The 55,000-nt window shown below is 55.2% G+C and carries 41 protein-coding genes (1 of these 41 only partly in view); 13 read left to right on the plus strand and 28 right to left on the minus strand.

Going from position 1 to position 55,000, the window contains the following annotated elements:
* Positions 1–518: 518 nt before the first annotated feature.
* The 5 genes from CSC3H3_RS00895 to phaR all read right to left on the minus strand — a co-directional run bounded on the left by CSC3H3_RS00895 (position 519) and on the right by phaR (position 4,920).
* Positions 519–1,940: a PepSY-associated TM helix domain-containing protein gene (locus CSC3H3_RS00895; protein ID WP_101283090.1), complete on the minus strand. Its 1,422-nt coding sequence runs from the start codon at positions 1,938–1,940 to the stop codon at positions 519–521.
* A 163-nt stretch (positions 1,941–2,103) separates the two neighbouring features.
* Complete coding sequence (locus CSC3H3_RS00900; protein WP_101283092.1) at positions 2,104–2,595, minus strand: hypothetical protein; 492 nt, start codon at positions 2,593–2,595, stop codon at positions 2,104–2,106.
* Positions 2,596–2,860: 265 nt separating this feature from the next.
* Complete coding sequence (locus CSC3H3_RS00905; protein ID WP_101271397.1) at positions 2,861–3,256, minus strand: helix-turn-helix domain-containing protein; 396 nt, start codon at positions 3,254–3,256, stop codon at positions 2,861–2,863.
* Positions 3,257–3,427: 171 nt separating this feature from the next.
* Positions 3,428–3,781, minus strand: coding sequence for a hypothetical protein (locus CSC3H3_RS00910; RefSeq protein WP_101283094.1), 354 nt, complete (start codon positions 3,779–3,781; stop codon positions 3,428–3,430).
* A gap of 506 nt (positions 3,782–4,287) precedes the next feature.
* Positions 4,288–4,920 (minus strand): polyhydroxyalkanoate synthesis repressor PhaR, encoded by a 633-nt coding sequence (gene phaR, locus CSC3H3_RS00915; protein ID WP_101271392.1) that lies wholly within the window; start codon positions 4,918–4,920, stop codon positions 4,288–4,290.
* Positions 4,921–5,235: 315 nt separating this feature from the next.
* Between phaR and CSC3H3_RS00920 the strand changes: the two genes are divergently transcribed.
* Both CSC3H3_RS00920 and CSC3H3_RS00925 read left to right on the plus strand, forming a co-directional pair.
* Complete coding sequence (locus tag CSC3H3_RS00920; protein ID WP_101283097.1) at positions 5,236–6,759, plus strand: hypothetical protein; 1,524 nt, start codon at positions 5,236–5,238, stop codon at positions 6,757–6,759.
* Positions 6,692–7,810, plus strand: a complete 1,119-nt coding sequence (locus CSC3H3_RS00925) for an alpha/beta fold hydrolase (RefSeq protein ID WP_245881221.1) — start codon at positions 6,692–6,694, stop codon at positions 7,808–7,810. The genes CSC3H3_RS00920 and CSC3H3_RS00925 overlap by 68 nt, the downstream gene beginning before the upstream one ends.
* An 83-nt stretch (positions 7,811–7,893) precedes the next feature.
* On the opposite strand, the gene CSC3H3_RS00930 is transcribed toward CSC3H3_RS00925, so the two are convergent.
* Positions 7,894–8,562: a glutathione S-transferase family protein gene (locus tag CSC3H3_RS00930; RefSeq protein WP_101283098.1), complete on the minus strand. Its 669-nt coding sequence runs from the start codon at positions 8,560–8,562 to the stop codon at positions 7,894–7,896.
* Positions 8,563–8,764: 202 nt separating this feature from the next.
* On the opposite strand from CSC3H3_RS00930, the gene CSC3H3_RS00935 reads away from it, so the two are divergent.
* Positions 8,765–9,658 carry a LysR family transcriptional regulator gene (locus tag CSC3H3_RS00935; protein ID WP_101283100.1) on the plus strand — a complete coding sequence of 298 codons (894 nt, stop codon included), beginning with the start codon at positions 8,765–8,767 and terminating at the stop codon, positions 9,656–9,658.
* A 91-nt stretch (positions 9,659–9,749) separates the two neighbouring features.
* Here CSC3H3_RS00935 and CSC3H3_RS00940 read toward each other — a convergent pair whose 3' ends face one another.
* Complete coding sequence (locus tag CSC3H3_RS00940) at positions 9,750–10,739, minus strand: hypothetical protein (protein WP_101283102.1); 990 nt, start codon at positions 10,737–10,739, stop codon at positions 9,750–9,752.
* 430 nt (positions 10,740–11,169) lie between these two features.
* Here CSC3H3_RS00940 and CSC3H3_RS00945 point away from each other — a divergent pair, with 430 nt between their 5' ends.
* The 5 genes from CSC3H3_RS00945 to CSC3H3_RS00965 all read left to right on the plus strand — a co-directional run bounded on the left by CSC3H3_RS00945 (position 11,170) and on the right by CSC3H3_RS00965 (position 16,128).
* On the plus strand, positions 11,170–11,646 hold the full coding sequence (locus CSC3H3_RS00945) for an Lrp/AsnC family transcriptional regulator (RefSeq protein WP_245881222.1): 477 nt from the start codon (positions 11,170–11,172) through the stop codon (positions 11,644–11,646).
* A gap of 193 nt (positions 11,647–11,839) precedes the next feature.
* On the plus strand, positions 11,840–13,012 hold the full coding sequence (locus CSC3H3_RS00950) for an acetyl-CoA C-acetyltransferase (RefSeq protein ID WP_101271381.1): 1,173 nt from the start codon (positions 11,840–11,842) through the stop codon (positions 13,010–13,012).
* Positions 13,013–13,277: 265 nt separating this feature from the next.
* Positions 13,278–14,000 carry an acetoacetyl-CoA reductase gene (phbB, locus tag CSC3H3_RS00955; RefSeq protein WP_101271379.1) on the plus strand — a complete coding sequence of 241 codons (723 nt, stop codon included), beginning with the start codon at positions 13,278–13,280 and terminating at the stop codon, positions 13,998–14,000.
* A gap of 275 nt (positions 14,001–14,275) precedes the next feature.
* Positions 14,276–15,445: an AI-2E family transporter gene (locus CSC3H3_RS00960; protein WP_215907541.1), complete on the plus strand. Its 1,170-nt coding sequence runs from the start codon at positions 14,276–14,278 to the stop codon at positions 15,443–15,445.
* A 164-nt stretch (positions 15,446–15,609) separates the two neighbouring features.
* Positions 15,610–16,128, plus strand: coding sequence for a DUF2478 domain-containing protein (locus CSC3H3_RS00965; protein ID WP_101283104.1), 519 nt, complete (start codon positions 15,610–15,612; stop codon positions 16,126–16,128).
* 12 nt (positions 16,129–16,140) lie between these two features.
* On the opposite strand, the gene mobA is transcribed toward CSC3H3_RS00965, so the two are convergent.
* On the minus strand, positions 16,141–16,839 hold the full coding sequence (mobA, locus tag CSC3H3_RS00970; protein ID WP_101283106.1) for a molybdenum cofactor guanylyltransferase: 699 nt from the start codon (positions 16,837–16,839) through the stop codon (positions 16,141–16,143).
* Between the two features lie 21 nt (positions 16,840–16,860).
* Complete coding sequence (locus CSC3H3_RS00975) at positions 16,861–17,808, minus strand: NAD-dependent epimerase/dehydratase family protein (RefSeq protein ID WP_101283108.1); 948 nt, start codon at positions 17,806–17,808, stop codon at positions 16,861–16,863.
* 198 nt (positions 17,809–18,006) lie between these two features.
* Here CSC3H3_RS00975 and CSC3H3_RS00980 point away from each other — a divergent pair, with 198 nt between their 5' ends.
* The 4 genes from CSC3H3_RS00980 to CSC3H3_RS00995 all read left to right on the plus strand — a co-directional run bounded on the left by CSC3H3_RS00980 (position 18,007) and on the right by CSC3H3_RS00995 (position 23,899).
* On the plus strand, positions 18,007–21,420 hold the full coding sequence (locus CSC3H3_RS00980) for a response regulator (RefSeq protein ID WP_101283110.1): 3,414 nt from the start codon (positions 18,007–18,009) through the stop codon (positions 21,418–21,420).
* Positions 21,421–21,429: 9 nt separating this feature from the next.
* A complete protein-coding gene (locus CSC3H3_RS00985; RefSeq protein WP_101283112.1) occupies positions 21,430–22,335 on the plus strand; it encodes a diguanylate cyclase in 906 nt (301 codons plus the stop codon).
* 144 nt (positions 22,336–22,479) lie between these two features.
* A complete protein-coding gene (locus tag CSC3H3_RS00990) occupies positions 22,480–22,854 on the plus strand; it encodes a response regulator (RefSeq protein ID WP_101271367.1) in 375 nt (124 codons plus the stop codon).
* A 184-nt stretch (positions 22,855–23,038) separates the two neighbouring features.
* A complete protein-coding gene (locus tag CSC3H3_RS00995) occupies positions 23,039–23,899 on the plus strand; it encodes an endo alpha-1,4 polygalactosaminidase (protein WP_157831784.1) in 861 nt (286 codons plus the stop codon).
* Between the two features lie 134 nt (positions 23,900–24,033).
* On the opposite strand, the gene pelG is transcribed toward CSC3H3_RS00995, so the two are convergent.
* The 15 genes from pelG to CSC3H3_RS01075 form a co-directional block, all read right to left on the minus strand.
* Positions 24,034–25,410 (minus strand): exopolysaccharide Pel transporter PelG, encoded by a 1,377-nt coding sequence (gene pelG, locus CSC3H3_RS01000; RefSeq protein WP_101271363.1) that lies wholly within the window; start codon positions 25,408–25,410, stop codon positions 24,034–24,036.
* Positions 25,410–26,933: a GT4 family glycosyltransferase PelF gene (gene pelF, locus CSC3H3_RS01005; protein ID WP_101283116.1), complete on the minus strand. Its 1,524-nt coding sequence runs from the start codon at positions 26,931–26,933 to the stop codon at positions 25,410–25,412. The genes pelG and pelF overlap by 1 nt, the downstream gene beginning before the upstream one ends.
* Positions 26,930–28,045, minus strand: coding sequence for a tetratricopeptide repeat protein (locus CSC3H3_RS01010; RefSeq protein WP_101271359.1), 1,116 nt, complete (start codon positions 28,043–28,045; stop codon positions 26,930–26,932). The genes pelF and CSC3H3_RS01010 overlap by 4 nt, the downstream gene beginning before the upstream one ends.
* Positions 28,042–29,448, minus strand: coding sequence for a hypothetical protein (locus tag CSC3H3_RS01015; protein ID WP_101283118.1), 1,407 nt, complete (start codon positions 29,446–29,448; stop codon positions 28,042–28,044). The genes CSC3H3_RS01010 and CSC3H3_RS01015 overlap by 4 nt, the downstream gene beginning before the upstream one ends.
* Before the next feature lie 24 nt (positions 29,449–29,472).
* The gene (locus CSC3H3_RS01020) at positions 29,473–30,075 is read right to left on the minus strand and encodes a GNA1162 family protein (protein ID WP_157831785.1); all 603 of its coding nucleotides are present in this window, start codon (positions 30,073–30,075) and stop codon (positions 29,473–29,475) included.
* A gap of 19 nt (positions 30,076–30,094) precedes the next feature.
* Positions 30,095–31,648 (minus strand): tetratricopeptide repeat protein, encoded by a 1,554-nt coding sequence (locus CSC3H3_RS01025; protein WP_101283122.1) that lies wholly within the window; start codon positions 31,646–31,648, stop codon positions 30,095–30,097.
* Positions 31,649–31,744: 96 nt separating this feature from the next.
* Positions 31,745–35,689, minus strand: coding sequence for a tetratricopeptide repeat protein (locus tag CSC3H3_RS01030; RefSeq protein WP_157831786.1), 3,945 nt, complete (start codon positions 35,687–35,689; stop codon positions 31,745–31,747).
* Between the two features lie 57 nt (positions 35,690–35,746).
* Positions 35,747–37,987 carry a polysaccharide deacetylase family protein gene (locus tag CSC3H3_RS01035; protein WP_157831787.1) on the minus strand — a complete coding sequence of 747 codons (2,241 nt, stop codon included), beginning with the start codon at positions 37,985–37,987 and terminating at the stop codon, positions 35,747–35,749.
* Positions 37,988–38,457: 470 nt separating this feature from the next.
* Complete coding sequence (gene fdhD / locus CSC3H3_RS01040) at positions 38,458–39,237, minus strand: formate dehydrogenase accessory sulfurtransferase FdhD (RefSeq protein WP_245881223.1); 780 nt, start codon at positions 39,235–39,237, stop codon at positions 38,458–38,460.
* A gap of 68 nt (positions 39,238–39,305) precedes the next feature.
* A complete protein-coding gene (locus CSC3H3_RS01045) occupies positions 39,306–39,530 on the minus strand; it encodes a formate dehydrogenase subunit delta (protein WP_101271345.1) in 225 nt (74 codons plus the stop codon).
* A 258-nt stretch (positions 39,531–39,788) separates the two neighbouring features.
* Positions 39,789–42,668, minus strand: a complete 2,880-nt coding sequence (gene fdhF, locus CSC3H3_RS01055) for a formate dehydrogenase subunit alpha (protein ID WP_101283132.1) — start codon at positions 42,666–42,668, stop codon at positions 39,789–39,791.
* Between the two features lie 4 nt (positions 42,669–42,672).
* Positions 42,673–44,229, minus strand: coding sequence for a formate dehydrogenase beta subunit (locus CSC3H3_RS01060; RefSeq protein WP_101283134.1), 1,557 nt, complete (start codon positions 44,227–44,229; stop codon positions 42,673–42,675).
* On the minus strand, positions 44,226–44,705 hold the full coding sequence (locus tag CSC3H3_RS01065) for a formate dehydrogenase subunit gamma (RefSeq protein WP_101271337.1): 480 nt from the start codon (positions 44,703–44,705) through the stop codon (positions 44,226–44,228). Before CSC3H3_RS01065 ends, CSC3H3_RS01060 begins: the two co-directional genes overlap by 4 nt.
* 102 nt (positions 44,706–44,807) lie before the next feature.
* Positions 44,808–45,704: a LysR family transcriptional regulator gene (locus tag CSC3H3_RS01070; protein WP_101283136.1), complete on the minus strand. Its 897-nt coding sequence runs from the start codon at positions 45,702–45,704 to the stop codon at positions 44,808–44,810.
* 191 nt (positions 45,705–45,895) lie between these two features.
* Entirely contained in the window at positions 45,896–47,644 is a 1,749-nt protein-coding gene (locus CSC3H3_RS01075) for an OFA family MFS transporter (RefSeq protein ID WP_101271333.1), read from the minus strand.
* Between the two features lie 411 nt (positions 47,645–48,055).
* Between CSC3H3_RS01075 and CSC3H3_RS01080 the strand changes: the two genes are divergently transcribed.
* Complete coding sequence (locus CSC3H3_RS01080) at positions 48,056–48,448, plus strand: hypothetical protein (RefSeq protein ID WP_101283138.1); 393 nt, start codon at positions 48,056–48,058, stop codon at positions 48,446–48,448.
* A 20-nt stretch (positions 48,449–48,468) separates the two neighbouring features.
* Here CSC3H3_RS01080 and CSC3H3_RS01085 read toward each other — a convergent pair whose 3' ends face one another.
* From CSC3H3_RS01085 to CSC3H3_RS01100, 4 genes are all read right to left on the minus strand, one after another.
* The gene (locus CSC3H3_RS01085; RefSeq protein ID WP_101283140.1) at positions 48,469–50,526 is read right to left on the minus strand and encodes a sensor histidine kinase; all 2,058 of its coding nucleotides are present in this window, start codon (positions 50,524–50,526) and stop codon (positions 48,469–48,471) included.
* Positions 50,519–52,102 (minus strand): sigma-54-dependent transcriptional regulator, encoded by a 1,584-nt coding sequence (locus CSC3H3_RS01090; RefSeq protein ID WP_245881224.1) that lies wholly within the window; start codon positions 52,100–52,102, stop codon positions 50,519–50,521. The genes CSC3H3_RS01085 and CSC3H3_RS01090 overlap by 8 nt, the downstream gene beginning before the upstream one ends.
* A gap of 188 nt (positions 52,103–52,290) precedes the next feature.
* Complete coding sequence (locus CSC3H3_RS01095; RefSeq protein WP_101283142.1) at positions 52,291–53,025, minus strand: DUF4396 domain-containing protein; 735 nt, start codon at positions 53,023–53,025, stop codon at positions 52,291–52,293.
* 171 nt (positions 53,026–53,196) lie between these two features.
* Positions 53,197–55,000, minus strand: partial view of an FdhF/YdeP family oxidoreductase gene (locus tag CSC3H3_RS01100; RefSeq protein WP_101283144.1) — the 3' portion only. 536 nt of this gene lie beyond the right edge of the window; only the last 1,804 of its 2,340 coding nucleotides appear in the window; its start codon lies off the right edge, out of view; it ends in the stop codon at positions 53,197–53,199.

The raw sequence follows: 55,000 nt of genomic DNA on the forward strand, positions 1-55,000 counted from the left end.
TTACTGTGATATTCTGGGTTTCACATGCCTTTATGAGCGCCCGGAAGATGGGTTTTGTTACCTTGCGCTTGGTGAGGCCGAGATCATGATTGATCAGATCGGGAAAGGGCGGACCTTTGATGACGGGCACCTGCCACAATCCTATCCGTTTGGCCGGGGGCAAAGAGCTTTAATGTTCAAATCCGTGTGGAGACCATTTCGGGGATGGTTGCAGCGTTGCGAGAGCAGGAGGTCGCGCTTTACCTTGAACCGGAGGACAAATGGTATCGGATTGGAGATGCGGAATCCGGTAATCGCCAGTTTGTAGTCGCCGATCCTGATGGTTATCTGTTGCGGTTCTTTGAGGAACTGGGGGAGCGATCTTGCCAGGGGTGAGGCTGGCTAGGAGGTTTCGGTGTCCTAAGCCCGGTCTGTTTTGCGGCCTTGCTGACGCAGATTAAGGCGTGACATGATGGGGGGGGGCGCTTTCAATTCAGATGGCCGGATAGCCTGAACTATCCGGCCATTTTTATTTGGTTTTAGCTGATTGCGCGTTTGAGTGCCGGAATTCGGCTTAACACCACAAAATCCAGCGCGATGATGCCCAAAAGGGTGAAGCCTGCCATCGGGAAGGCCAGTGACAGGCCAAGCACTGTGACAATTGCCCCTTTCCACAGGGTGATATCTTCGGGCATTGGCGGGGCGACAAGACGCCCGGCACCCCTTGGGCGGCGTTTCCACCACATGACGATGCCGCTAAGGCAAATGGTGATAACGGTGAGCAGAACAACAAAATTCAGCACAAAATTCCAGGTACCTGCCAGGCCTTTATGCAGGCCAATGCCCCATGCCATGAGCTTGGCAACCGGCGAATAATCCTGATAGCGGATATCGGCCAGAATATTACCGGTATAGCGGTCTATATGCAGGGTTCTGTCATTTGAGGGATCAACGCTGTCTTCGTTGCGAGCCTCGGCCATCAGGGTATAGACGCCGGTGTCGCCTTTGGGCAGAGAGACCTTGTATTGCCCGCTAAAGCCATTGCTGTTTGCCCATTGGGCGACAGTATCAAGCGTTACCGGTTGGGAAATGCCGGTTGCACCGGCCTGGGAGCCAGACATGGGCATGCGCGTGGTTTCAAGGCCCCAGGGAACTTCATCAAGCGGACCATGATTGAGGGAACGGTGATTGAGGTCCGAGAGCGGGACATTATCCCATTTTTCAGCCGGAAATGCTGACCAGGGCTGAATGTATTTATCGCCCCATATGCCGGACCAGGCGAGGCCGGAAAGAATGAACAGAACCAGGATCGCCGATACCCAGGTGCCAAAAACGGCATGGAGGGATTTCCAGAAAACCCGTCCTTTAGCCGAGAATTCGGGAATGAAGGCGCGTTTTAACCCGGCCTTTGGCAGCCACATCCACAAACCAGTAATGATGAGAAGCAGGGTGAGGGACGCCGCGGCTTCCATGATGCGATCACCGGTATCGCCAATCATCAGCGAACCGTGAATATCGTTGGCGATGGCATAAAGCGTGGTGGTGGAATCCTGTGAATTCAGGATTTCGCCGCTATAGGGGTTAACCGCGACAGCAATAACCGCGCCTGTATTGCGAATGGCAAAAAAGGCCGGCCGGTTGGGCGCTTCGGGGGAGATATATTGATCAAGATGGCCATCGGGCAACGTAGCCAAAGCGGCCTTGGCCTGTTGTGAAACCGGGAGCGGCTGGCCCGTAGGGATGATATCGGAGACATGGCCGAGCTGATTGGATTGGCCGGTAAAGACCATCATCACCATGCCGGTTGTGGCGAGGATCAGCAGAAATGGAATGACGAAAATGCCAGCATAGAAATGCCACCGCCAGGCGGCCATGTAGAATTTTCGGTTTTCGTTACGCGAAGCATTGGGGGTTGGATTGCGATTGGGCCGCGCATGTGTCGCGGCGTTTTGGGTGCTCATTGTAGAATTTCCATTGCAGAACCGCACGCTGCCGCCATTTCAGGCGCAGGGCGTTGCGATTTAAAACAGGCGATGGCGGCCTTGCCGAAATTTCAGCAGGCTGTGCATCGGGAATGGGGATTGGGCAGGCAGGGGGAAATATCGCGTCTGGTTAGACCCGAAATTATGCCGACTGGAATTTGCCCGTGAAAAATGCCTGCAATGGCGGGCCGCGCGTGGAGGGGCAAAGAACGGCAATACGGGCCGGATGTTCGCTAATGGATGCGGGGATGCAAACAGGAGATGCCGTTCTGTGCAGGACGGGTTCGTCAAAGGTGACGATATCGACCGAGGCCTGGCTGTGAAATGCCCAGTCGCAAAGATTGGTGGCCTTGTCTTCGCTGCCTGATGCCGCGTTTGGAACCTTCACGCTACCATCTGGTGCCAGAATGACCTCGACCGGGCCATAGCCGCTACAGATGACAATTCGGGGCAATCCCTGATCGCTTGGTACAGCCATCGTACCCGGTGCGATGAAGCACAGGATCAGAAAAGGGATCAGGGAGATATGCGTGATCAGGGTATAGAAAGCCGTGCCCAGGCCGGACCTGCGGCGTGGGGGAATAGACGGTTTTGTGCCTTTGGCACTGTCTGACCGGCTTCTATCGCGTGACAACGGATTTTCTCCTGCTAGGGAGCTTTTATCGCGCTTCAGGGCCAGCGGGAAGAAAATTCAGAAAGACTGCGTTATGGACGCTTTTGAGGCCAGGGCGACCCTTTCGGCCTTGTCAGGCGGGGAGAAGGCATAGGGCTGGATTTGATGATATGTGGCGAGGCTTGGGAGTATTCGCACGCAATGCGTGAACAGCAGTGCTGTGGTTTTATCAAAAAAGGCTGCCGTGGGGGCAGCCTTTTTTAAGGTAGCACGTTTTGCGACGTGATCAGGCTGCCTGGTCGGCAAGGGCGCGGGCCATCTGGCTAAGCGCTTCCTGATGTTTTTCGTGTTTGATGCTGGCGAAGTTACGCGCCAGTTCCAGGCACATGCGCTGACGTGCGCTGAGTTCGGTTTCCTGGCTACCTTCCAGCCCTTCATAGAAGTAGCTGACAGGAACACCCAGGACCTGGGAGATTTCATAAAGACGACCGGCAGAAATGCGGTTAATGCCGCGTTCGTATTTATGCGCCTGCTGATAGGTTACACCGATCAGATCGGCCATCTGCTGCTGGCTGAAGCCGAGCATGATGCGGCGTTCGCGAATGCGCTGACCGACATAACGATCGGTATCGGTCGCACGATTGGCACGTTTGGGTTCATCGTTGGGGGAAATTGCATTCATTGCATTGTTATCCGTTATCAACCGCCAGTTATAAAGGTTCCCACCCCGGTCGTCATGTGGCGTCGTAAATGCACCGTCCAGCCAAATCTGTTGGTCTTGATTTATCGAGGGATATGATGTGGCTGGCATCTGACTGGGAGTCAGATATCGTTCTTAACGAACCGAAGGAAGCTAGGTATATAGGTCAATTGGTCTGTCTTTGTCTAGTGCGATGGGCGAAAAAAAGACAGAGGCTTCTGACCCATAGGGTGTGAAAAAGGCCGCATAGCTGACATGCATCTTTTGAATGATCACAGGTTGCACAGGGTTTTCGGCGGGCAGCAATTGCCCCAAAAGTTGTGCCAGAAAAGCCGAGCTGCCACCGGGAAAATGATAGTCTAACCAAGGCCCTCCGCCTTGATTTATCGCCAAATTCTTATGTGGCGCTGCAGCATGTTCAACCCTGATTCCACGCGCACTGCTTGTGCCGGTACTGCTGGTTACCGGCAGTCTGGGAGTGGGGGCGAGTGAGGCAGAAAGGGCCATTTTGCCTTCTTATCCTGCGGGTTTAAATCACGATTTTTTGAAGCCTTTGAGTTGCACACCCACCGGTTTCGACGGGTATTGATGGAGTCATTTGTCAAAATCCGGTGTTGCGGATGCAAAATCTGCCCGCGTCGTTTTGTCCAAAAGGCCAAATTTCGACCGCGCAGGGCAAATCTTGCCGGTCGAATCGCCGGATTTTGAAAAATCGCCACTTAAGAAAATTTTGATGCAGGAACAGTGCCGAATCAGACAGGGGTTTTGATTTTGGCGGGCGCTTTGTGACGGAAGAGTGCCGACGCTATTGATGGGCGATGGTTCTGGTGTGAGGCGCTGCAGCAGGGAGGCGTTAAGGTATAAGTCTGGAAAGTCAGGCCCGAGCAAGCGTTTCGAACTCTGATGCGGCGGAGTAAGGTGGCCCAAAACAACAAACCCCGGGGATGAACCCGGGGCTGTTTTAAAAGGCAATTTTATGTGTGGCCGTTTTGTGCGCGGATGCGACGGCAGCTTTATTTGCGGGTTTTACCCTCGACAAGATTGTTAAGCTGGGCCTGCATCGCTTCAAGCTGGGATTTCAGTTCGTCAAGGGAAGCATCGCGAGCAGCAGGTTCGGGCGTTGCCGGGCGCGGGGTGGTGCTGGGCGCGGTGCCGTTATTCTGGGCGCGTTCCTGTTCCTTGGCGAGGAAGGGCGAGAACATTTTCATCGTCTGTTCAAACAGAGCCATGTTCTGTTTGTTCATTTCCTCGAACTGACCAAACGGGAACATGCCATGCATGGTGCCCTGCATATAGTCGCGCATCTGTTCCTGGTTATGGGCAAAAGAGCGCATCGACTGTTCAAGATAGCTTGGGATCAGGCCCTGCAGGCTGTCACCATAAAAGCCGATCAATTGACGCAGGAAGCTGATGGGCAGAAGGTTCTGGCCCTTGTTTTCTTCCTCGACAATGATCTGGGTGAGAACAGGACGGGTGATGTCATCGCCGGTTTTGGCATCGTAAACGACAAAATCGGTGTTTTCCTTTACCATCTGGGCAAGATGGTCAAGCGTGACATAGGAACTGGTCGCGGTGTTATACAGGCGCCGGTTGGCGTATTTCTTGATGACAACGCGATCCGGATCATTGGTGTTTTTTGTGGTCATGGCTTGTTCCCTGCTTCCCTGTTTCCCCGACGTGCGGTTTGAAAACCGGCTTCTTGTCGTGTGATCGTGCGAGCGCACAAATTGCCTTGTGGCGCAGCATATTGCCTGCTGCAATTGCTAATGCCATTTGCAAGAGTGCCGCGTAATTGCAAACCTGTCCAGTATTCAACGTCGGGTGCATTGCAAAACAGGACGTGTTTTTGCCTTGTTGCCGCGCAAAACGGGATTTGATTTTAACAAAACCCGTATCGGCCTATAGTGGAAGTACGCGCGGCGGGAAGACGCGCGGGAAAAAACGGGGATGGTAAAACGGCCATGGCGGATCAGCGCGGAAAGAAAAGTTCGGGCGCAAAAGGCGCTAAAAATGCTGCGCCCGGAAAAAAGCCGGCAGGTAAAAATGCGCGCCTGACAACGGCCGATGATGCGCAAAATCCTGGCAGCGATCGTGTTCCGGCACCAAAGCCACGCGCCCGGAAGGCATCTGCGACCCAGGCTGATCATGCCAGCGCCCATTCCAAAACCCGCAGGACAGATGCAGTCCCCAAGGAAAACACCAAGGAAAACACCAAGGAAGACACCAGGGAAAGCAGCAAGAGCCGCAGCAATGTTGTGCGTAAGGATGTGGTGAAAAACGCCAAACCGCAGAGTTCGGCCCCGGCCAGCTCGCTTGATGAGGAGGCGATAAAGTCGCAAGGGACGAAAGCACCGCGCCGGGCAGCAGGAGCGAGCAGGGCGGCGGCTGAAACGGCCTTAGACGCAACCATCACAGCAGGTGAAGCGGCGGAAAAGGTGGAACGGGCCGCCGCAACAGGAAGCGACGATGCACCCGGCAAGGCAGCAGGGCAAAACAGGGATGCCGGACAGGGTGCGACGGATGCGGCAAAGGATACTGACGCGCAGCACAACCCGGCAGACCCGGATGTGCTGGCCGATCGGTTCTTGGAATTATGGCGTGCCCAGGTGGCCGCAACGGCAGGCGGAAGTGATGCGGCGAGTGCCATTGGCCGGTTATATGCCGGATTGGGGGCCGACACGTCGCGCCTTGCCGAGGGGTTTGAAGCCTGGGGACGGCTGATTGGGCAAATGGCAACCGGACAGGCCCCGGTGCAAAACCCGTTTGCGCCGCCGCCGGGATTGGGGGCGATGGGGGCTGGTGGTGCCGGGCATGCCGGTGCCGCAAATTCCAGTGTGGGTGACAGCGGGGGTGCCAGTGCGACCAACCCGTTTGCCGCAGGACTGGCAGGTATGGGGATGCCGGGCGCATTTGACCCGATGGCAATGATGCAAAAATTTGCCGCACCCTTTGTAAAGCCAGCCGCAAAAACGGATACCGCACAGCCGACGACGGGCAGCGCAAACAATACTGGTGCGCAGGGTGATGATGCGAGCCCACCCGGTGACGGACATGGCCAAGCCCAAGCCCAAGCGCAAACCCAAACCGAGCGGAGCGGGAACAGCGCGGATGCACCGGCAGGGGAAGGCGACGGCATCAGACCCGAAACGCCGGACGGCCAGGATAACGGACAGATTGTGGGTTCACCCGATGACAAGCGGGCTGGGGCGTTAGCGGGATCGGGCGCAGAGAATAAAAGCAGCAGAAAAGCCAGCGGCGGGGAAGAGGACGGAGATGAAAATGGGCGAGAACAGAGAGAGCTGGGCGAAAACACCGACCCGTCGCGCGGGGCCAAGGCCGCTGGCGATGCATCTGGCCGTCGAGATGACGAGCTGGTTGAGCTCGCGCGCCGCATTGCCGCTCTTTCGGAAACAATTGATGCCCTGGAAACCGGAATTGACGATGGCAGCGGAAAGCCTGTGTCAGGAGATGAGCCAGCACAGTAATGATGTGATGGGCCAGGCCATAGACCGTGCGGCCTTTGCCCAGCATTCAGCACTGCATGATGGCATTCGCCGCTATCAGGCTCATCCCTATTGCCGGGGCGAGGATGATATGCCCGTCATCTGGCAGGAGGGGGCAAGCCGGATTTATGATTATGGTGCGGAAGCTGGCGGGGATTGCCCCAAGGGGGGCATTTTGCTGGTGCCGTCGCTGGTGAACCGGGGATATATCCTGGATTTAAACCGCAAGCGCAGCTTTGCCCGCTTTCTGGCGCAAAACGGTTATCGGCCCTTTTTGCTTGATTGGGGATATCCGGGCGCGGATGAGCGTGATTTTGGCCTTGATGATTTTATTGCCGGTCGGCTGGTTATGGCCCTGCAGGATATGGCAGAGCAAAATGGCGGCCCGTTGCCGGTTGTGGGCTATTGTATGGGTGGGGTGCTGGCAATGGCGGCCTGCCTTTTGGAACCGGCACAGGTATCAAAGCTGATATTGCTGGCAACCCCATGGGATTTTATGGCCGCCGGGCCAACACAGGCGCGCATTGCTGCGGCCTTTGCGCCGACTTTGCCCCATATGCTGTCAGTCCATGATGAATTGCCGGTCGATGTGTTACAAACCCTGTTTGCCAGCCTTGATCCTTTTATGATTGGCGAGAAATTTCGTCGTTTTGCCGCGATGGACCCGCAATCGGCACGGGCGGAAGATTTTGTCGCCCTGGAAGACTGGCTAAATGATGGTGTGCCATTAACCCGCAATGTCGCGGTTGATTGCCTGATTGGCTGGTATGTGGAAAACCGCCCGGCAAAGGGGCAATGGGCGATTGATGATATCCCCATGACCCCGGCTGATGTCAGTTGCCCGACATTGGTGGTAATCCCGGAAAATGACCGTATCGTGCCGCCGGAAAGTGCGCTGGCTTTGTATGAAAAACTGGATGCAGGTATTCGCACGGCACACCGGCCATCTGCAGGGCATATCGGCATGATGGTGGGATCGCGCGCACAGTCATCGACCTGGCAGCCGGTGATTGACTGGCTGGAGAACGCCTGAAATATAAAACCCCGCCCGAAAAACAGGCGGGGTTTTATGTTGGAGATCGCTATGAGCCATTTGCCGTAACCAGCAGAGTGACGTTATTGCCCCTTCCAGTGTGGCGGCAGGGCGGCATCCCAGCCTGGCATTTGTTCCATGCGGGCAAACCAGCGGCCAATTGCCGGGAAGTGCTTGGGTATGTCATGCAGGTTCAGGCCCAGTTCAATGGCATCGGGGCGTTGCCCGGCCCGTTCAAGAACCTTAAGCGTGGTGATGGCGCAAATATCAGCCGCACTAAGGGTTTCGCCTGCCAGATAGGGCGTTTGGGCAAGGGTATCTTCGATCCATTGCAGCGACTGGCGGGCGATTTTCGCATTTTCATGAATATCCACCCGGTCGGTTTGTGCATAACCCTGGAAAAGCGGGCGGACAATGCCGTCTTCGACCGGGTCGCGCGTGTAATTGATGGTTTCAAAAATGCGCTGCCAGACCAGCCCGGCCTGATCGGCGGTTTCGCCAAACAGTGGCTTTTCGGGATGGGCCTGTTCCAGCATGGCTATGATCGCGATGGATTCATGAATGGCCGTTGTGCCGGTGTGAAGGGCAGGCACCTTGCCACGCGGATTAATGGCAAGATAGGCATCGGATTTATGTTCACCCTTTGAGGGATCAAGCCGGTGCGAGTTATAGGCGATGCCCTTATATTCAAGTGTCAGCATGGTGCGCCAGGCATTGGGGCTGCCGCTGATCCAGTAAAAATCGTAGGCCATTTTTCATCCTTTGAATGCGGGTCGTTACCGGGCTCAGCCGGCAGCGCGGGGGATGAGAGACGTTAGGATGCGGGGCTTTGGCGGTTCAACCGGCAAAATTCGACAACACTTGTGCGTTTTTCAACCACATCCCGGCACTGGTGCGTGCGGGGGAATGTATTATGTCAGGCATGGCGGAACGTGGCAGAACAGGACCTGAAATATGATCGACTGGGATGATGTGCGGTATTTTCTGGCTGTGGCACAGTGCGGGTCGGTGCGTGCGGCAGCAGAGCGATTAAAGGTCAATCATTCCACGGTTCTGCGCCGGATCTCGCAGCTTGAAACCCGCCTGGGTGCGCAGATGTTTGAACGTTTGCCATCTGGCTATCAATTGACCGATGCCGGGGAAGACATTTTGCTGCTGGCCGCGCAAATGGAGGCAACATCAAACGCGCAGGAAAGCCGGGTATCGGGCCGCGACCAAAGTGTACGGGGGCTTTTGCGCATTACCCTGCCGCCGCCCGTTGCCACCTATTTGCTGATGCCCGCTTTTGTCGAATTTGCCCGCCTGTATCCCGATATCGAGATGGAGGTTATGTCGCGTGATGACCCGGTGAATTTAACCAACCGCGAAGCCGAAATTGCCATTCGCGTGGTCTATAACCGTGAAAACCTGCCTTTGAACCTGCATGGGTTAAAAGGCCCCGATGTAATGGGCGGGGTCTATATTGCGCGTGATCTGCTTGGGGACTGGCAGGCTGGCAGTGTCTCAAAGGTGCGCTGGATTGTTAAAAAACGAAATGGCGTGCCAGACTGGGCCAGGGAAGGTGATATTCCCTTTGCCGATGTACCCTTTGTGACGACTGATACGGAAGCCCAGATTATTGCCCTGCGTCAGGGCCTTGGGGTGGCGTCGCTTCCATGTTTTATCGGCGATGCGGACCCCGCGCTGATACGGGTGCCGGGATCATTGCTGCGTCAACATGGCACTTTATGGCTGCTAACCCAGGGTGAAACCCGCAAAACCAAACGGGTACGCCTGTTTACCGAATTTATTGCGCAAAAACTGGCGGGGTATGAAGCCCTGTTAAACGGGACATCGATTGTGCCCTAGGCGTGCATCCGGGTATGGGGGGCAATGAAACCAGCCCCGAATTTGAAATGCCAGAGCTGGTAAGCGGCCGTTTGTGTTGTTCGGGGTAGTTTTAAACCGGGCCAGTACCCTGGGTTTGTTCCTCAAGCGGGCGGGAAGGGGTGCTTTGCCAGCGCCGGGTAAAGCGGGCAAGCAGCATCATGATAATCAGGGTCAGAACCACGCGCCCCACCAGAACCACCCAGATATTTGCCCCCAGGGCCAGCATGATGATCGTATCCTCGATCAGGGAATGCGACAGCGACAGCCAGGCAAGCGAAAGAAACAGGGTGCGTGGGGCAAAGTTTTTTTGCCGGGCTTCATCAATGATCAGTGCGCCACCATAGGTCAACCCCAGTAAGATCCCAATGGTGGTTACCGGTGCGGCATCACGCGACAGACCCGATATGCGCAAAACCGGCAAAAGCGCAGTGGTGAACCGTTCGGTGATGCCGGTTTTTTCCAAAATATCAAGCAGCACCAGCAAACCGGCAATGATGGCAAAACTGGCAAGCAGCGAATAAACTGTGCCTTCGATCCAGCCCAGCCACCCGGCCCAGCCTGCCTGGTTTGCCGCATCATCGACATTGGCAGCCATCCAGGACAGGTCAATTTTTTCGGCCAGAAAGCCGGTGTGGCGGCTGATCCAGGTGATAAGGGCCGCATAAAAAAGGGCGGAGAAAACCCGCAAGGCGGCGGTTGCCCAAAAACTGGCACCGGCCTTTTTGACGACGGCCTGTTCAACGGGAATGCCATGGGCAAACAGCATCATGGCGCATAGCGCGCTAAGCTGTGCCGATGTCATGTCAAGATGCGGGGCCAAACCGGCAATGACGGCGACCGCCCCGTAAATATTGATCAAAAGGCAGCTTGCCCAGATCAGCCCGGCTTCGGGCGGCATGCCGATCAGCGACATGACCGGGGTTAAAACACCCGATGCCATTTCAACTACCCCCATCTGATCGGCGATGCGCACAACCAGCATGATCGGCACCATGACCTTTGCCAGGGTTATGAAAAGGCGGCGACTGCGCGATAGAAGCGAAAGCAGATAGGGCTGCATAATGACCTGATGCTAAACGGATAATCGGGTTTTCTGCATCGGTCATGTGTATGGTCACAAGCCGCTACAGGGCGGATAAATGCGTGTTTCGGCTGCCACATTAACGGGAAATGATGCCGTGTGGCGGCGTTGTTTGGTGTAGGCGTGCGAATATTCGGCGTATTTTTGTATTTTGGCGCTGATATTACGCGCATCGCTGATCGGCCAGCACATTGCTGTCTTCCGGGCAAATAACATGAAGCGGCAGCATCCTCGATCGGGCGATAGGGAAAGCTGTTTTATTTTAAAGGTTTGATCGCCACTTTGCGGATTTGTGAAGTTTGCCGCATCGGTAATTATTTGATTGCATGGGGGCATGTTTATACCGCAGGCTGATGTTTTAGCGCGTTGTGACGCTGGTTTTCGGCGTTATCGCGTGCTTGGGCGCCAAATGAGTGTGTGGGGCGGGATGGAGCTTGATCAGATCGATATTCGTATCCTGCGGCAATTGCAGGCGGATGCGGATATTGCGACCAACCGGCTGGCCGACATGGTTGGGCTTTCGCCATCAGCCTGTTTGCGCCGTGTGACCAAGCTTAGACGTGACGGGGTGATTGCGCGTACCGTGGCAATCATTGATCCTGCACTGGTGGGGCGACCTTTAACCGCCGTGATCACGCTGGAATTTGCCCTGCATGGGCCAAGCCACCGGCAGGAATTTATCGAAAAGGTACGCAAACTTTCGGCGGTGCGGCAATGCTTTATGGTAACGGGCGAAGTTTCCTGTGTGCTGACGCTGCATATGCGCGACATGGATGAATATCTCGCCCTGACAGACGAGCTTTTTAACTCTGATCCGAATGTCGAATGGTTTCGGACCTATATTTCTGTTCAAACAGTAAAGGATGATCCGGGCGTGGCGTTTTAGGGTGCCGCTGCCTATGTCGTTTTCAGGTTCCCGTAACGTAAATTTATTGGAGCTGGCCGCGCCACAACCTGTACGAAAGAGTCATGGATCAATGCTTGGCTTTTCATTGTGGCGCGATAAGATCAAAACTGGTTCGGTCGACTGAGCGAACGGGCCGGAGGTAAACGCAAAACAAAATGTTTCGGAGGGTTTCATGACCGAGGTCGTAATTGTTGGTGCCGCACGCACACCAATCGGTGCATTCAATGGCACGCTGTCTGGTACCCCGGCGCATGAGCTGGGAACCATCGCGATCAAGGCAGCCCTGGAGCGCGCTGGCGTTGAAGCCGATGCCGTGGACGAAGTCATTCTGGGGCAGGTTCTGACTGCCGGTGAAGGGCAGAACCCGGCCCGTCAGGCGGCACTGGGTGCCGGTATTTCCGAAGGGGCCACTGCCTTTTTGATCAACCAGGTTTGTGGTTCGGGCCTGCGTACCGTTGCCCTTGCTGCCCAGCAGATTATGGCTGGTGATGCGACCATCGTTGTCGCGGGCGGCCAGGAAAATATGAGCCTTTCGGGCCATGTCGCGCATCTGCGTGACGGTCATCGTATGGGCGATGTCAAATTCATCGATACGATGATCAAGGACGGCCTGTGGTGCGCCTTTAACGGCTATCACATGGGCAATACCGCTGAAAACGTTGCCTCGAAATGGGATATCAGCCGCGAAGAGCAGGACGCCTTTGCCGTTGCCTCGCAGAACAAGGCCGAAGCCGCCCAGAAAGCTGGCCGTTTTGCCGATGAAATTGCCCCGGTCACCATCAAGCACCGTAAGGGTGAAACCGTTTTTGATGCCGACGAATATCCGCGTCATGGCGCATCGGTTGAAGGCATGGCCAAGCTGCGCCCGGCCTTTGACAAGGAAGGCACGGTTACCGCTGGTAACGCATCGGGCATCAATGACGGGGCGGCTGCCCTGGTTCTGATGTCGGCCGAGGAAGCCAGCCGCCGTGGCCTGACGCCGCTTGCGAAAATCAAAAGCTGGGCGACTGCCGGTGTTGACCCGTCGATCATGGGGAGCGGGCCGATCCCGGCATCGCGCAAAGCCCTGCAGAAAGCTGGCTGGAACGCCGAAGACCTTGACCTGATCGAAGCAAACGAAGCCTTTGCCGCACAGGCAATTGCTGTTAACCGCGATATGGGCTGGGATACCGATAAGGTCAACGTCAATGGCGGCGCCATTGCACTGGGCCATCCGATTGGCGCATCGGGCGCGCGCGTGTTTGTAACCCTGCTGCACGAAATGCAGAAACGCGATGCGAAAAAGGGCCTTGCGACCCTTTGCATCGGTGGCGGTATGGGCATCGCGCTTTGTGTTGAACGATAAATGATATCGGGCGGGATCGGGCAATGTTCCGGTCCCGCCCCTTATTGGTGAAAGTGCCAAAATAAAAGGGCGCATGACCCTGGCACGGACACAGCCAGTAGGGTGTTGCTGGTTTTTATTTTTCAACTTCTGATATGGATCATGGCCGCGTTTTGGCTTTCTGGTTATGGTGAAAGCTGGCCTGATCTGGCGGACGAAGGCAAGTAACGACGCGGTTCTGGTAAAACAGGGCTGATTTTAAAAACTGTTTCTAGGGAGGTCTGCAATGACCCAAATTGCACTGGTTACCGGTGGTACACGCGGCATTGGCAAGGCGATCAGCCTGGCTCTGAAAAATGCGGGTTTCAGCGTTGCAGCGAACTATGCCGGAAATGACGACGCCGCCCGGAAATTTAGCGAAGAAACCGGCATTGCGACCTTTAAATGGAGCGTTGCCGACCCTGAAGCCTGCGCACAGGGCATCAAGCAGGTTGAATCGGAAATGGGTCCGGTTGATGTGCTGGTCAATAATGCCGGCATCACGCGTGACGGTTTCATGCACAAAATGTCGATCGAAGGCTGGCAGGCGGTTATCGAAACCAACCTGGGTTCGCTTTTTTATATGACGCAGCCGGTGCTTGAAAGCATGCGTTCGCGCGGGTATGGCCGCGTGATCAATATTTCCTCGATCAATGGTCAGGCCGGTCAGATGGGGCAGACCAACTATTCGGCGGCAAAGGCCGGTGTGCATGGCTTTACCAAGGCCCTGGCACAGGAAGTGGCACGCAAGGGCATTACGGTCAATACCATCGCGCCGGGCTATATCAATACCGACATGGTTGCGGCTGTGCCGGAAAAGGTTCTGGAAAGTATTATCGCCAAAATCCCGGTTGGTCGCCTTGGCGAAGCTGACGAAATTGCCCAGGCGGTTCTTTACCTTGCCGGGCCGAATTCGGGCTTTATTACCGGTTCGTGCCTGTCGATCAATGGTGGGCAGCATATGGGCTGATTGCCCTGCCTGAAAAAATGCATTTGGCCCGAAACACGGGCTTATGTGGCAACACCCCGGCTGGTCCGGGGTGTTGTTTTTTATCAGGTTATAATGTGTGTCGGGGTGGTGCTGTGCTGGTTGCCGGGGCGTTAAGGGCGTGAATGAATGGTCGTGGCTGTTGGCCTGAACAGTCACCTTCCACCTTTTGGCTTATAGGGTGGTGGAACAAGTGCGCTACGGTCGTCGTTATGCTGTTTATCCAAACCAGCATGAATGTCAGGCGGGCGGCAATAATGAACAAAAAAACAATATCGCAACTGCGCGACAAGGGGCCTTCCACATCAGGCAAGGCAGGCGATGAAGCCAGCAACCCGGCAACCGGCACCCTGACCACACACCGCATGGTCAATATTTCCATTATCGGTCTGTTTGTCATGTCGGTTTGTGGTGTGTTGTATTTTGCCCAAAGCCTGTTGTTGCCCGTGGTGCTGGCAGCCCTGTTTTCCCTGATTTTATCGCCGGTTGTGCGCTGGTGTTACCGCCGGGGTGTTCCCGAATCGATAACGGCCTTTGTGCTGGTTTTTTCCATGACATCCAGTGTCCTTGCCGGTGGATACTGGCTAAGCGAGCCGATATCGCACTGGATCGAAGATGCCCCGCGCATTGAACAGCGCATGCAGCTTAAACTGGCGGAAATGGCGGGCACGATTGAAAATATTCAGGAAGCGCAGCGCAAGGTCGAAAAGGCAACCCAGCGCGACACCAAGCCCAATGTGCAGGAAGTGGTGGTCAAGGAACCCAACCTGCTAAGCCAGGCAGCACAGGGTGCGCCGGAAATTTTTGGCGGTATTGGCCTTACCATCGTTTTATTGCTGTTGATGCTGGCATCGGGCGATATGTTTTACGAAAAGCTGATCAAGGCCCTGCCAACATTCAAGGATAAAAGGCGCGGTTTGCGCATTGCCAAGGATATTGAACGCGAAATTTCGCGCTATTTGCTGACGGTGTTTGTGATTAATGCCTGCCTTGGCATTTGTGTGGCAATTGGCCTGTCATTTACCGCCATGCCAAACCCGGTTCTGTGGGGGCTGGCGGCGGCTTTTCTTAATTTTGTGCCCTATCTGGGCGCGCTGATTGGTATTGGCATTGTTGCCATTGTGGCGATGGTGTCATTGCCTACCCTGGGCGCGGCATTGATCCCGCCGGCCATTTATCTGACCTGCACGGCGATCGAGGGACAATTGATTACCCCATCCCTGGTGGGGCGACGTTTACAGATCAATTCGGTGGCGGTGTTTCTGGCGATTGCCTTTTGGGGCTGGTTGTGGGGGGCGGTCGGCATTTTTATTGCCGTACCGATGCTGATTATCATCAAGGTGTTTTCCCACCATGTCGAAGGGCTGGGCTGGCTTAGCGAATTTTTGGGTGCGCGCGATAAACACCTGCCACCTGAAGACGCCTGATCATTTGATCATCCTTATTAACGCATCATCACGTTTTTGTTGGGTCTGCTTTGCGACTGGACATGCCCGGCGCGGACATGCCAATAATTTCCCACGCCCAGACGGGACGGGGGCCGGATGGGCCGGATTGGGGCTTTGGCCCAGGTCGCGAAGATGGAGCCGACATGAAATTTGCGTTTATCCCGGTGCAGGAACGCGGGCAGGTTGACCGCCTGCTTGAACAGGTTGCCCGGCGTTTGATTACGGAAGGGGCCAGCCTGGCCGGTGTGGTGCAGATCAATGCCGAACGCGAAGGTGCCCGGCATTGCGACATGTTCGTGCAGGTCCTGCCCGATGGGGCGCAATTTGATATTTCCCAGAAACTGGGCAATGAATCCCGTGGGTGCCGCCTTGATGTCGGCGCGCTGGAAGATGCGGTCGCGGCGGTCAAAGCATCGCTTGAAAACCGGCCCGAAATTGATTTGCTGGTGATTAACAAATTTGGCAAGCATGAATCCCAGGGGCGCGGTTTTCGCGACCTGATCGGACAAATGCTGATGAATGATGTGCCCGTGCTTTTGGGGGTGAACCCGATGAACCGCGAGGCATTTGACGCCTTTTCGGGCGGTGATGCCACCGAACTGCCCGTTGATGAAGACGCCGTTTATCGCTGGTGCCGGGAAAACAGCCTGCAAACGGCGTGAAATTGCCGGGTTTTATTCTCCCATATCTTTGGCGGCATGTTCCAGCCGGGCCAGGTCTTCGGGCCGGTTGATATTGGCAAACAGCAATTCTGCCAGGGCCGGATTTTGCGGCGCTGCTATTTCCACAATTTTGGCATTACCACCATCAAGGGCCAGGCGCACCCGGCGCTGGTCCTGTGCCAGCAGCGCCGAAATTATCGGTGCAATATCCCGGTGCCAAAGCGATGCCAGATAATGATCGCGGCCCTGATAGCGGGCATGGGCGGCCAGGGTTCTTTGGGGGGCTGCATGTTGTGCGGTCTGCCCATTTTCTGAAACTTGCGTGATGGCGGCAAATAGCAGGCCGGGCAGGCCGCTGGGCAAAAACGGGCAATCCACGGCATAAACCGCCAGCCAGTCGCTGTTTGCAGGCAGGTTGTTTAACCCGGCTAAAATCCCCGCCATTGGGCCCAGTCCCGGTTGTGGGCAATCGGCAATTACTGGGCAATTATGGGCCGCATATTTTTGCGGGTCTTCATTGCTGGCAATTAAAACATGGCTGCAATCGCGCCGTGCATTGGCGATGGCATGGTCAATCAATCGCCGTTGGCCCAGCATCCGAAACGGTTTGTTCCCCCCCATGCGCGATCCTTCGCCCCCTGCCAGTACAAGGCCGGTGAAAATGGGGGTAGTTGCATCTGCATCGGGGATGGGGCTGGTATTTTCGGTCATGAAGCGGGGCCGTTGACGGGGTTATTTCGCGGCACGCTGGGCCTGTTCCCAGTCCAGCAGGGCGCGCAGGCCATCCTGCAGGGAGACATCGGCAATATGGCCGATTTCGGTGTTAAGGCGGCTGGGATCCCCCTTGGATCGCATGATGTCACCCTGGCGGGCATCGCGAAATAGCGGATCGCCGCTTTTGCCCGCCAGATGGGTGATTTCACGGGCAAGATCAAGGATCGATACTTCCTGCCCGCGGCAGACATTGGATTTGATGAAGCAGGGCTGCGTTGAATTTTGCAGATATTTCATGGCCTGATGCAGCGATGCCGCCACGTCGGAGACAAAAACGAAATCGCGGGTTTGCTCGCCAGTGCCAAAAATCTGAAGCTGGCGGTCAGACAGGGTGTGATTAACGAAAATCGAAATCACACCGCTATAGGGCGATGACGGGTCCTGGCGCGGGCCATAAACATTGAAAAACCGCATCCCGGCAAAGCGCATGCCATAGGCCAGCGATGCCAGCCCAGCATGGACTTCGTTTGCCAGTTTATCGGCACCGTAAAATGAAATCGGCTGGGGAATTTCGTTTTCTGACAGGGGAATGGCGGTGTTGTTGCCATAGGTCGCGGCAGATGATGCAAAAACCACCGGCAATTTGTCGGCATCCTTTGCCGCCTCGAAAACATTTACCGCCCCTTGCGAATTCACATTGTGGGTTTCGCCCCAGCAATCGATGCTTTTTTGTACCGATGCCACAGCGGCAAGGTGAAACACACCATCGCACCCGGCAATGGCCTGGCGGATCATGGCAGGGTCGCAAATGCTGCCAACAATCAGTTCTGCCTCAGCGGCCAGGTTATGGCGGTGGCCGGTCGAAAGATCGTCGAGCACACGTACATTATCGCCATTTGCCAAAAGCCTGTCGGCCAGGTGTGACCCGATAAAGCCTGCCCCGCCGGTAATAAGGTATGTTGCCATGATCGCTGCCTGCCCGAACTGTTGAACTAAATGTGATCCCTAAACCTAGGTATATCTATATTGAATTTCACTAGACTTTGCCAATTTTCACAGACAAAGCATTGGAACTTTTCGAGAGTTCGCCGTACCTTTCGGTATAGGAAAGAGATCTTCAGGACCAGCCTGCGAACTGGAACCATATAAAACAGGGTTTGATACGTGACGGCTGATACCCCGAAACCGGAAACACACGGCGACCAAACCGCCAAAGCCAAGCTGACGATGAATAAACGCCTGTTTATGGGTGCCTTTCTGGTGCTGTTTGCGGGGCTTTTGATCAGTTTTAACGTTTATGTGCGGGTTGTGCTGGATGCGCGCGCGATTCAGGGGGCGTTTTCGGACCTGAATGCGATGCTGAAAAGCTATTCTGACCAGTTTGAGCAACGCACGCGCCTGTCAGCAACGGTTCTTTCCGGTTTGGCTGATAAAATTGGCAGCGGGCAGTTTTCCCAGCGTGAAGGTTATATTCTGCTGCGTCAGGCCGCCGAAAGCCTGGAACTGATTCGCGTTTTGGGGGTGGCGGACCGTAACGGCAATATCATCCTTTCATCGCGCGGCGCGATTCCGCCCAAGGTCAATGTCAAAGATAATGCCAGCATTTCCTATTTCCTGAATGGCGGCAAAGACCCCTGGTATTTTGATGGCCCCTATCAAAGCCGGATTGATGGCAAATGGCAGGTGCTGGTTTCCGCCCCGGTTTATGATACCGAAGGGGATGTCAGCGGGGTTATTGGCGCGGTTATCGACCCGAAAAACATTCTTGAGCCGCTTGAGCGCGTGATGTTGCCCGATGACGCGCTTGTATTAATGAACGAACGTGGCGAACAGATTGGCACCATCCCCTATCAGGAAGGTACGGTTGGCCAGAAGGCACCGTTTAGCGGCCTTGGAGCCCGCAGCATTGCCGCAAATGGTGCGGCATCCGACATGCGCCGCGATGCCGATGGCAACCAGTTGCTGGTATCGGCGCGGTCCGTTCTGAATGGCAAGGTCAGCGTTGTTCTGACCCGCCCGCTGTCACAGGCCCTAAAGGGCTGGCAGCTTTTTGAACTGGCATCGCTGATTGCATCAATCGTGCTGTTTTTGCTGGTGGTGTTGGGCTGTGTTGCCTTTGCCTATTACGATGTGCAGCAAAAGCGCAATTTTGACCAGCTGTCACGCCTGAACGGTAAAATTCGCGAAGAAGCGGCCAAGGTCGCCGAACTGGCACAGGTGAAAACCAATTTCCTGGCGAATATGAGCCACGAAATCCGCACGCCGATGAATGCGATTATCGGCCTGTTGCATTTGCTGGGTTACACCAATCTGACCAATGAACAGCGCGATTATGTGCGCAAAATTTCCGATTCCGGCAAATTCCTGCTGGGCATTATTGACGATATCCTGACCTATTCAAAAATCGAAGCTGGCAAGGTTCAGATCGAACAGACGATTTTCTCGCTTCAGGAAATCATGAATTCGCTATCGACCATCATGTCGGTCAATTCGGCGGGCAAGGATATCGAGGTTCTGATTTCGGTGGGCGAAAGCGTGCCGCGCCACATTATTGGCGACCCGTTCCGCCTGCAGCAGATATTGATCAATCTTTCGGGCAATGCGATCAAATTTACCAATCGCGGCGAAGTGCTTATTTCAGTGGATTTGCTGCGCAAGGAAGAAGACCGCATCGAACTGGAATTTGAAGTCCGCGATACCGGCATTGGCATGGATGAAGAACAGGTCATCAACCTGTTTAAACCGTTCCAGCAGGCCGATACATCCACCAGCCGCAAATATGGCGGCACCGGGCTTGGTCTTTCGATTTGCTATCGTTTGACGGAACTGATGGATGGTGAAATTTCGGTTCAAAGCCAGCGCGGTGTTGGCAGTACGTTCCGGTTTGTGCTGCCGTTTAAAATTGCCAAGAAACAGGACATTTCGCTAAGCGAAAGCCAGGATAAATTGCGGGTGCTGGTGGTTGATGACAACCCGCTGGCCCGTGAGGTTCTGGCAAAAACCACGCATAATCTGGGCTGGGAAACAACCGTGGTCCATTCCGGCGAGGAAGCCGTTGCCATCATGGAAGAAAAGCACCAGGAAGGCCGGTATTTTGACCTGGTATTGATGGACTGGCGCATGCCCGGCCTTGACGGGGTGCATGCCAGCGATGAAATCCGCGCCCGTCTGCCGCAATCGGCCATGCCGATTATCGTGATGGTAACGGCTGGTGAAAAAGACGAATTGCTGCGTCATTCATCCATTAACAGTGTTGATGGCATCATTCTGAAACCGGTGACGGAATCGGCCCTGTTTAACGCCGTTGTCACCGCACAGACCCGCCCGGCACGCTTTAAGCGCGATGCGCAAAATGTGGTCGAGGAAAATACCCGTCAGTCCGGTGGCACCAATACGTTGCGCGGGCTTAACCTGCTGGTGGTGGATGACAATTTCATCAACCAGGAAGTCGCAAAGCATATTCTGGAAATTGAAGGTGCGGTGGTAACCCTTGCTGGCGATGGCCAGGAAGCGGTTGACCTGATGCGTGATCGTGGCCGTGAATTTGACCTGGTGTTGATGGACCTTCAGATGCCCAACAAGGACGGGCTGGAGGCAACCCGCGAAATTCGCGAAATGCCGGGTAACCAGACAGTGCCGATTGTCGCCCTGACAGCCGGTGTGTTTGAATCTGATCGCGAGAAATGCTTTGCCGCTGGCATGAACGGATTTATCAGCAAGCCGTTCAAGGCGGAAAACATGATTCGCCGTATTCGTGATTTGGCCCTTTATCATCGTGGGACGGAAAACAATCGCCCGGAACCCGAAGAAGAAAACGAATTTGTGCCGATCAGTGGTGATCGTGCGGGGGATATTGCGGACGGGAATGATGATGCATCCGTCCCGACAACACCGCCGGTGATGATTGATACCGAAACGCCGGTTTTTGCCGCAAGCAACATTCGCGATGTGGGCAATGAAACGGTTGCCGGTGCGGGGGAAAAGCCCAAACCCGTCGTTATGAACGACAAACCGCTGGTGGACCGCAAACAGGCCATCGACATGCTGGGCGGAAGCGAAGAGCTTTATGATTCGCTCGCTGCACAGTTCCTGGAGCTTTACACCGATATCGCCGATGATTTCATTGCGCTACGCGATGCCAATGACCTTGAAGCCCTGAATTTGCGGGCACATAGCCTGAAAGGTGCTGCCGGGGCGGTGGGGGCTGTTCGCCTTGCCGATGCCAGCCGCACGCTGGAAGCCCTGGCTGGCAACCATGATTCGCCTGGTGTGACGGCCATTTTCCCGGAATTTTTGGCCGACCTGCATGCGACGCTGGTGGCCTTTGGCAAGAAGATACCCGGAAACGAAGATGCAGGTGATTTTCCGGTTTATGCCGAACCCGATGATGACGCCTTTTTGCGCCTGCAAAAAGCGGTTCTAAGCAATAATCTGGCGGCTTTACGGATGATTGATAAAGACCGCGATGCCTTGATGGCATATTTTTCAGCCGATGAGTTTGCCACAATCCGCGCGCATATCGAGGCGCTGGATTTTGAAAAGGCAGCCGCGCTGATTGACGAAAAAGCCGCGAAATAGAGTTTGAAGATGAATGACCCTGAAGGCGGCCGGATTTTAATTGTTGATGATGACCCGATCATCATTCGCATATTGGCGTCTGCGCTTGACCATTACGATGTGCTGATGTTTGCCAAAAGCGGCGCAGAAGCCCTGAATATGATCCGCCAGTATGAATTTGACGTGATCCTGCTGGATGCCAGCCTGCCCGATACGGATGGCTTTGATGTGTGCCGCCAGCTGCAGGCACGCCCGATTGCATCCGAGGCACGGGTTATTTTCATTACCGGGCGCACCAATGCCGATGATGAAACCCGTGCATTGAATTCCGGCGCGGTGGATTTCATTCGCAAACCGGTGAATGTGGAAGTGGTGCAGGCGCGCGTGCGCACGCATCTGTCGCTGAAACTGGCAACCGACAGATTGCGCCGCCAGTCCCGGGTTGATGGCCTGACCGGGGTTTCCAACCGGCTGGAACTGGAAACGGCACTTCGCCGTGAATGGCAAACCGCGCGGCGCTTGCAGCGCCCGGTATCGCTGGTGTTTTTTGATATCGATTTTTTCAAGAAACTAAACGATTCCCAAGGACACCGCATGGGTGACCAGCATTTGCAAACAGTGGCAAAATTGCTGGCATCGGCGGCCAAACGCGGCAATGACCTTGTCGCGCGGTATGGCGGCGAGGAATTTGTGCTGTTATTGCCCGGTGCCCCCATGCAATGGGCAGCATCGGTGGCGGAAAACCTTTTGGCCGAACTGGCCGCCATGAAACTGCCCCATCATGAAAGCCCCTATGGCTTTGTCACCATGAGCGCGGGGGTTGCCAGCGAAGTCCCAACGGATGAAAATTACGAACGCCTTGTCGAACAGGCCGACCAGGCGCTGTATCGGGCCAAAAACAACCGGCGCAACATGGTTGTGAAATTTGGCAGCTAGAAATTCGCCGCGCATGTGAAGATGGCTGTTGGTTTTTTCAGGCATCGAAACCATCTAAGGTTTGTTGATAAATGTGGATGACACACATTGAAAATGACAAGCCCGCCAGGGCGGCAACCTTTTTGGGGTGGATGATTGATAGCGATGAGTGACGGTAGAAAAATTCTGGTTCTGGAAGATGAACCCATTACCCGGTCCCTGTTGCAGGCGATTTTGCGCAAGGACGGATATCAGGTTACGATTACCTCAAGTTTCGAGGAAGCCGATGGTGCCTGGCAGCGTGGCAAATATGACCTGGTGATTGCTGATTATTTCCTGGAAGGTACGCGCACCGGGGCAGACTTTGTACGCAGCATGCGCAATGGTGACCGCAAGGTCCCGGCAATTGCCCTGTCGATTGCCGATAACGGTGAAAACCGTGAAGCTATCGAGGAAGCCGGGTTTGATTTTTACCTGCCCAAACCCATTGATGTGCGCCTTCTTTCCGATGCGATTGAAAAACTGCTTAATGCGGCCTGATGGCAGCGTTGATGCCTAGCATATTTCGCCGCAGGCAGAAAAACGATCAGGCAGGCAAAGATAAAAACGGGGCATAAGACCGATGCATCAATTCCTTAACCGCCTGATAGGCAAGCCTGGCCCTGTAATTGCGCGGTTTCGCGGGATTGGCCTGCTGGCCGGTATACTGGCCTCGTGCGTGGGAGTGTCATCTGCATATGCCACGGGCATTGATGCTGGTGGCATCGGGCATAAATCGGGGCAAAAACAGGCCTTTGAAATGCAAAAAGATATACCATCCGATGCCAGGTTGATGATGGTTGCCGCGGCTACACAGGGGAATGCGAATGCAAAACCCGTTCGCGTGCCCGATGCACGGTTTTTCCTGCAATTGCAGGGCGACGTAACCGCGCCTGCCGGAACCCGTGTGATTGATGCCGACCTGTTTGATGTGGATAGTGCCCAGGTGGCCGAATGGCGCGATGCAGGCATTTACCCGATTTGCTACATGAGTGCGGGTTCCTACGAAGACTGGCGCCCGGATGCCGGGCAATATCCCAAATCGGTTTTGGGCAATGATTATGAAGGCTGGCCGGGGGAAAAGTGGCTTGATATCCGTCAGATCGCCCGTTTGGCGTCGATTATCAAGGCGCGGCTGGATTTGTGCCGTGAAAAGGGTTTTATGGGCGTTGATCCCGACAATATCGACGGCTATCTGACTAAAACCGGTTTTAACCTGTCACGTGATGATGCGTTGCGTTTCGTGCGCTGGATGGCAAGCGAAGCCCATAAACGCGGGCTGACAATTGGCCAGAAAAATGCACCCGATATGGTGCGCGACCTTGCCGGGGTCCTGGATTTTGCCATTACCGAAAGCCCGGTGACCTTTGATCATGCGCATTATTTTGCGCCTTATGTTGCGCAGCATAAACCGGTTTTCGCCATTGAATATCTGACCGATGACGGCGCGATACGCGATTTCTGCCGCCAGATGGTTGAGCGGGGCTTTCAGGGCATCAATGCCAGCCAGGCCCTGGATGGCAGCAATTATTATTGCAACGAATAGCCGGGTTTACGCGCGGATAACACAAATATCAGGACTTGCCGGGCATGGGTATGCCCGGCTTTTTCGTTTACGGTCGATTGCCTTGCCTTGCCGTGCTTCGCCTTTGCGGTAGGGCTGGTCCGCAGCATCCCTAGTCAGATTGATGGGTTGTTGGTGATAAAGGCGCCGTAGGCCAGCCGCTTAAGGTTATAGACTAGGCAGGACATCGCCAGAATGAAGGTCAGCCCGGCAGCCAGGAAATAGCCCATGCCATGCAACGGGAAATAAGCCGCGGTCAGCCAGGTAAAGGTGAAATTGGCGACCAGAAAGGTGATGTTGAGCAGCATGACGGGTTTGCGAAAGTCGAAATAGGATAAAAACACCATCGCAAACATCGACAGCACATGCAGGCAGGCACCCAGCGCCCCAAAGCGGAAAACGCCGATTTCCTTGAAAGGGATATTCATTGTTTCCAGAATGAAGGCAGCGGAAAGCACGATCAGAATGGCAAGAAGCCCGGTCAGCACCACCAGATTGCGCAGGCTGAGCAGGGTGAAATTGACGATTTCACGCTGATAGCTTTCAATCGCCGAATAGGTGGCGTGTTTTTGGAAGGATTTATAGAAGCGGTTATATTTTTCGAAAAACGACGTTTCGATATTTACGAAAAACACCGCAAAAATCGGAATGGTGAACAGGTAGGACAGGAACATCGCGGAATCGTAATAGGGAGCGGTGCGCAAAATACCCGCCACAACATCCACGCTGTCATCGCGCATCCACATCACCCATTTATCAACCCAGATCGCGATATTATAGCTAAGCCCGCTAACACCCAGCACCCAGTAGACCCGGCCCTGGCGGGGCAAAATGGCAAGGTCGCCGGGCAGGGCGGGATATTCCACAAATATCCAGGCCAGCAGGCCAAACAGGATCAGGGCCAGACCGGCATTAAACCCCCATATCAGGCCGGTGGCACCAAAACCCGTGAGTAAAAAGCCGCAAGCAAAGAAGGCCAGCAACATGCCGGCAAAGAAGATGCCGGAAACAAAGGTGTAATTTTTTAGGGCGCTGACAAAAACCACCACCGTCCAGATCAGACCGATCAGATAGCCGCCAACAATGGCCGCGGCCCTTTGGGCGGGTGTTAAATCGGCGGCATAACCGTAAAGCCAGATCATGGGGGCGGACACCAGCAGCACATAGGCCAGCATCATGGAAAACAGAAGGGACGGCGCACGATCAAGGGTGTCATCGTGGATCTGGTCGGCCAGAAGGCGGGTACCAACCATGACAATCGGCCCGCAAAACACCAGCGAGAACGAGAAATTATAGGTAATGACCGTGCGAAACAGCAAAAGGTCGTCCCAGGTCACCAGATAGCGCGACAGGAAGGTAATGCCAACCAGTGCCATAATGGTAAACAGCCATGGCCCTGAAGACAGCATCGCCGAATAGGAATAGGCCTGCACAATGCCCCAAAGGTCGCCCCGGCCGGTCATTTTGCGCAGGGTAAAGCCAATGCCCGCCATCAGTTTTTCCCTTCGCTGCGAATAAGCGGCCCGTTATAGCCATCGGGTGCGTCCCGCCCGGTTTTGTAGATTTCGTCATACAGGCCCAGCACGCTTTTTTTATTGTATTGGGCCGCTACCCGTTTGCGGATGGTTTCGCCAAACCCGTCACGCGTAGAGGGCGATGTAATGATTTGCGCCAGCGCCTTTGCCATTTCGCTGGGGTTTGCCACGGGCACAACAATGCCCCCCTGCCCCAAAGGCGGGTTTTCATCGGAACGGCCATAAAGCATTTCACGGCACGCCCCGACATCGGTGGCAACGGTGGGAATGCCAGCTGCCCCACCTTCAAGAATCACCAGTGGCTGTGCTTCGCTGACACTGCTTAGGACCAGAACATCAATTTTGCCCAGATAATCGGCGATATTTACCCGGCCGCCAAAAATAACCACATCCTTGATGCCCAGATGTTCGACCATTTCCTGGCATTCTTCGAAATAGGTTTCGTCTTCGTCGGTTGGCCCCAGGATTAGGGCTTCAAAATTGCGGGTTTCGCGGGTCAGCATGTGAATGGCACGGATAAAGGATTTGATATCCTTGATCGGTACGACACGGCCAATCAGACCGATAACCGGTTTTTCCTGCCGGTCGCGGGCAACGGCGGAATATTTGTCGTAATCGATGCCATTGGGGATGACGCGGACCTTTTCCGGGGCGGCACCATCGCGCAATTGCAACACCTGGTTGCCTTCATAAAGGGTGATGATTTCATCACAGGCGGCATAGCAGGCCTTGGACAGGGCCGAAAACCCCTTTAACCACAGCGACCTGATATCCTTTTCCAGGCTTTTGATATCGTAATCGGGGATCGGGTTTTGATAAAGCCAGTCCGCCATGGCGATTTCGATGCGGCGTTCATTGGTGTAAATGCCATGTTCGGTCAGAACGACCGGGCGCTGATATTCGATTTTGGCCCGCGCGGCCAAAACCCCGGCATATCCGGTGGATACCGCATGATAACACCGCGCTTTGGGCAGTTTGAACCGCGTTGTTGCCAGAATGCCGCCCACCAGGATGCGCCAGCTCCAGAAGAAATCCAGAAACGAGGTCGAGGAGAAGTTTTCGGCATAGAAGGTTTTTAAAAATTCCCAGCCAAAGTGGCTGTTAAGCAAAATATCCTTGCCGATATTCAGCCCGTTCACCCCACGGGTGAAGGTGGTGAAATCATTGATATCGCCGGAATTCAGAAAATTCAGCAGGGCGCGGGTTGTGTCGCGCAATTTGCGTTTTTGCCAGATGAAATTTCGCCCGTCGGGCAGTTCGTGCAAATAAAGATGCCGAATGCCGATAACATTGTCGGGCACCTTGTATTTATGGACAAATTCGCCGGTGTTTTGCGCCAGAATAGCAACGATTTCAAAGGTAATGTCGGGCATGGCGCTGACAATGTCATGCACCCAGCTTGAAACACCCCCGGCAACATAGGGATATGTGCCTTCAAGCAGCAGGCAGATATCGGCTTCGCGCGTGGCAGGTGAATTCATTCGGTCGACCCTTTTTGCCACATCGCCATACTATCAAGGCGAAACGGGCTGACGACCGGGTTTTTCGCCGCGGTGGTTTCGGGGAAGTGGCGCGCAATCAGTTCGTGAACGCGGTCATAATTTTTGGCGTTATAGTTCGCCTCGATCAGCCAGCTGGCAATCGCCTGCTTGTTGCTCGATCGTTCAAGGGCGATTTCAAACATCGACGCCGCGCCGGTAAAATCGCGCTGGCGGTTCAGGATGCGGCCAATGCGATAGGGCGGTGTGGCATCGTCGGGCCGTTCGCGCAGGCATTGTTCATAGGTTTCAAGGGCCATCTTGCGGTTTTCAACTTCGCGTTCGCGGTCCAGCAGGCCGGTAAAGGCATAATCGTCATAAAGGGTCGCCAGCGCCATTTTGGCATCAAAGTTATCGGGACTTTTGCGAATCGTTTCCTGGATTTTCAGCACATTTGCCAGAAACCGGTTTTCAATGCGCGCCTTTGCCGATGCCGCCAGAACACGCACGGTCGGGTCGGCATCATTCATTGCCATGATGATGACATTGGCAAAATCGGGCCGGAAATAACGGGCAACCAGGGTAACGATGGCAAGCTTTTCGTCGGTTTCGGCTTCCTGCATCAGGTCGGTATAGACCGTGACGCTGTGTTCGGGGCCAACGGTGCGGCTGCCCGATAAAAGCTGGCTGTAAAGGTCTTCGGCGGTGGACACATGGTCCGCCGGGAAAAGGGCCATATACCAGTCGCGAAAACGCCAGTTATCGGTGCGGGTCAGGATGGAAACAATCACCAGAAGCAAACTGCCCGCCGCGCCAAGAAACCCGCACAGCAGATACCCAAAGGCCAGCACGCAATATTCACGTACAAAATAGCCCTTCACCCCGCGCCAGTAACATAAAAGCGCTATGACAGCCGCACTTGCCAGATGCAGACCGGCAAGTTCCGTCCAGGGCAGGGCGGATGAAGCAAAGGCAAAACCGACAAACAGCGAAAAGGCCAGCGCCAGAAACGTGATCACCAGCATCCAGATATGCGACGACAGGGGCCGGGCCGTATAGATATGGTCCGGGCCAAGCGAGACGGCATTTGGCGATGCGGGCGAGCGGGCTGTCATGGTGCCGGTTTTCCCTGCGTGGGCATGACGACGGACCGGGTTGCGATGGTCAGGTCGCAAATGGTTTTGTCGCTGTTGTTACGCAGGATATTTTTCAGTTTGCCGCGGACAATTTCAACACCTTCCTGATTGGTACCCAGCAGCAAAATGGAAATGATGGTGCCGTTATCACGCCCGTCACGCTGAAAGACCAGGTCGGTATTGCGCAATTCGCGGGAAAAACCACGCGCGATCTGGTCGGTTACGCGAAGGGCCTCTTCAATTGCGATACTGGCTTCGGTATTGCAGATATCAAGCTGCCACAGGGTCAGGCCGTTACGGCGGCAAACCTGGATCAGCCATTCGGACAGGGACGGCCAAAGCTGGCTGGAAACAACGGACCGGCGCGCACCATCATTGCTGACCCAGACCGAGTTTTCATAGGTTTCGGCCTTGGCGAAGGCATTGCTAAGCCATTGCCGAACCAGATTGGCATTGATCAGAAGCGAGCTGTTGAGCTTGTCGAAATCAATTTCCTCGATCCGGATGACCGCCAGGATTTCCCCCGTCGCGCTGTTTTGTACCGGGATGGCGATAATGGCATCATCCCCCAGAATGGCGGCGTCATCCTTGCGGGTGACCATTAAAATACGCCGTTCGGTCAGCAGGCAGGAATAAAGGTCGCTGCCCCCGGCGATCTGGCGGGAAAATTCGGTGGGCGTTTCCCAGCCATGGGATACCAGGGCATCGAAATTATTGCGGCTGGGGACAAAAACCGAAAACTTGTTGGGTGCAAGGATTTCCTCGACCAGGCTTTCAATGCCGGTAATGACATCGCCGACCTCAAGGCGTTCAACATTTTGGGCCGCGCGAAACACGGTCAGCACGGTCTGGGCCTGGGTGGCGATTTGTCGTTCAAGGAAATGCACCCGTTCCATGGTCGATGCATAGGCCTTGGAAAGGGTTTCCTCGCGCAGTTCGGTCTGGGCCAGGCTGGCGCGCAATTCGGCATTTTGCACCAGTTGGCGGCGGCGCAATTCGCCCAGAAACAGCCCTGTCAGCATCCATAAAATGGGCCGCCAGCCGACATAAAGCAGGTAATCGTAATAATCCTGATCCACATTCTGTTCGGGCAGGTGGCCGCTTAGGATGGCAATGCTGCAGGCGATTGCCGCAATAAGCCCGGCACTGGTGCCATATTGAACCGACAGCAAAATCACCACGGCCCATAACGGGTGTGGCGCAATGGACCAGAAGCGGTCGCCAGTGCCGAACGCGTAATCGACAAAAATGAACAGGGCCATAAAAACGGCCAGTTCGATCAATGCCGATAAACGCAGATCGGACCCGGCGCTGCTCGCACTTTGCCGGGCGGCTTCAACATTCAGGCGTTGGCTGTCATCAATAATGCCAGGACGGGTCATTGTGCAATTTACCGATCAGAAAGGTTATTTGGCAGTCCGGGTCATATTTTCGACCATCTGGTTCACCAGCCGCTGGGCAATGATGCTGACGCTGTCGCGTGCAAAGGTGCCCTGGCCCACAATGCCGGAACTTGCACTCCAGATCACGGTGCCGGTGCCGATATCGACCAGGCGCATATTCATGCTGACAGACGGTTCTTCGCGCAGGCCATACTGATAGCCATATTCTGAAACACTGCCGGTCAGGACATATTGCACACCCAGAATTTCGCCAAGCTGGCGGGCGGAAACGGCGGTGTGGGTGCCAACGGCTGCCGTGGCGGTGCCTTCGGCATTTAACGAATCATAGGTTTGGGCAACGTTGCTTTCGGGCTGAACCGCAAGGTTGGTGTTGGCGCGCAGCGCACTGACCGCCAGATAGGATGCCACCTGGCCTGCTTCTTCGCTGTTGGTCAGGTTATCAAAGGGCATGACGGCAATGCTGGCACCCTGGGTAAATGAAACCGGGGTGCTTGCGGTTATGATCTGGCGGTCGCCGGTGGTGCAGGCTGCAACCAGCAGGCCAAGCATGGCACAAACCAGGCCCCTGACAAGGGTATGACGCCAGCGTGTTTGTTGATTTTTCATCGTGCTGTCCTTTCCCGTCCTAGAAATACTGTTTGATCGTGATACCGATAAAGGTGGAACCGCTGCTGCCGACACTGTTTGACGAATTCGCCGTGTGGCCGAATGACAGCGTTGTTTCATACTGGTCCGCCAGATTGCCGATCAGCGCGCCGGTAAAACCGAAACCCTGTTCGCCGTAGCGGTCATAGCTGTATGCAATGCCGGTTGACAGGGTCAGATAATCGGCAAGGCGAATATCGTGACCCATGGAAAATTCGTGAACTTCGCGCCGGGCGACATCAAGCGGGCTAAAGCCGTTTCCTGCGGCGTCGGTTTTGTCGGTTTGGGTTAGGGGATATTCCGCATCAAGGCGGTAACCGGCAAAAACCGGGAAATTGTAAATATCGAAACTGTCGCGCACATATCCTTCAAGGCGCCAGGTGCGCGCCAGATTTGCATCCCCATCCAGCCCGTAATTGTTCAGTGATGTGCCAATGCCGATATCCCAGCTATCGGCCTGGGTGATATCGTAATTGGCGGCAATGCTGTCGCGCGTGCCATATTGCACAACCGCGCTGGTCTGGTCCCAATAGGGTTGATGGTAATCCGCGCCCAGCGAAACCGTGCCGGGCAGAATGTTATATTGCCATTCAGCCCCGATACCCGGTGATTTCTGGGTGGCGTAAGCGCGATATTGCCAAATGGTGCGCGCAGATATTTCCTGGTCCAGCCGCAGGGCAAGTTTTTGCCGGTCGCCGGTAAAACCGCGATTATCACCATTCCGCTGAATGAACGGGTCGGCATCGATATGGCGGTTTTCCACATCCATTGCCAGCAACAGATCATCGCGGATAAAAGCCCGGCCATTCACGGTGCCAACGATCTGGGTGTTGCTGCTGCCATTGTCCTGATATTGGGCGCCGCCACCGATAAAGGCGCCGTTTTGTTTTAAAATATCCTGTCGGGCACGAACAATGGCGGGGTCGTGGTTATGGGCAATGACCCGGCCATATTGCCGGGCGGCTTCGCGCCAGTTGCCACTGCGATATTCCACCTCGGCCAGGGCGTTGCGGGCCTCGACACTTTCGGGATCGTTTTTAATGATTGCGCTTAGAATTTCGCGGGCATGGCCATATTGGCCCAGTTCCATGCGGGCCCGGGCCTCGATAATGGCGCGCCGGGTTTCCGCCGCGCGGTTTTCGGCATCGCTTAGCGGGATGCGCGTTGTCGGGGCCGGTTTGGCTTCGGCCTGTTTTTCGGGTTTGGTGTAATGAACGGCAAGCTGGTTATCATTCTGGGAAATATCGAATTTCCCGTCAAAGGCCATTTCCATTAACAGCACGTCATAGCTGGTCTGAACAGTCAGGACCTGTTCGGGGTATTGGCCAATCAGGCTGTTAAGGTCAAATTCGCCAATCGGGTCGCTGAAGCGCACAATCAGTTCGCGGCCATTGGTCATCACGGAATTGTCTGGCGAATTGCGCAGGTCCAGCACCATGTTGAAATCGCGTGTGCCTTCGGCCGTGATGCGCGCATCGGTTACCTCTGCCTGGGCAGGGCGCACCATACCGGCCATGCCGGCAATGACCGCCAATCCATATATTCCGGTTAATGAAGTCGCCTTGCCCAAATTATTCCCCTTTATCGCCCCTGGCCCTGAAAATTATGTGTGTTCTTCCTTAAAAAACGACTATTTCCCGCGCACCTGCTGCAAGGCTCGCTGGGGCGATCGTTGTAACAATCGCGTTTCGGCAATGTCGGCAATCACACCGGCATCCCCCGGGTTTTCGCGCAAAAGCTGGCTGAAAATGGCAACGGCCTCGTCATAGCGCTGCAGGCGCTGCAACAGCAGCCCTTCAAGATGGCGCATATAGAAGGTCGGGTTTTTCTGTGTGCGCAGCAGATCCAGCGATTTGCGGTAATTCTGGCTGGCGGCCTTCTGGCGGCCCAGCCGGTCGTTTGATTCGGCAAGCTGGTAATAGCTTTCAAAATCCCCCGCAGGTGCCAGCGCCAGATAGCGTTCAAGATAGGCGCGCGCATTGTCAAACTGTTCACGGCTGAAAGCAAGCTGCCCCATGATGCGGAACGGTTCGGGCGCGGTGCGGTCAATCACGGTCAGGCGTTCGGCAATTTGCTGTGCCAGTCCTTCAAAATTGTTGGCCTGTGCTGCAGCCAGCAGGGTTTTAAGGCGCACGGGGTCGCTTGCGGCCTGTTTGCGCTGGTCATCAAGCAGGCCCAGAAGGGCCGCGCGGTTCCCCGCCTTTTGATAGGTTGCCACCAACTGTTCGACAAATTTGGGGTCGGTGCCATATTGGCCGGCATATTGCCCCAGAATTTTATTTGCCCGGTCCGGGGCAAAGGCATTACCGGCAATTTCAAGCCATGCCAGCCGTGTTTTGCCGCTGGTTTGGCTGATGCGATCCGTGATCCAGTCTGCCTGCTGGTCCGTCAGGCGTGGCCCCCACAGATAAAGCAGGGTTTTTGCGGCCTCACTATCGGGGCCGGATTGCGCCGCGACATTCTGGAAAATGCGCGATGCCGCAGTTTTTTCACCAGCCGATAACAGGCGGAAGGCAATTTCCTGGCGTTCGCGATTTGCAAGGCCCGGTGCATCGGCCTGCTTTGCCAGATAGGCCAGTGCTTCCTTGCCTCGGCCCAGGGCATTGAGGGCATCGAAATAATAATTGCCCCATTCGATGGACTGATCGGCACGCTGTGCCAGTTCTGGCAGCACGGTGTCATAGGCCTTCAACCCGATCAGGTCATAAACCAACTGGGTTTTGCGCGGTTCGGTGCTGTCTTTAAGATCCTGTGCCAGAAGAACAACCAGTTCCTTGCGGCCGGGGCCACCGGCATTCACGCTTTGACGCAGGGTTTCGGTGTAAAGGTTGCGGTAATCCGGGTTGGACAGGGGCAATGCCTTTGCCAGGTCCATGGCCGTGGCAATATCGCCGTTGCGCAGTCGGGCATCGGCCAGGGCAAAGCGAATGGCGGGGTTATCCGGGCCAAGGTCAAACTGCTTTTGGGTTGCAATAATTTCGGTTGCCAGGTCGCCCGACTGGCTGGCAAGGCCCTGCAGGGTTGCCAGATCGCCAATTTGGTCAGCCTGCCATTTATAGGTGGCAATCCAGTCGCGTATATCCTTGGGTGTGGTTGGCGAAATGGCCAGAATGGCCTGTGCCAGTGCCCCGCTATAGCTGCGCGGCTGGGGCGCAACCCGTTTGATAAAGGCCAGCCCGTCCGTGCGGCGATCAAGGGTGCGAAACAGAAGGGCGGCTTCGGGCAGGCTGCCATCATCCAGCGTTTTGGCCTGTGCCAGCACATCAAGGATTTTACCCAGTGCCGCCATGGCATCGCGGTCCAGCCCGGCATTGGGGCCGGTGGTGGTTGCGTTGGCAGCAGTGGCGGGATTTGTCGTATTTGCCGTGTCGGTTGCACCGATAATTTGCCAAATCCGCGCCATTTGCAGCAATGATTGCGGGGTGCTGGCGCTTAAATGCTGCAGGGATTTTTGCAGCATGGCGCGCGCGGTATCAAAATGCTTGTCGGCAAATTCGGCCCGCGCACTGGCAAGGTAAACCCACAATTCGCCATCACGCAGCGTCATTTCGCGCTGCAGATAGGATTGGGCAAAACGGATATCGCCGGTATCAAGGGCACGATCAATCAGAAGCGAGCGTAACCACGATGGCAATTCATCATAACGCGCCAGAATATCTTCATGTAGCGGTGCTGTTTTATCGAGTGTCGTTGCCGCCTCGATATAGGCGCTGAAGGTTGCCTGCGACATGTCACGGGGCGGCAGGTTTATGCCGGCAAGCGTATCAAACAATTCCTGCATATGGCCCGTTGCAAGGGCGGCAGATACCCAGATATCGGCTAGATCGGCATGTGACGGGAATTCGGCACCATAGCCGCGCGCCAGTGCATAGGCCCGCGCGGGCTGGTTAACATCCATCATGAATTGCGCCAGGCGCGTTGTATCGCCAACGGGCATGTTTTGCGCGACCGGCAATGCATCAAGTGCGGCATTAAGACGGGCAATATCGTTTTGCTGCCAGATCGCTTCAAGCACCAGCAACTGGTTTTCCAGACTTGGCTGACGCCGGGTCATTTCGCGGGCAAGAAGTTCGGCAAAACCATAGGCCTTGCCCTGTGCAGCCGTGCCATAAAGCGTTGAAAGCAAGTCGGCGTCCAGGTCGGTGCTGTTTGCCGATGCCAGCCATTTTTGTGCCAGATCGCCGCGCCCGGTGGCGGCATTTAGCAGTGCCAGTGCCGCCTGATTGCGAAATACCGGGTTGCCTTCCAGGGCGGGCCGCAACAGGGGCAGGCCATGTTCGGCCTGGCCCAGTGCAACATAAAGGTTGGCGATACTGAAAATATCGCCATCAAGCGGCGTGGTGCGCGCCAGTTCATCAAGCACCGGTAACAGGTCGCTGGTGCGGCCCAGGTCATTAAGCAGGATCGCCAGATCATAGCGGTTGGTAAAGGCCATGTTCTTTTGCGCAAGGGCCAGTTTGATCCATTTGCCGATATCGGGCTGGTCATTACGCAGCACGGCATACCGCGCCCACAAGACCGGTGCCGTTAGGCGAATATCTTCGGGGATATGGTCGGCAAAGGCGCTGGCACTTTGCAAATCCCCACGTTGCAGGGCAATTTCCAGCCCGTATGTCATCAAATCAGGCGGGCTGGCATCGGGATGCTTGCCAAGATAGGCAATCGCACCTTGCAAGTCGCCTGCGCCAATGGCCGCACGAATGGCAACGGCCCAGCCATCGTCATTCAGGCTGTTCTCGGCAATATAGGGGGCCAGTACTTCCCTGGCATCGGCAATGCGGTTGGCATCAAGCAGGATGGATGCATATAGAATTTCCAGCGGCTGAATTTTTTGCGCCGGGATGGTGCGCAATGTTTCAAGCACATCAAGTAATTGCGCGGTTTGCGCGCGCGTTTGATACAGGCTGGTAATTACCCGCGCGGTGGCAAAAACAGGCGCCTTGCGCATCCATTCAACGGCAAAATCATGGGCGCGGGCAGGTTGGCCGGTATCAAACAGCAGGCGTAATTTCAGTTCGGCTAGGCGCGGGCTGAAACCATTGGGGCGGTTTAGCAGTTCTTCAACATAATCGACCGATTTTGTTGGGTCGCCCAGGCTGGCATACAGATAAACAATCGACACCAGGTCATTGTCGGTGGCCCAGCCGCGATCGGCCAGTTCGCGCAGAACGCCGATTTGATCGCGATAGCGACCCTTGAAGTTATAAATGTTCGACAGGTTACGCAGCAGCGTTTCGGTGGGCGCAATGTCGCGCAGGGCTTCCAGCGTTGCGGTGTAGTCATCGGGCCGCTGGGCATATTGGTAAAGGGTGCCCAGATCCGAAAGGATGCGCACCGATGTCGGGTTCTGGTTGCGCAGTTCTTCAAACAGGGTAATGGCGCGGTCAATTTCGCCATTTTGCAGGTAAATACGCGATAGCGCGCCATAGACATCGATGCTGCGATTGCCTGCGGCATATTCTTCTTCGTAAAAGGCGCGGGATTTAACAAAATCCTTGTCGCGGAAATAGATATTGGCCAATTCGCGTTTGGACGGCACCAACAGCATGCCGGACGTAATAACCGCGCCAGTCATCGCAATGATGACCCCCAGGCTGGTTAAATTTATTGTCCCCAAACGCACTGTTGCTGCCTATTCCGTTACGGGTTCAAGCGTAAGTTCGGCACCGGAAATGCCATCAAGCGGGATGGTGTAGGTCAGCATGCCATTGGCATCGGCCGACACGGTTTCGGTCCATTCGGGCCGTTCGCCGCTGGCGGGAACATACAGTTTGAATTTGGCAGACGGGCGGGTGCGCCATTGCATTTCGCCTTTGCCAAAACCCTGTAACTTCATATGAAGTGCGCCATTGGTATTTTGAAGGTCCCAGGCCCGCCAGCGGCTTGAAACAATATAGGGCTGGCTGGCAACGGGGTATCTGGCCTCGGTATCGCTGGTTTTTACGGAAATAACCGGTGTTTCAACCGCTTCATCAAGCGAGATGTAAAGGCTGCCCTGATAATGGGTCTGGCCGATCACACCATAGGAATTTGAAAAATCAACGGCCAGATGTTTGCCATTGTCAAAGCGCACTGTACCGGCCGTGCCACGATTGCGGATCTGCCAGTTGCCATTCTTGGTTTTTTCAATCTCGGCGGTGAAAAAGCCCTTGCCCAGGCGGGCGTAACGGCTGGCCGATATGGGAATGATGGATGATTTGCGCGCCAGTTCCAGGTTGGAAAGCACAGCATTGCGGCTGGCGACCTTTTCGCCCGAATACATGTGGTAATAGATGTTGAAGGGCCGCAGGCGAATGGGGCTTTCGGTATTTTCAATCGTGCTGGAAAGATAGCGGAAACCGAAATAACGGTCCGACCACAGGCGCGTATAGGTGTTTTCGTTGCTGTTTGATGCGTAAACCTGCACGGTTTTGCCCACACGCATGCCCACCGGTGCCACCCATGCCAGCGATGGATAATCCGGGTCCCAGCGGCTGTCACCTCCATTCAGATTGGGCAGATCAATGCTGTCAGCCATGGCAATGGCGGCTTCAAAAGGCGATGTATCTCCCGACCACTGGATCAGTTCCACCTTTTTGCCGGGCGGGCAGAAGGTCGAGATATAATCGGCGGCTTCGACAATTTCCTGATGCAGGTCGAACGGACGGCGAATATAGGCGCGCGGCAATTCATAGGATTTTTTCAAACCCGTATCGGATGCATCAATGTCATCCGCGATCCCCAGAAATTCCAGCACCCGCTTGGGAATGTCGCTGCCATTCTGGCCAAAATCGCGAGATTCACGTTTCGACGAATAATTGTCGAAATAGCTCCACTGAAAGGGGTGGGTGTAGGTGTGCGATGCCGCCTCGACCTGGGGCAGGGCGCAAAATTTGCGTTCGATATCGCCGGTGCGCTTGGTGCCAGCCCAGTTCGGATCAAGGTCTGCCGCGATGGGGGCGACCGATACCGGCAGGTCGGGAAAAGGTTTGATCAGGTCGCGATAGACAACTTCGGAATCAAGCAGGGGCTGGTCATCATCGCCGCGAATTTCGCTAAGGTTTCGCCAGCCATCGCCATCAATATGCGAATAATAAATCCGCCGCCCCATCAGGGTGGTGGTATCTATTTTCGGGAAATCTTCGAGGTTGAAAGCACGTGAAAAGAACTTGAACGGGTTAAGAATCCATTTCCGGTCATGTTCGTTTCGGCCAATGCGAACCGCGTAACCGTCCTGCACAAATCCGCCCGACGGGCCAAAGGCACCGAGCACAAATTCGCTGTTTGATTGCGGTGGTGATGCCGTGACAAACGGTGTTGAACCGCTTGATGCACGACTGACCCCGTAAAAAGTTGGCAACGGTTTGACAATGTCGGCTTCGTAATCCGTCATGTCGGGGTCAAAATGCTTCAGGCTGTAATCAAAGGTGAACTGTTCCCAGTCGCCATCAAACTGCCCGCCCAAACGGTTCAAAACCCGGTTCACCAATGTCAGGGGAACGGTTTTGCCGTTCAGGTCCTGCAAAAAGGACCAGTCGCCCAGCATCACAACCCGGGTGCCGGCATTCATCTGGGCATCAAGCCATTTTAAAAAGCCTTCGGGGTCCGGCAGGCGGTCAATTTCCATCCAGACCAGAATGCCGCGATATTCATGTGGGTCATTAAATTTCGGCAAACCCTTGCCCAGGTCAAAATGGGTTACGGTCAGCCCCAGAAAATTCAGGACTGTTTCCGCTAGGGCATGGCCCGCGGTAAAGCGGGGTTTGGGGTCTTCGGGGGAATAATAAACCGATGCAATCTCGCGCGAGACAGGGCGCGCCTGTGCCAGCGAAATAGGTGCAAGTACAATAAAGCAGATAATAACTTGCCGGAAAATTTTAAAAAATGAGGCCAAAACCACACCCATCTGCTGAAGCATAGCCCCAGGGCATTACAGGATATATTAGACGATCCAGTTTGCCCTTTTACGCGGATTGTATAGGAAGTTACAGAAAAACTTGTACTTTCGGCATTTAATGTATGTGGGGGCTTATTCTTACGTAAATGATAATGACTTGCATAAAGAAAGGTCCGTTTATTCGACCTTTCATTTTACGGGTAATTCCCCATGCAGGTTCAGTTTGACCTGTAGATATTTATAAATATCAAAGCCAGGTAAATAAATTACCGGGTAATTTTAAATATTTCTAATATTGATGCACCGGGACAAATGCGATTTTAAAGGCAGGCTTCGCCCAACGCCAAATTGCCATGGTATTTGCCACGACTTATGCCGCCCCATGACTGGCGCACACGCCTGGATACCAGCGTGAAGGATACATGGAAGTGCGGGAATGCGGCAAAGGCCGGATAAATGCCTGCCGGTCAGGCAAAGCGGCGGAAAAGACCGCGTCTTTCCCGGCAGATCAGGGTTAAACCCGCCTGCCGTGCCAGATTGACCGCCGTTAATGTAGGGCCGGAAAGGGTGACAAGCCCGCCAATACCGCATTGCACGGTTTTGGTGACAATTTCATAGGAACACCGGCTGGTCATAAGGATGAAACCACCGACCGGGTCGATATTTTGTCGGGCGATGGCACCCAAAACCTTATCAAGGGCGTTATGACGGCCGATATCCTCGCGCGCGAGCAGGATGTTGCCGCTGGCATCGGCAAAGGCGCTGGCATGAAGCAACCCGCCACCGGCCTTGTTGCGGCTTTGATAGTTTGGCAGGTCATCGATGGCGGCCAGCACCACATTTTGCGGCATGTTGCCGGGGGTAACCTTGCGCGGGGCCTCTGCCGGGATGGCTTCAAGCGATTGCACACCGCATAACCCGCAGCCTGACCGGCCCTCAAGGGTGCGTTGCCGGTCGCTTAGCGCATCGACGCAGTCTTCGTCCAATTCCGCCTCGATCACGTAACCCCGCAGGGTAGCGCGAACATCCTGAATTCTGATTTGCGACATATCGTTGATGATGCCTTCGCTCAGGCAGAAGCCAGTCACGAAATCTTCCAGATCGTAAGGTGACGTCATCATCACGGCATGGGATTTGCCGTTAAAAACCAGTGCTGCGGGCACTTCGGGCTGTAGAAAAAGGGCGTCCGTACCGGCATCCTGATCAGTAATGGCAACCGCAGGATCAAAGCTGCGATTGTCAAACATGTCATTGCTGCCAGTGGGCTTTGGGGCCGGGTTGGATGCCATTTTATAGTGCGCCAGTTTCGGGTTGATCAGGCGGGTTCTTTGACCTTGCGAATGTGCGGGGCTGCCGCCAGCACCAGCGGATCAAGGCCGTCGCCGCCTTTTTCGATATGGGCAAAAAGCGCGCTTCGCATACGCGGTTCCCAAAAATCATTGATATGCCCGGAAATCCCCGGCACGGCGGTTTCAGCCGGTTGGGATTTGAAAAAGGTGGCAATCTGGTTGGCCATGTAAACGAGTTTTTCGGACTTCATGGGTGGTTTCTCCGGCCAGAAAGCGTTGGTTCAGCATATAAAATTTTGCAGGGTTTTTCAAAACCATCATCTGCTTTTGTGCGCAGCAAAACTGGGCTCCCTTACGAAGGCCAGCGCGGTGGTGGTGGTTTTAACATACCTGCATCAACAGGGGTTGATTGGTGCGCCATCGGGGCCGTTCAGCCCCGGTTCGACGGCCAATCAATGGTGTTTTGGCGGGGACCAGATGGTGTGGTCCCCGCCAAATTGGATCATGCCTTATTCGGCAGCGTCGATGGTGGGTAGAATGCGCCGGGACAGTTCTGCCTGGGCATCATATTCCACCTGCCATTCCGTTGGGCCGTTGGATGCCGAAACCTGCACCGCCGTTACCTTGTATTCGGGGCAGTTGGTTGCCCAGTCGGTAAAGTCGGTGGTGATCACGTTGGCCTGCGTGCCCGGATGGTGGAAGGTGGTGTAAACAACACCCGGCGCCACACGATCGGTAATTTTGGTGCGTAGCGTGGTTTCACCCGAGCGTGATGCGAGACGGATCCAGTCACCATCACGAATGCCGCGCTGTTCGGCGTCATGCGGATGGATTTCCAGAAGGTCTTCCTCGTGCCAGACGCTGTTTTGGGTGCGGCGTGTTTGCGCCCCCACATTATACTGGCTGAGGATGCGGCCCGTGGTAAGCAGCAGCGGGAAGCGCGGACCGGTTTTTTCGTCGGTCGCAACATATTCGGTGACAACGAATTTGCCCTTGCCGCGCACAAAGCCATCAATATGCATGACCGGGGTGCCCAGCGGTGCCTTTTCGTTGCACGGCCACTGAACCGACCCTTCGCGTTCCAGCAGGTCGTATGTCACACCGGCAAAGCTGGGGGTCGTGGCGGCGATTTCGTCCATCACCTGTGACGGGTGGGTATAGTTCCAGTCCAGCCCCATTGCCTTGGCAAGGTTTTGCGTCACTTCCCAGTCGGCATAGCCGTTTTTCGGCTTCATCACGCGGCGAACGCGGTTAATGCGGCGTTCGGCATTGGTGAATGTGCCGTCTTTTTCCAGGAAGGTCGAACCGGGCAAAAACACATGCGCGTAATTTGCCGTTTCGTTCAAAAACAGGTCATGAACGACAACGCATTCCATTGCGGCAAGGCCGGCGGCAACATGTTTGGTGTCCGGGTCGGACTGCAAAATGTCTTCGCCCTGAATGTAAATGCCCCGGAATGTGCCATCAACGGCAGCATCGAGCATGTTGGGAATGCGCAATCCCGGCTCGTCATTGAGTTTGACACCCCACAATTTTTCAAAAATGTCGCGGGTGCCATCATCGCTGATATGGCGGTAGCCGGGCAGTTCATGGGGGAAGGACCCCATATCGCATGAACCCTGCACGTTGTTCTGGCCACGCAGCGGGTTCACACCCACGCCGGGACGGCCGATATTGCCCGTTGCCATTGCCAGGTTGGCAATCGCCATAACCGTGGTTGATCCCTGGCTATGTTCGGTAACGCCAAGGCCGTAATAGATCGCGCCATTGCCGCCGGTGGCAAAAATGCGCGCAGCCTTGCGAATTTCATCAGCCGGGACACCGGAAATCTTTTCGACTTCTTCGGGGCTGTTTTTGGCATCGGCAACAAAGGCTGCCCAGTCTTCAAACTCGGACCAGTCGCACTTTTCGCGAATGAAGGCTTCGTCATACAGGTCTTCGGTGACAATGACATGGGCCAGTGCCGAAAGAACCGCAACGTTGCTGCCCGGGCGCAGCGGCAGGTGAGCTGCTGCCTGAATGTGCGGGGAGCGCACAAGGTCAATCCGGCGCGGGTCAATGACGATAAGCTGGGCACCAGCGCGCAGACGTTTTTTCAGGCGCGATGCAAAAACCGGGTGGCCGTCTGTCGGGTTGGCACCGATCAGAATGACAACATCGGTTTGTTCGACACTGTCAAAATCCTGGGTGCCGGCCGAGGTGCCAAAGGTGGTTTTCAGGCCATAGCCCGTGGGTGAATGGCAAACACGCGCACAGGTATCGACATTGTTATTGCCAAAACCGGCACGGATCAGTTTTTGCACCAGGAAAGTTTCTTCGTTGGTGCAACGCGATGACGTGATGCCGCCAATCGATTCCTTGCCATATTGCGACTGGATGCTGCGGAATTTATTGGCCGTATAGGTCAGGGCCTCTTCCCACGAAACTTCGCGCCAGGGATCGTTGATGTTATCGCGGATCATCGGTTTGAGGATGCGGTCCTTGTGGCTGGCATAGCCATAGGCAAACCGGCCCTTAACACAGCTATGGCCACGGTTGGCCTTGCCATCCTTGTAGGGGACCATGCGCACCAGTTCATCGCCGCGCATTTCCGCCTTGAACGAACAACCCACCCCGCAATAGGCACAGGTGGTAACAACCGAATGTTCCGGCTGGCCAATTTCGATAACCGATTTTTCCTGCAACGTGGCCGTCGGGCAAGCCTGGACACAGGCCCCGCAGGACACACATTCGGAGGACAGGAAATCTTCGTGCATGCCAGGTGACACGCGCGATTCAAAACCACGGCCTTCAATTGTTAGGGCAAACGTACCCTGGACTTCTTCGCAGGCACGCACACAACGCGAACAGACAATGCACTTGCTGGGGTCATAGGTGAAATACGGGTTGCTTTCATCCTTGGCCATATAGCGCGGGTTTTCTTCGCCGTTCTGACGGGCTTTGACGTGGTTTTCACCTTCGTAGCCATAACGCACATCACGCAGGCCAACGGCACCGGCCATGTCCTGCAATTCGCAATCGCCATTGGCCGCACAGGTCAAACAATCCAGCGGGTGGTCGGAAATATAAAGTTCCATCACCCCGCGACGCAGCTTTTTTAACCGGTCATTCTGGGTATGCACAACCATGCCATCTGTTGCCGGGGTGGTGCAGGATGACGGTGTGCCACGGCGGCCTTCAATTTCAACCAGGCACAGGCGGCACGACCCAAAGGCATCAACCATGTCGGTTGCGCACAGTTTGGGAATTTCAATGCCAGCCTCCATCGAGGCGCGCATGACAGACGTGCCTTCGGGCACGGTAACGTCAAAACCGTCAATATTCAGGGTAACGGTTTTTTCGGACTTAACGGCAGGCGTTCCGTAATCAATCTCTGAAACCAGGGACATTTTCTTACTCCGCTGCAATATCAAGCGCGCGTGGCTTGAAATCTTCGGGGAAGTGGGTCAGCGCACTTAAAACCGGATAGGGGGTAAACCCGCCCAATGCGCAAAGGGAGCCGAACTTCATCGTGTCGCACAAATCGTGCAATAGCTCGATCTGGGCTTCGGGTTCTTCGCCCTTGGCAATTTTATCAACGGTTTCAACGCCACGAACGGCACCAATGCGGCACGGCGTACATTTGCCACAGCTTTCGATGGCGCAAAATTCCATCGCAAACCGGGCCTGTTTCATCAGATCCACGGTATCGTCAAAAACGACGATACCGGCATGGCCGATCAGGCCGTCACGCTTGGCAAATTCTTCGTAATCAAAGGGCGTATCAAACAGATCCCGCGGGAAATAGGCCCCCAAAGGCCCGCCCACCTGCACGGCCCGTACCGGGCGGCCCGTTGCCGTACCGCCACCAATGTCATCAACCAGTTCACCCAGCGTCAGGCCAAAGGCGGTTTCAAAAAGGCCACCATGGCGGATATTGCCAGCAAGCTGGATGGGAATTGTACCACGGGAATGGCCCATGCCAAAATCACGGTAAAATTCAGCACCCTTGTCCATGATGATGGGAACAGATGCCAGCGACAGCACATTGTTTACAACTGTCGGCCGGCCAAGGAATCCTTCAAGCGCCGGAAGCGGCGGTTTGGCCCGCACAATGCCACGTTTGCCTTCCAGGCTGTTCAGAAGCGATGTTTCCTCGCCGCAAACATAGGCGCCCGCACCGGTGCGAACTTCCATGTCGAAATCATATTCCGACCCCAGGATGTTTTTACCAAGGATACCGGCTGCGCGCGCAACCTTGACGGCCTCTTCCATGATGCGGATGGCATCGGGATATTCCGAACGGGTATAAAGATATCCCTTGGTCGCGCCCGTTGCGATCCCGGCAATGATCATGCCTTCGATCAGAACAAACGGTTCGCCTTCCATGATCATGCGATCGGCAAAGGTGCCGCTGTCGCCTTCGTCGGCATTGCAGACGATGTATTTCTGGTCGGCCTTGGCGCCCAGAACGGTATTCCATTTCACCCCGGTCGGGAAACCGGCACCGCCACGACCGCGCAGGCCGCTATCGGTAACCTGTTTGACGATCTCGGCCGGTTTCATTTTCAGGGCCTTGTCCAGCCCGGCGAAACCTTCATAGGCGCGGTAATCCTCAACCGATAGCGGATCAATGATGCCGCACCGGGCAAAGGTCAGGCGTGTCTGTTTTTTCAGAAACGGGATTTCCTCGGTGGCGCCAAGGGCCAGGTCGTGGCTGGCGCCGGTCATAAAACCGGCATCAAACAGGCTGGCAACATCATCGGGTGTGACCGGGCCATAGGCAAAACGCCCATTTGCGGTTTCGACCTCGATCATGGGTTCCAGCCAGTACATCCCGCGCGACCCGTTGCGCACCAGTTTGGCATCAAGCCCGCGTTTGGCGATTTCGCCCGAAACGGTGCTGGCAACGTCATCCGCGCCAAGGGCAATGGCCCCGGAATCCAGCGGTACATAAATTTTAACGGTCATGACCGTGCCTCCTTGATCAGGGTATCAAGGCGCTTTTCATCCACCCGGCCGACCAGTTTTTCATCCATCAGGGCGGCCGGTGCGCAGGCGCACAGGCCCAGGCAATAGACCGGCTCAAGGGTGATGGCATCGTCGCTGGTGGTTTCGTGCCAGTCGACTTTCAGCGCGCGTTTGGCATGGTCTGCCACCCGGTCTGCGCCCATGGACTGGCAGGCTTCCGCCCGGCAGATTTTCAGGACATGGCGTCCCGGGTGCTCTTCACGGAAATCATGGTAAAAACTTGCCACGCCATGAACTTCCGCCCGGCTTAAATTCAGGCGGTTGGCAATGATCTGCAGGGCAGGTTGCGGCACAAAGCCGAATTCCTTCTGCACATCATGCAAAATTGGCAATAGCGGTCCTTCCAGCTCGGCGCAGGCATCAACGATGGCACCGACCCGGGCGGACATTTCCTCGGTCGAAACAGATAAAGACATGCAGCCTCTCTCACAAAGCAGTCTTTGTTTATTTTTTCCAGTGTCGGCAAAACCGTCACTGCGTTCAATAGAGCGTTCCCGTTACGCGATAGCAAAAGCCTATCAATTAGTTTGCTGCATTGCAGCAATGCGCGTGGCTTCCTTGATCAGGGCGGCAATCACCGGTGTTTGCGGCTCGCGGCTGGCGGTAATCAGGCCAACCTGGTGGCGGGCATCGGGGCTGGTGATCGGAATGGCGCGAATGCGGTCAGGCAGGCCGAAAGTCTCGATCATTTTTTCCGGCATGATGCTGGCCCAGTTCCCGGTCTGGACATGGGAAAACAGCGCAATCATCGAATCGGATACCAGTGTTGGTTTGGCTTCCACCCCGGCTTCGGCCAGGTGGCTGTCGATGATACGGCGGTTTTGCATATCGGGCGTTAACAGGCACAATGGCAGTTTCGCAGCATCCTGCCAGCTGATCGAACTGCCATTGCAGTAATCCGCATTGACCGAGCTGACCAGAAGATAGCGTTCATCATAAAGCGGCACCTTGGTCACGCGGCCCAGTGGTTCGTTATCAAGGTAGGTGATACCCGCATCGATCTCGAGATTTTCCAGAAGGGTGCGAATTTCGCCCGAAGTGCGCGATAAAACCGAAAAGGTAATGTCGGGGTGTTTTTCACGAAAGGGCGTTGTCAGTTCCTGCACCATGGCAAGGGCGGTAGGGATAACGGCAATTTTCACCTTGCCGGTCAGGCCCAGTCGCATGGCGCGCATTTCATCGCGCATGGAACGGGCACTGCCAACAATATGGCGCGCCCAGTCCAGAACCCGTTCGCCTTCCAGGGTCAGCCCCTGAAACCGTGATCCGCGCCGCACCAGCATGACGCCCAACTGTTCTTCCAGTTGCCGAATGGCACTTGAAAGGGTGGGCTGGGTTACGCCGCATTCTTCGGCGGCGTGGCCGAAATGCTGCTCGCGGGCGAGCACCATAAACATTTCCAGTTTGTCGATCATTCTTGCCCCGTCCCGGTCATGGTGTGATGCCGGTCCGTTTAAGGTGGTTTTGTTGCAGGCAGGTTAACCGATTTGGGGCGGATACCTGCAACAAAACCTTTCCCGTCATGTGGGTATTATTCGTGCAAGCGCACAAATCACCCGCAATGACGAAATGCAGCACCCGGCGGGGTGCTGCAATCCGGGGTGGATCAGGCCTTTGATGCCTGGGCTGCGGCACGGGCTTCGTCTGCGTCGAAATCCGTATTGCCAGCGGTTTCCATGTAATGTTTGTCATGGATCGGCTTGACCAGGGCATTGGCAATCAGGCCAACAACCAGCAGGCCCGCCATGGCATACATGGTGGTGTTGTAAAGGCTTGGTGTCGGGTCAACCGTGCCCGCCGGGGCAATTTCCATCAACCGGGCGATGGTCACGGTTTTGGCGGCAACAAGCTGGTCGATCTGTTCGATGCCAGCGCCGAATTTCTGCTGGAAGGCAGTGGCGTCAACCTTGCTGGCCAGTTCGGTGATGGAATTGTTCACCGATGCCTGGCGCAGTTCGGTAATGGCAAGCGGGCCAAGAACGCCAGCCGTGCTCCATGCGGTCAGCAGGCGACCATGGATGCCACCAACATATTTGGTGCCGAAAATATCGGCCAGATATGCCGGAATGGTGGCAAAGCCCCCACCATACATGGTGAAGATGATCATGGTTGCAGCATAGAACATGATCAGCCAGGTCACTGCCGGGTTAACACTGACCTGTGCGGCAGCATACGGGATCGACAGATACAGAACGATGCCAAGGATAAAGAAGCAGAAATAGGTGTTTTTGCGGCCGATATAGTCGGAAATGGAGGCCCAGAAGAAACGGCCACACATGTTAAAGACCGAAATCATGAACACATAGGTTGCCGCAAAGGCCGAATTCACGACCATCGGCAGGGTTGATCCGAAAATTTCCGACATCATGGTTTTGGCAACGCCAATCACGCCGATGCCCGCCGTCACGTTAAAGCACAGAACAATCCACAGCAGGTAGAACTGCGGGGTTTTCAGGGCCTGGTCGATATGGACGTTTTTATGCGTGATCATGCGTTTGGATGCGGCATCTTCGGTCGGCGGGGTCCAGCCAGCCGGCAGCCAGCCTTCACGCGGCACACGATACGAGAACGATGCAATGATCATGACGATGAAATAGGCAATGCCCAGCGTGAAGAAGGTCGCGGCAGCGCCGGTATTGCCGGTGCCAACAACATAAACGCCTTCCTGCAGCGGAACCGGCGCAGAGGCCACTTGTGCTGCACCTGCAACCACGACTTCAACCATCTGGCCGCCAACTTCGGCCATGCGTTTGCCGCCTTCGGTAACCAGATTAACGGCACCCTCGGCACCCAGATAATCCGGTGCCTTATAGAAAAACGACAGCAGCGATTCCTTGATCGGCGTTGCGATCATTGCGCCGCCGCCAAAGCCCATAATCGCCATGCCGGTTGCCATGCCGCGACGGTCAGGGAACCATCGGATCAGGGTGGAAACCGGTGAAACGTAACCAAGGCCAAGGCCACAGCCGCCAATCGCGCCATAACCCAGATAAACCAGCCAGAGCTGATGCGTCATGATGCCCAGGCCGCCGATGATGAAACCACCACCCCAGCAGAATGCTGCAACAACGCCAACCATGCGCGGGCCGACTTCTTCAAGCCACTTGCCGCCAAATGCCGCAGCCAGGCCCAGAAACACGATGGCAACCGAGAAAATCCAGACAACGGATTTCAGGCCCCAGTCCCCCGACGAGGCCGCAACCACGCCAAATTCCTTGATCAGGGGCGGGTTGAAAATGCTCCATGCGTAAACGGAGCCAATGCACAAATGAATCGCGATGGATGCTGGCGGAACTTTCCAGCGGTTGAAATCGTCATGCGCGACGATATGTTCCTTTTTCAGGCTGTCAAACATTCAGGTTTTCCTCCCGGTATTCTGTTTTTTCAGGCCCCGATGGGACCCGTCCGTGATTGCCCGGAGCCCCCATCTCCGCAAATCCCGTGCCATTTGCCGCAATGGCAGGGATTTGGCGGTGTTGTTGGAAAGGTTCTGATTGTTTTTCTCTATCGTGCGATTGGCGTGTGGACAAAATGTCCAACTATTTTTGAAATATGACCGGGTGACGGGACATTTTGTCCATGCCCGCAGGGTAAGGTTGCAGGCAAAATGCTGCGCAGCATTTTGGTGGTTTCAAGCAATGCCGGGCAAATTCGCAAAGCCTGCTTCTTTGACATGCTTTTGCCGGTTTTTGCTGTCTATTGAACGCCTCATTGAAGGTGGCATTTCGCCATTAACCGGTTTCGCAATTGAAAGGACAGGGGCCAGATGCGCAGGATCTGCAAAATTACAGGGGTGGCTTTGGCCGTATTTGCCGGTGCGCTAACAGCAGGCCAAGTCAAGGCCGCTGGCAACCAGAACCCCGCCGCATCGCCAAGCTGGTCAGAAAAGAAATGCCAGCTTTTTACTCAGTATAGCAGCCAATATGCTGGTCAGGCACAGGGCAGTAGGGCTGAAAATACCGCGGGCCTGAGCAAGGATTTCCTGAAAAACCAGGATGAATTCATTGCGTCGGGCTGTGTCGCACGCATCCATGTCTGCCCGACTACCCCGGCAGAGCTTGATTACGCCAATCGTATTTCCCTGCTGATGATGAATGAGGGCGCAACCGGTTCGTTTTTGCCGTTTCTGTGTGATGACGGGGTGAAAACACGGGGCTGAGTCTGATTCCTAAAACCGTTTTAGTTGGCTTCAGGCAGCCAGATATGGAAGGTGGTACCTTGCTCGGGTGTGCTTTGCACATCAAAGCTGCCGCCCTGGCGGTCGATCAGGGTTTTGCTGATCGAAAGGCCAAGGCCCGTTCCCTCGCGGCGTTTGGTGGTAAAGAACGGGTCGAAAATGCGTTCCATCACATCGGGTGTCATGCCCGTGCCGGTATCGGCAACCGTTATTAATATGCCCGGTTCGCCATCGCGTGCCATATCCTGATCCATCAGGGTCAGGATACCGCCGTTTGGCATGGCATGGATGGCATTCACAATCAGATTCACCAGTACCTGTTGCAGTTCCGTCCGGTTCATCACCACAAACCGGGTGGAGGTATGGGTCAGTTTAACCTCGATCGCGGCGCGGTTTAGCAGATGCTGCACCAGCGGCAGGCAATCGCCAATAACGGCACCGGCATCGTGGCGTTCGACAAATCCGGCATATTCCTCGGGTTTGGCGAACTGCAAAAGCTTGGTTACGATCTGATTAATGCGGCTGACCTGTTCATCCATCAGGCGGATTTCGGTTTTGGCAATATCGGCATGTTCGCCCAACAGGCTGCACATCACATCAAGGTTGCCCTGCAATACCGCCACCGGATTGTTGATTTCATGGGCGACCCCTGCGGTGATTTCGCCAATCGCTGCCAGTTTCTCCGACATGATCAACTGTTTGGTGGTGGCTTCAAGCTGCTGGTTGGCTTTTTGCAGTTCGGCGGTGCGTTCATCGACCCTTGTGTTCAGCTCGTCATTCCAGTCGCGAAGCTGGCGGTCGCGCTGCTGAACCTGATCAAGCAGGTCATCAAGATGCATGGCAACATGCGAAATTTCATCACGTGCGGCGGGCAGGTTGGTGCGTGCGCCCAAATCCCCGTTTTCAACCCGGGCAATGGTGCGGGTCATGCGTTCCAGGGGTTTAAAAATACCCCGTGCCCAGCGCAAAAAGACCGGCACGGTAATGGTCGCCACCACCAGAAATGCGCCAACAATTAAAATCAGGCTTTCATATTTTGTGCGTGCAAAGGGCTGTTCCAGAAAGCCGACATAAAGCATGCCCACCCGTTTGCCAAAACTATCGGTGATGGGTTCATAGGCGGAAATATACCAGTCATTGACGACAAAGGCGCGATCCAGCCACACCTTGCCATCATCCAGCACGGCGGTCCTTACCGCGCCCGAAACGCGGGTGCCCAGCGCACGGCGGTTTTCAAACAGGCGCACATTGGTTGATATGCGCACATCATCCAGAAACAGGGTGGCGGTACCCTGGCTGCCCTCGGGCAGGCTGCTGGCGCGATAGACCAGATCATTGATGGTGTCGATGAAAACCAGATTCTGATTAAGCAATATGCCCCCCACAAGGGCACCCTGCATGCCATTACCCATATCCACGTGGCTGGCCGAATGCATCACCATGCCCCGGCTTTCAATATTCTGGTCTGTGGGGGCGGCATTCGGGGTGTCAATTAAATCGAGGCGCGCACGCCGGGCCATGGCTGGTGAAATGGCGGCAAGGTCGGCATTCTTAAAAATATCAACTGCGGTTCTTGATCCGCCCGCAAGGGCGGTTTTGATCACGGGCCAGTTCTGGTTGGTGTCCGGGCTTACTGTTTTGGGGGATGCACCCGCCACCCTGGCACTGCCATTGATCAGATATAAAAAATCCAGCCCCATTTCCTTGCGCTTCTGTTCCAGAAGGGCGGAAAGGTGCTGTTGTTCGTTCGGTCCCGAAAGGGCCTCGCGAAAGGAAACTGACTGGCCTAGGGCCTCGATCTGTTTGCCGGTATTTTCCAGAATATGGCTGAAATACTGGTGTGCGATGGTCAGGTCGCCATGGACCTTTGATGTCAGAAGCGAATCAAATTTGCCATTCCAGCGTGCCATCATGAAACCCAGCAACAGCGGCAAAATCACCAATGTTGGCAATAGGGCAATGGCAAGCAACCGAAACCGGACAGACCGGCCACCGGGCTGTATGGCGGCCGTTGTCGGGGCTGCTGGTTTTTCTGGCGGGCTGGTGGTGGCGTTATTCATTCCATGCTGCGCATTTGCGGTCGATTGTTTTGCGCGATACCCCCAGGCGGCGGGCCACTTCGTTACGATTGCCGCCGGTTTTATGCAGCATGGTCATGATGTGGCGGCGTTCCAGCTCGTCCAGGGTTTCGTCTTCGCCACTATCGCTATTGGCAAGGTCATCATTGCGAAATTCCGGCGGGAAACGCCCCAGTATCAGGGATCGTTCAATCAGGTTGCGCAATTCGCGCACATTGCCCGGCCAGTTATAGCGGGTTAACCCGGCACGCACGGGACCATCAATGGCAACGGGCGGCATACCCAGCTGCTTGCCCAGCTTGTTCATGAACAGGGCCGCAAGTTCCAGCACATCATCGCCGCGTTCACGCAAGGGCGGCATATGCATTTGCATGACATTGATGCGATAAAACAGATCTGCCCGGAAACGCCCCGCCTCGACCTCGGCTTCCAGATCGGCATTGGTGGCAAAGATAAAGCGCAGATCAACCGGTGCCTCACGTTCGGAGCCAACCGGGCGAATGCGCCGGTCTTCAATCGCGCGCAAAAGCTTGCTTTGGGTTGCCAATGGCAATTCGCCAATTTCATCCAGAAACAGGGTGCCGCCCTGCGCGTGCAAAAACAGGCCATCGCGGGCATGGTTGGCCCCGGTAAAGGCGCCTTTCAAATGGCCAAAAAGCTCGGCCTCGATCATATCGGTAGGGATGGCAGCACAATTCACCGGGACAAAGGGCTTATCCGCCCGGTCCGACAGGGCATGGATGGATCGCGCCGTTACTTCCTTGCCGGTGCCGCTTTCACCCGAAATCAGAATGGATGTTGGCAACGGGGCCACGCGGGCAATGGTATCGCGAATGTCCTGAATTTCCGGGGAATAGCCAATCAGCTTGTCACGCAGCAGGACATGGTCCGAAGTGGATCGCAATTCATGGCGCAACACATAGTTTTCCCGGCGCAGGCGCATACGGTCTAGGCAGCGGGCCACGGCGTTTAATATCTGGTTTGACCGAAAAGGTTTCAGCACAAAATCAACCGCACCTGCGCGCAGCGCCTTGATCGCGGTATCCAGGTCGGCATAGGCGGTCATTAAAATGGCATCGGCAAAAAAGCCGATTTCGCGTTGTTCGGTCAGCCATTCCACCCCGCTTTTGCCCGGCATGATGTTATCAAGAATCACGACATCAAAATGATGTTCATCAAGCTTGCGTGTTGCTTCGTTGCAATCGGCAGCTTCTTCCAGCCGTTTGCAGCGTGGGCCAAGCGTTCGGGCCAGAAAGTTCCTCATGCCCGGTTCATCATCAACAATCAGGATCGATGCCTGCGCCAGCCAGGGGCCAAATTCCGGCCCCGGGCCGTCGGTGGCGTCACTATCGCTTGCCGGGCTTTCACCCGGAAATTCGTCATTGCTGGTCCGGGCCGGGTCGTGTTTTCCGGTGGTGGTGTCTGCGCGTTTTGGCGTTGCCGCCGGGGATGTGCTGTTATCCGACGATGCATCATCAGCGCTCCGGTTGACCGGAGGCAGCGGTGTATAAACATGCGCGGGTTTTCCCGGCGCACCCTGTGCGGTCGATCTCATCATGTTCCTCCGCCGATTTTATCTTGTTTTTTTCCAGATTAGATCAGTCGGCAGGGAAAAGCAAAACCGGCAAACGGGCGGGTTTATCTAGCCATAGGTCCATGAAGTCGTCGATGAACCTGCTGATGAACCCGTTCCATTGCCGGTTTGATGCCTAGCAGGCGTGTCAGGCATATCCAAATGCCGCCAGCTTACATCTTTTCTTTCACACCGCTTCGGATCAGCCACATATTCACCGGATAGGATGTGACAAAGCCGCATCCCATGGCGATCTGCATCATGAACCAGAATTCGACACTGGCAACCGTCAGCTCAGCGCCCAGCAAGTCCTTGAAAATCAGGAAATGGGCGATGGCCATAAAGCCATACATCCCCACCTGCCACGATATCAGTGACAGGGTATCGGCCTTGATCGCCTGAAGAATGCCCTGTCCCACACTCAGGTCACGCATGGGTTTGATTGTAAAATATTGAAACACCACACCAAAACCGAACGCCAGAATGAAATCCAGAATCCAGGTGGCAAACATCTTTTCCGAAAAGAAAGCGGGATAACCCAGCCACACGGCAATGGCGGGCACAAGAAATACCAGCCATTCGGCGATAATATCGCCCAGCGCACAGCCACTGCCGCAATGGGCGGTGCCCTTTGCCACCATGATGCCAAAGGGGGTGAAACGCTTGTTGGGCGGGGTTTTATTGTTTTTCATCGCCGGCATCATTGAACCGTGCGATGCCAGTACCCCATAACGGAAATAAAGCCAAATTGCCGCAACCGAGGCAAACAGCGCAAAAAGCGGCCAGACAACATTCATGATCCACATATGCTGCGGATCGCGCATTTCAGCGACAATGATAACAATGGCACTGACCAGCCCCATCAAAAGCGAAATGATGGCAATGGCATGTAGCCAGGCGGGTATCATGACAGGCTCCCTTGTTTCAGATGGAAAATAAAAGGCATCACGTGCAGCCACCAATGCAGTGGGTGCTTGCGTGAAACAGGTGGTTTGTTGGGTCGTTGTGCCGGTGGGGCGCAAAAGGGTTGCCCCACTTCCCCGTATGGGGAAAAGCAGGTGGTGCGGGCGATTTTGGCGTTAGTGGCGGGCGGCGGAATATTCCTGTCTGCCGGCCTTTTCGATATGGACGGGAATGGATTTTGCCGCGGGCACATGGGCTGTGCGCGAATGGTGGAATAACGGCATTAACGGGTTAAGCTCCGGGTAATATCCCGCGCAATTGCCAGCAGGTATTTCATAGGAAACAACGCGCAGCCCCTCAACCCGTCTTTCAACGCCATCCTCAACCGCAGTGCGAAGATTGACCATCTCGCCTTCCTTCAGGCCCAGGCGGGCAATGTCGTTGGCATTTAGCAGCAAAACCATCCGCGTTCCGTGAATGCCGCGCAGCCGATCATCATAGCCATAAATGGTGGTGTTGAACTGGTCATTGGATCGAATGGTTAATAATGTCAGGATATTTTTGCCGTTTACCTGTATGTCCGGGTCGGCATTCAGGTTCCGTGGCGTGATGAAATTGGCCTTGCCGTTATCGGTTTTCCATTCACGCTTACAGGCAACGATATTGCGGTGGAACCCGCCGGGGTGGGTGAAACGCTGGTTGAAATCTTTGAAATCATCGGGATAGGCGCGCTCGATGGCATCGCGCACCAAGGCATAATCATCAATCCAGGCCTGCCAGGGCACGTCGGCCTTTTCCGGGCAGGTCGCCAGCGCCAGTTTGGCGATAATTGCGGGTTCGGACATCAGCTTGTCGCTGGCAGGCGCTCGTTTGCCAAAGGACCCGTGAATATTGGCTGTTGAATCCTCCATCGATACCCATTGATCACCGGTGACCTGGGTGTCGCGTTCGCTGCGGCCAAGGCAGGGCAGCAAATAGGTGGCGCGGGTGGTCAGCAAATGGTTGCGGTTCAGTTTTGTGGCGATCTGCACCTGTAATTCCATGCGTCGCCAGGCTTTTTCCACCAGCGCGGTTTCAGGCACCGCGCGCGAAAAATTGCCCCCCAGGCCAACAAACCCCTTCACCCTGCCATCCAGTATTCCCTGGCAGGTTTCCACGGTATCCAGGCCTTTGTGGCGTGGGGGTTCAAACCGGTAAAATGCCGCCAGTTTATCAAGCGGGACCAGTTCGGGCTTTTCGGAAATGCCAACGGTGCGCTGGCCCTGCACATTGCTATGGCCGCGCACAGGCGAAATACCCGCCCCTTCCTTGCCAATATTGCCACGCATCAGCAGCATATTGCACAGCATCTGGACATTCTCGACGCCTTCGCGATGCTGCGTCAGGCCCATGCCGTAATTGGCAATCACGCGCTCTTTGCTGGCATAAAGGGCGGCGATCCGTTCAATTTCGTCCCGTTCAATGCCGGACCGGGTAACGATCTCGTTCCAGTTTTCTGCACGCAAAAATGCACAAAATTCCTCAAATCCGCTGGTATGTTCCTGGATGAATGCATGGTCCAGGATGGCAGGTTGACCTTGCCTTTGGGCTTCGTCTTCCAGCACCAGCAGATGTTTGCATATCCCGGTCAGGACGGATAAATCCCCACCGGCTTTTAACTGCACAAAATCGCTCGACATTTCCGTGCCCGGCCCGGGCGATAACATTTCGGCAGGGGATTGCGGGTTTTTAAACCGCACCAGCCCCCGTTCGGGCAACGGGTTAAAGGTAACCAGTGGCACACCGCGTTTGCGGGCTTCCTGCAGGGGGTGCAACATGCGTGGGGCATTGGTGCCAACATTGTGCCCGATAAAAAAGATCATGTCGCATTCGGCAAAATCTTCCAGTTGCACCGTGCCAACCGGCGACCCGATCGATTTGGGCAGGCCCACCGAAGTCGATTCATGGCACATATTCGATGAATCCGGCAGGTTATTGGAC

This window comes from Thalassospira marina, from assembly GCF_002844375.1.
GTDB lineage: Bacteria > Pseudomonadota > Alphaproteobacteria > Rhodospirillales > Thalassospiraceae > Thalassospira > Thalassospira marina.

Excerpts from the sequence above, each read along its gene's own strand:
- CSC3H3_RS01060 (WP_101283134.1), bottom strand. The coding sequence starts at position 44,229 with ATGACCGTTAAAATTTATGTACCGCTGGATTCCGGGGCCATTGCCCTT.
- CSC3H3_RS01020 (WP_157831785.1), bottom strand. The coding sequence starts at position 30,075 with ATGAAAAATCAACAAACACGCTGGCGTCATACCCTTGTCAGGGGCCTG.
- CSC3H3_RS00950 (WP_101271381.1), top strand. The coding sequence starts at position 11,840 with ATGACCGAGGTCGTAATTGTTGGTGCCGCACGCACACCAATCGGTGCA.
- CSC3H3_RS00985 (WP_101283112.1), top strand. The coding sequence starts at position 21,430 with ATGAATGACCCTGAAGGCGGCCGGATTTTAATTGTTGATGATGACCCG.
- mobA (WP_101283106.1), bottom strand. The coding sequence starts at position 16,839 with ATGACCGAAAATACCAGCCCCATCCCCGATGCAGATGCAACTACCCCC.
- CSC3H3_RS01080 (WP_101283138.1), top strand. The coding sequence starts at position 48,056 with ATGCGCAGGATCTGCAAAATTACAGGGGTGGCTTTGGCCGTATTTGCC.
- CSC3H3_RS01015 (WP_101283118.1), bottom strand. The coding sequence starts at position 29,448 with ATGACCCGTCCTGGCATTATTGATGACAGCCAACGCCTGAATGTTGAA.
- CSC3H3_RS00945 (WP_245881222.1), top strand. The coding sequence starts at position 11,170 with ATGAGTGTGTGGGGCGGGATGGAGCTTGATCAGATCGATATTCGTATC.
- CSC3H3_RS00920 (WP_101283097.1), top strand. The coding sequence starts at position 5,236 with ATGGCGGATCAGCGCGGAAAGAAAAGTTCGGGCGCAAAAGGCGCTAAA.
- CSC3H3_RS00895 (WP_101283090.1), bottom strand. The coding sequence starts at position 1,940 with ATGAGCACCCAAAACGCCGCGACACATGCGCGGCCCAATCGCAATCCA.
- CSC3H3_RS00940 (WP_101283102.1), bottom strand. The coding sequence starts at position 10,739 with ATGCAGCCCTATCTGCTTTCGCTTCTATCGCGCAGTCGCCGCCTTTTC.
- fdhF (WP_101283132.1), bottom strand. The coding sequence starts at position 42,668 with ATGTCCCTGGTTTCAGAGATTGATTACGGAACGCCTGCCGTTAAGTCC.
- CSC3H3_RS01070 (WP_101283136.1), bottom strand. The coding sequence starts at position 45,704 with ATGATCGACAAACTGGAAATGTTTATGGTGCTCGCCCGCGAGCAGCAT.
- CSC3H3_RS01090 (WP_245881224.1), bottom strand. The coding sequence starts at position 52,102 with ATGATGAGATCGACCGCACAGGGTGCGCCGGGAAAACCCGCGCATGTT.
- CSC3H3_RS00905 (WP_101271397.1), bottom strand. The coding sequence starts at position 3,256 with ATGAATGCAATTTCCCCCAACGATGAACCCAAACGTGCCAATCGTGCG.
- CSC3H3_RS01030 (WP_157831786.1), bottom strand. The coding sequence starts at position 35,689 with ATGACTGGCGCGGTTATTACGTCCGGCATGCTGTTGGTGCCGTCCAAA.
- CSC3H3_RS01075 (WP_101271333.1), bottom strand. The coding sequence starts at position 47,644 with ATGTTTGACAGCCTGAAAAAGGAACATATCGTCGCGCATGACGATTTC.
- phaR (WP_101271392.1), bottom strand. The coding sequence starts at position 4,920 with ATGACCACAAAAAACACCAATGATCCGGATCGCGTTGTCATCAAGAAA.
- CSC3H3_RS00910 (WP_101283094.1), bottom strand. The coding sequence starts at position 3,781 with ATGGCCCTTTCTGCCTCACTCGCCCCCACTCCCAGACTGCCGGTAACC.
- CSC3H3_RS01010 (WP_101271359.1), bottom strand. The coding sequence starts at position 28,045 with ATGACAGCCCGCTCGCCCGCATCGCCAAATGCCGTCTCGCTTGGCCCG.
- phbB (WP_101271379.1), top strand. The coding sequence starts at position 13,278 with ATGACCCAAATTGCACTGGTTACCGGTGGTACACGCGGCATTGGCAAG.
- fdhD (WP_245881223.1), bottom strand. The coding sequence starts at position 39,237 with ATGTTTGACAATCGCAGCTTTGATCCTGCGGTTGCCATTACTGATCAG.
- CSC3H3_RS00960 (WP_215907541.1), top strand. The coding sequence starts at position 14,276 with ATGAACAAAAAAACAATATCGCAACTGCGCGACAAGGGGCCTTCCACA.
- CSC3H3_RS00975 (WP_101283108.1), bottom strand. The coding sequence starts at position 17,808 with ATGGCAACATACCTTATTACCGGCGGGGCAGGCTTTATCGGGTCACAC.
- CSC3H3_RS00990 (WP_101271367.1), top strand. The coding sequence starts at position 22,480 with ATGAGTGACGGTAGAAAAATTCTGGTTCTGGAAGATGAACCCATTACC.
- CSC3H3_RS00925 (WP_245881221.1), top strand. The coding sequence starts at position 6,692 with ATGCCCTGGAAACCGGAATTGACGATGGCAGCGGAAAGCCTGTGTCAG.
- CSC3H3_RS01095 (WP_101283142.1), bottom strand. The coding sequence starts at position 53,025 with ATGATACCCGCCTGGCTACATGCCATTGCCATCATTTCGCTTTTGATG.
- CSC3H3_RS01085 (WP_101283140.1), bottom strand. The coding sequence starts at position 50,526 with ATGAATAACGCCACCACCAGCCCGCCAGAAAAACCAGCAGCCCCGACA.
- pelG (WP_101271363.1), bottom strand. The coding sequence starts at position 25,410 with ATGGCGGGCATTGGCTTTACCCTGCGCAAAATGACCGGCCGGGGCGAC.
- CSC3H3_RS00965 (WP_101283104.1), top strand. The coding sequence starts at position 15,610 with ATGAAATTTGCGTTTATCCCGGTGCAGGAACGCGGGCAGGTTGACCGC.
- CSC3H3_RS01045 (WP_101271345.1), bottom strand. The coding sequence starts at position 39,530 with ATGAAGTCCGAAAAACTCGTTTACATGGCCAACCAGATTGCCACCTTT.
- CSC3H3_RS01065 (WP_101271337.1), bottom strand. The coding sequence starts at position 44,705 with ATGTCTTTATCTGTTTCGACCGAGGAAATGTCCGCCCGGGTCGGTGCC.
- pelF (WP_101283116.1), bottom strand. The coding sequence starts at position 26,933 with ATGAATTCACCTGCCACGCGCGAAGCCGATATCTGCCTGCTGCTTGAA.
- CSC3H3_RS00930 (WP_101283098.1), bottom strand. The coding sequence starts at position 8,562 with ATGGCCTACGATTTTTACTGGATCAGCGGCAGCCCCAATGCCTGGCGC.
- CSC3H3_RS00935 (WP_101283100.1), top strand. The coding sequence starts at position 8,765 with ATGATCGACTGGGATGATGTGCGGTATTTTCTGGCTGTGGCACAGTGC.